Origin of the sequence: Streptomyces sp. ISL-43, assembly GCF_018614195.1 — a bacterium.
Taxonomy (GTDB): domain Bacteria; phylum Actinomycetota; class Actinomycetes; order Streptomycetales; family Streptomycetaceae; genus Streptomyces.
In genome coordinates this window covers 1-57671 of sequence record NZ_JAGGOT010000048.1, presented here as the reverse complement: position 1 = coordinate 57671, position 57671 = coordinate 1, and the positions used below count along the sequence as shown (strand labels likewise).

The following is a 57671-nucleotide window of genomic DNA, read 5'->3' as shown; positions in this document are numbered from 1 at the left end:
CGCCCTGAGTGGGCGTCAAGGGTTTTGACCGATGTACCTGTCGCCTCGTCAGTTCCCGGGAATTCCAAGGGTTCTGATGGGTGTGCGACAGGGACACCCGAGCCGACGGTCCCTCCGGAGGAGCGCGGCCACCTGTTGACCAACGCGGCATGTTCGCGCAAACATGATGACGGTCAGGCAGATGCCCGGGCATCACCGTGCGAGAGGAGCTGCACCAATGGCGAAGGACGGGCAGCGGCCACGCAAGCCCCGCACCGCGGCCGCGGATCGTCCCAGGCCCGCGTCGATGGCGGACGTCGCGGCGATGGCGGGGGTCTCGGCGCAGACCGTGTCCCGCGTGGTCAACGCGACCGCCCGCGTCGACGAGGCGACCCGCGACAGGGTCGTACGGGCCGTACGCATGCTCGGGTACCGGCCCAACACCGCGGCCCGGGCGCTGGCCACCGGAAAGTTCCGGATGATCGGCGTCATCAGCTTCGACCTCGAGGCGCACGGAAACGCGCGCACCCTGGAGTCGATCGTCTCCGCGGTGCAGTCCACCGAGTACTCGGTCAACGTCGTCGTTCCGCAGGCGCAGACCCAGGAGGCGGTGCTGGAAGCCTTCCGCAGGCTGAGCGGTCACGCGGTCGACGGGGTCATCGTCAACGAGGCGCAGATCCTTACCGGTTCACTGATGCTCCCCCTGGGGCTTCCGGTCGTGGTCGTCGACGGCGGCGACGACCACCGCTATCCCGGCGTCCACACCGACCACGCGGCCGGTGCGGAGATCGCCGTACGGCACCTGCTGGAGCTCGGCCACCCCACCGTGTGGCACCTGGCCGGCCCGCAGGACTCCCACCCCGCGCGCCGCCGCGCCGAGGCGTGGCAGCGCGTGCTCCAGGCGGCCGGGGCGCCGGTCCCGTCGGCCGTCCACGGCGACTGGAGCGCCGAGAGCGGCTACCGGGCCGGCCGGGAGCTCGCCGGCCGGCCGGAGGTCACCGCGGTGTTCGCCGCCAACGACCAGATGGCGCTCGGGCTGGTCCGGGCGCTGCGCGACGCGGGGCGCTCGGTGCCGGAGGACGTGAGCGTGGTCGGCTTCGACAACATCGCCGAATCCGGCTACTTCCTCCCGCCCCTGACCACCGTGGACCAGGACCTCTCACGCGTCGGTGCGGCCTGCGTGGACCGGCTGCTGAGCCAGATCGAAGGCGCCCCGTCGGCCGACACGTCCATCGTCTCGGTCGAGCCGACTCTCGTCCGGCGTGACAGCACGGCGCCGCCGCGGCTCTGAGCCCGACTGCTCCTGGCCGAGGCCGAGGCCCGGTCCCCGGCTTCGGCCTCGGCCCGAGCCTCGGGCCGGCAGGCCGCCGGGCCCGCCCGCGGCCGGAGATGTCAGCGCGAACACGGCCGGCGGTGCGCCGCACACGAGACGCGACACCTCCCGAAGTACCTGAAGGGGCAAGAAAGATGAACTCTCCGGCACGAGATCGTGCCCGAAACCTCGGCACGCGACTGGGCGGCCTGGGATTCGGCGGCGACTACAACCCCGAGCAGTGGGACGAGGCCACCCGCGCCGAAGACCTGCGCCTGATGAACGAGGCGGGCGTCAACCTCGTCAACCTCGCCATCTTCGCCTGGGCCCGCGTCGAACCCTCCCGCGACACCTACGACTTCGGCTTCTTCGACACCGTCATGGACGACCTGGCCGCCCACGGCATCACCGCCGATCTGGCCACCATGACCGCGTCACCGCCCCCGTGGCTCGCCGTCGAGCACCCCGAGATCCTGCCGGTCACCGCCTCCGGGGGCATCCTGTCCCCAGGAGGCCGCCAGCACTTCTGCCCCTCCAGCCCGGTCTTCCGCGACCGGGCCGTCCGCCTCGTCGAAGCCGTCGCCACGCACTACCGCGATCACCCCGCCCTGGGCCTGTGGCACGTCAGCAACGAGTACGGGATCCACGTCGCCGAATGCTTCTGCGACACCTCCGCCGCCGACTTCCGGCAGTGGCTGGCGGCCCGGTACGGCGATGTCGCCGCGCTCAACGACGCCTGGTCCACCGACTTCTGGTCGCAGCGCTACACCTCCTTCGACCAGGTCCTGCCCCCGCGCACCGCACCCACCTACCCCAACCCCTCCCAACAGCTCGACTTCAAGCGGTTCAGCAGCGACGCGCTGCGCACCTGCTTCACCCTCGAACGCGACGTGCTGCGCCGCATCACCCCCGACACCCCGGTGACCACGAACTTCCTCGCCGGGCACAAGGCGGTCGACGTCCATTCCTGGGCGTCCGAGATGGACGTACTCGCCCTCGACAGTTACCCGGACCCGCACTGGGGGTCGGCGCACATCGGCGCGGCACTGTCGTACGACCTCCTGCGCGGTGCGGCCGGGGGCAAGCCCTGGCTGCTGACCGAGCAAGCCCCGTCCGCCGTCAACTGGCGCGGCCGCAACGGGGGCAAGAGGCCCGGCAGGATGCGCTTGTGGAGCTGGCAGGCCGTCGCGCAGGGCGCGGACGCCGTCATGTACTTCCAGTGGCGCCAGTCCCGCGGAGGCGCGGAGAAGTTCCACTCCGGCATGGTCCCGCACGCCGGAGTCGCAACCCGGGTGTACGCCGAGGTGCGCGAGCTGGGCCGGGAACTGGCCCTGGTACCCGAGTTGGCCGGCACGCGCATCCGCAACGAGGTCGCGGTCGTGTTCGACTGGCCCAACTGGTGGGCTCTGGAGCTCGATTCGCATCCCTCGGAGGGCGTGCGCTGCCTCGACCGGGTCCTCGACCACTACGCGCCCCTGTTCGAGGCGGGCGTGGGCATCGATGTCGTCCATCCCTCGGCGGACCTCTCCCGGTACAAGGTGCTCGTACTGCCGAGCCATTACCTGCTGTCGGCCGAGGACTGCGCGCGGATCGGCGCGTTCGTGGCGGACGGGGGGTCGCTCCTCGCCTCGTTCTTCACCGGGATCGTCGACGAGCACGACCGCGTGCACACGGGCGGCTATCCCGCCGCGCTGGGCGACGTACTGGGCGTAAGGGTCGAGGAGTTCTGGCCGGCCGCCGAGGGCGAGGCGGTCGCGCTGCGCGCCCCGGAAGCAGACGCCCCCGCTCCCGCGCCGGCGTCGCTGTGGCGCGAGGACGTCAAGCTCACCGGCGCCCGCCCCGAACTGCTCTTCGCCGGACCCGACTGGGACGACGACCGCCCGGCGGCCACGGTCCACACCCACGGCAGGGGGACCGCACGCTACGTCGCGACCCGCCCCCATCCCGCGACGATGCGCGCCATCGTCGACCGCGCGCTCGACGACGCGGGAGTCGCCCCGGTGCTGCCCGGCCTGCGACCCGGCATCCAGGCGACGATCCGCCGCGGCGCGGATCACGACGTCCTCATCCTGCTCAACCACACCGAGGACACCCACGAGGTGGCGCTGCCGGCCGACCGCCGGGACCTCCTCGACGGCAAGAGGCCCCTCGTCCGCCGCGTGACCCTCGACCCGCGAGGAGTCGCCGTCCTCGGCAGCGACGGCAATTGACCGCACCACCGCACCACGCACCTCCGCACCACCGAACAGCGTCCCACCACGCACGTCCACCCACAGGCCCCTCGGAGGACACAGTGAGAAGACCCCTACTACCGGCGGTACTCGCCGCGGCGCTCCTGCTCGGAACGCTCGGCGCCTCCACGGCCCTCGCGTCCACGACCGCGTCCGCGACGACCTCGACCGCGGTGACGGCCGGCACGCCGGACGTCCTGTCCGACTCCTGGCGCCCGCCCCTCAGCACCCGGGGCCGCTACATCGTCGACGCCGAAGCCAACCGCTTCAAGCTCAAATCCGCGAACTGGCACGGGGCCCAGGGGTCTTGGAGCGGTTCGGGTGACATCAACGACCCGGGCGCCCACCACGACGGCGAGAAGGCCGACCAGATGCCGCTCGGCCTGGACCGCGCGCCCATCCCGCGGATCCTCGCCGGATTCCACGACCTCGGCATCAACAGCATCCGGCTTCCGTTCTCGAACGAGATGCTGCACGACCAGCGCCCGGTGTCCGACGCCTCGGTCGCAGCCAACCCGGAACTGCGGGGCAAGACGCCCCTCCAGGTCTTCGACGCCGTCATCGCCGCCACCACGGCCGAGGGCTTCGCGGTGATCCTCAACAACCACACGAACATCTCACGCTTCTGCTGCGGCCTCGACGGCAACGAACGGTGGAACACCAGCCAGTCCACCGCGCAGTGGGAGAACGACTGGATCGGCCTCGCCCGCCGCTACAAGGACAACAAGCGTGTCGTCGGCGCCGACCTCTACAACGAGGTCCGCCGCACCATCACCGACGACGCCAACTGGAACTGGGGCAACGACCACGACTGGTGGGCCGCCTCCCAGCGCCTCGGCGACCGCCTCCTCACCGAGGTCAGCCCCGACCTGCTGGTCGTCGTCGAAGGCATCAACTGGCAAGGCATACCCGCGGACGGGCTGCCCCACGGGCGTCCCACGCTCGAACCGGTACGCACCCTCTCGCACACCCTCGTCGCCTCGAACAAGCTGGTCTACGCGGCACACTTCTACGGCTACACCGGTCCGAACCACACCGGTGCGACCGGCATGGGAGAGACCCACGACCTCCGTTACCAGGAGCTCTCCCGCGAAGACCTGTTCGCGACCCTGCAGCGCCAGGCGTTCTACGTCACGGCCGAGACCGGCCGCCACTTCACCGCGCCCTTGTGGATCAGCGAGTTCGGGATCGGCAGTGACGAGACCAACCCGCAGGCACGCGCCTGGTTCGGCAACTTCGTGGACTACCTGGTCGCCAATGACACCGATTTCGCCTACTGGCCGCTGGTCGGTTGGGCCGGTCACGGCAGCTGGTCGATCCTCGACTTCGATGCGACGGGCCGTCGTTCCGGCATCCTGGACGGCGGTGACTGGCGCGCCGCGAACTGGAACCGGCTCGTCACCGCGCCGCAGAAGACCGGCCTGGTCGCGGCCACCGACACCTGGGACATGCTCAACCTCGACCACGCCGACGCGGTCCAGTCGGCGCGCGTACGGACGCTCGGGGACTGGGACTCCGGCGCCCGCAAGGGGGTGTGCCCCGACGGACAGCGGCTCGTCGGCCTGGCGCACCGTGACGGGCGCGGGCTGTGCACCGACGCAGGGGCCGCCGGCCTGGCGGCCACCGGCCCGGCGCCGACCGCGGTGAGCGACGAGCGCCACGTACAGCAAGGCGACTGGGCGGGCGGCTACACCAAGTACCAGTGCGGGCCCGACCAGTTCATGACCGGCTACAGCGTGCGGGGCCAGGCGGTCTCCGCGGTCCTGTGCGCCCAGGCCGGCAGGACGCTCGGGACCGCCGGCCGTACCGTCTGGTTCGACCGGGGCGACAACCGGCCGGCCGGGGGCCCGGGCGGAGAGTTCGCGTACGGCAACTTCAAGGGGCAGTGCGCGACGGACGAGTACGCCGCGGGTCTCGCCTTCACCGGAGCGTGGTCCAAGGGCAAGACGCCGGACGCCCTGCTCTGCCGCAAGCTGTGACGCCCGGCGCCCGGCGCCCGGCGCCCGACGCTGAACGCCATGGCCGGCCCCCCTCTCCCCGCGTCCGCGGGGAGAGGGGGGCCGGCCCAGAGTGCCGTTCTACGGGCGTAGAACGCGGCGCCGGGGCACCAGGAGGACCCACACGGCTCCGCGCGGCGGGGCCGACGCGGCGGTGGACACGCAGGGGCAGGTGGAGAGGCCCGGGCGGCCCGAGGAGATGTGGCTCTCCCGCTGGATCACAGGCCACGACGCGCATCCGGAAGAACCCGTGCGCGGGAGGCCGCGGGAAGCCCCCGGAGGCCTCGGGAAGCCGGTCGGGAGGCGGTGTCACGCCGAGCGGCAGACGATGGTTCCGTGGAACGTGGTTCCCGGGCGGTCCCGCCTGAGCGACTCGGAGCGTGACGGCGCCCGCGGAACGCAGGGCGAGGCCGCCGCGGCGTTGGGCACAGGTGCCAGATGAATGAGCACATCCCGGTCGACGAGCTGATCAGCGGCGCCGCGCAGGCCGCCGGCGGGTGGCTGGGCGCGCTGCCGGTCGCGCTGGTGGCCACCAGCGCCGACGGGACGATCGTGCGCTGGAACCAGGTCGCGCAGGAACTGCTGGGTTACGCCCCGCCGCAGATTGTGGGCCGCAACATCGCGGACCTCGTCCATCCGGGAGCCGATCGCAGTCTGGGCCGCTCCCTGTGGGAGGCGGCGGCCGCCGGGCGGGGCGTGATGGGCACGGTGACGGCCTGGCACCGCGACGGGCATCCGCTGGAGGTGGAGATCTGGGCCTCTCCGGTGTCCGACCGGCTGCACGGCGCGGCATCGGTGCTGGTCTTCGTCGCCGACGCCCACGCGGCACGGCGCATCCGGGGGTCGTCGGCGGTGTGGGACGGCCTGTTCGCCCGCTCCCCGGTCGGCATCGCCATCCTCGACACGCAGCTGCGGTTCCTGCAGGTCAACGCCGCGCTCGAGGCCATGAACGGCCTGCCGGAGTCGGCGCACGTCGGACGCCGGCTGGCCGAGATCCTCCCGGAGGTGAACGCCCGCGAGATGGAGGAGGCGATGCTGGAGGTCCTGGAGACCGGGCGGCCGCTCCTGGACCGTCGCCGTGTCGGACGGACGCCGGCCGAACCGGACCACGACCGGGTGTGGTCCTGCTCCTACGTCCGGGTGGAGGATCCCGCCGGCATGGCGATAGGTGTCATCGCCTCGCTCGTCGACATCACCGAGCAGCAGCGCGACCACGTGGAAGCCGAGGCGGGACGGCGCAGGCTCGCCATGCTCAGCGAGGCCAGCATGCGCGTCGGCTCCAGCCTGGACCTGGAGCGCACCGCGCAGGAACTCGCCGATCTCGCCGTGCCGCGGCTCGCCGACGCCGTCACCGTGGACGTACTGGACGTGCTGGCGCGCGGGGACGAGCCCGGCATGGGGCTGACCGGCGGGGTCGCCCTGCGGCGCCTCGGCAAGGCTCCGCTGTCCGGATCCAAGGTGACCGACATCCTCGCCCCCCTCGGCAGGACCCTCGTCTTCCCCGCGACCGCCCCCTACACCCAGGCCCTCTCGGCCCGGCAGAGCTTCCTGGTCACCCGGCTCGACGAGCAGACCATCGCCCCCGCCGCCCGGCACTCGGCCAAACCCGCGCAACTGCTCGCGGTGGGTGTGCACTCGTTCATCATGGCGCCCCTGGTGGCCCGGGACAGGGTGCTCGGCGTCGCCACCTTCTATCGCACCCGCTCCATAGGAGCCTTCGGATCCGAGGACGTCACCCTCGCCGGTGAACTCGCCGCCCGCGCCGCGCTCAGCATCGACAACGCACGGCTCTACCACCGGGAGCACGAGACCGCCGTCATCCTCCAGCGCAGCATGCTGCCCCAGCACATCACCCCGCCCCCGGGCCTCGAGGTCAGCCACCGCTACCTCCCCGCGAGCGATGTCAACGAGGTCGGCGGCGACTGGTACGACGTCCTGCCCCTCGCCGGGCGCAAGGCTGCCCTGCTCATCGGCGACGTCATGGGACACGGCATCGCCGCGGCCGCGGTCATGGGCCGGCTGTCCGCCTCCGTACGGGCCCTCGCGCGTCTGGACCTCTCGCCCGTACGGCTGCTGCACCAGCTGGAAGCCGTCCTCGGTGATCTCACCGAACCGATGCTGGCCACCTTCCTGTACGTCGTCTGCGACCCGGCCTCCGGACGCTGCACCGTCACCCGGGCCGGACACCCGCCGCCGGCGCTCGTGCTCCCCGACGGCACCGTCCGGCTCGTGGAGACCCCGCCGGGCGTCCCCCTGGGCGTCGGGGGCGTCGCCTTCACTCCCACCGAGTTCACGGTGCCTCCCGGCAGCCTCCTCGTGCTCTACACCGACGGTCTGATCGAAGCCCGCGGCACCGACCTCGACGAGCGGCTGGCCGAACTGACGCAGCGGCTCGCCGATCCGCATCGCCAGCTCGATCACCTGTGTGATTCGCTGATCACCCATCTCGTCCCGGCGGCGGCCGACGACGACGTCGCCCTCCTCGTCGCCCGCATCGGCGTTTAGGCCGTCTCCGACGTGGCCGGGCCGTCGCGCTGATCAGCGATGGGAGAGCCAGTTAGCGGCCGGCAGCAGCTTGCTGTCGTAGTCGAAGAGGGCTTGGTTCTCCCATCCGTTGCCGGACCCGGGATCGGCCGGATCCCAGCCGTTGCCGGTGACCGCGGTCCAAGCCGGCTCCCAGTAGACGACACCGAGACCGCGGCCGTCCGCAACCGCCTCGACGACGTTCATCACGTCCCGGAGCCAAGCGGCCTGCCCGGCCGCGCTCGCCGGGTAGCCGGTGACGAGTTCGGCCGTGGTGTCGATGATGTTCTCGTGGGCGTCCTCGCTGTCGAGCCGGAAGGGGTAGGCGGTCTCGACGACCAGCACCTTCTTGCCGTAACGGGCGGAGATGTCGTCCAGGTTGGCCTGCAGCGAGGGCAGCGCGCCGTGCCAGTACCCGTAGAAGGACACCGCGATGACGTCGTAACTCACGCCCTGCGCCGAGGCGTTGTCGAACCACCAGCGGTAGAGGGAGTTGTCGCCGCCGTGCGCGAGGTGCAGTGCGACCTGGGTGGAGGAGGAGACCGCCTTGGCGGCCGACGCGCCCGACTTCAGCAGCCCCGCGAGCTGCGGCCAGTTGTCCGTCGACCCTTCGGGCCAGAGCATCCCGGTGTTGGTCTCGTTGCCGATCTGAACCATGTCGGCGGTGGTGCCCTGCGCCTTCAGGGCGTTCAGCACGTCGTGCGTGTGCTGGTAGACGTCCGTCGTGAGCTGGGCGTACGAGTGGCCGGACCAGGCGGCGGGCTTGGTCTGGGCGCCGGGGTCGGCCCAGATGTCGGAGTAGTGGAAGTCGACGAGGAGCTTCATGCCCTGGGCCTTGATCCGCTTGGCCGTCGCCAGGACGCGGGCCTTGTCGTTGTAGCCGTCGGCCGGGTTCACCCACACCTTGAGCCGGCCGTAGTTGGCGCCGGCGGACTTCAGGATCGTCAGGGCGTCACCGGCGGCGCCGCCGCTCGTGCGGTAGACGCCGCCGAGGTCCTCGCCCTTCTTCAGCGAGGAGACGTCGACCCCCTTGACTGCGAGCCCGGTCGAACCGGCGGTGAACGTCAGATCGTCGATGTTGAGCCAATTGCCCGCCTTGGCATCCGAGTTGACGCTCATCGTGCACCGGCCGCCACCGGTCACTTCCACCGAGGTCACGAGGCGTATCCAGGCCCCGTCGGAGGTGGGCGGCAGATCGGTGCGCTGCTCGGCGGAGCCGCAGTCGCGCAGGGCGATGTACGCGGAGTTCTGGCCGCCGCCGGAGCGCACCCAGGCACTCAGCGTGTAGCTGCCCGCGCTCAGGCCGGACAGGGACTGGTAGGTCTCCACCTTGTACGCGGACGAAGACCAGTGGGTGAGCCGGTATCCGCCGCTGCGGCCGCCGGACTCGGTGAACGAGGCGGCCGTCCGGCCGGTCGCCGAGTACGTGGTCCAGCCGGCCGGGGTGGCGGTGCCGGTGCCGTCGGCCTCGAAGCCGCTGTTGGCCAGGGTGGTCGCCGCGTGCGCCGGTTGGGCGGGCAGTGGGGTCAGGAGCAGGGCGCCGAGCGCGGTGACGGCGGCTGCTCGCAGCCGTGTCCCTCTCAGCAGGTTCCGCAGGGGCGTGCTTCGTACGATGTGCATCGTCGGTGTCCCTTCGACGGCGGCGGATGAGACGGGTGGTGCCGGTGGTGCCGGTGGTGCCGGTGGTGCGGGTCGTGCGGGTCGCGCCGGTCGTGCCGGTCGTGCGGGTCGGGCCGGTGGTGCCGGCCGTGCCGTGGGGTGCGGTCAGGCGTCCAGTCGCACGACGCGGACCGCACCGGCCGGGACGGTGAGCTTCCCGTTCACCGCCGCGCCGCCGAGCAGCTCGGTACCGGAGCCCGTCAGCGCTACCTCGGCCTCCTGGCCGGAGTGGTTGAGCGCGAAGAGGTACCGGCCACCGTCCCCGCAGCGGTGGACGACCTCCACGTCACGGGGGAGCGCTCCGCGCGCGCCGATCCCGGCGTCCTCGCAGGCGGCGGCGGCGATCGTGTCCAGCGAGGCCGCGTCGAGCCGGGTGGAGACGTACCAGGCGGTGCCCCGGCCCAGCCGGTGGCGGGTGACGGCGGGCCCGCCGGCGGCAGGTCCGTCGGCGTACGTCCACACGCTCTCGGCCCCGCGGGGCACGACGAACTCGGTCCACACGTCGGCGGTGAGCGAGGCGCCGCCCGGCCCGTCGATCCGTACGCTCTCCCCGTCGAGCAGCGGCGACCACTCCTCGACGGTCAGACCGAGGACGTCACGCAGCGCGCCCGGGTAGGGCCCGGGGTGCACGGCGTCGTGCTCGTCGACGATCCCGGAGAAGTACGAGACGACGAGCGTGCCGCCGCTCTCGACGTACTCGCGCAGGTTCCGACCGGCGGCCTCCGTGGCGAGGTAGAGCGCGGGGACGACCACCAGCGGGTAAGCCGACAGGTCGGCCTCCGGGTGGGTGAAGTCGACCGTCAGGTGCCGGTCGTACAGCGACTCGTAGAAGCTGTCGGCGCGCTCGCGCGCCTCGTGGGCCTCGCTCGGGCGCCACTCCAGGCTCTGCGCCCACCAGGACTGCCAGTCCCACACCATGGCGACGTCCGCGACCGTCCGTGTGCCGCGCACCGCGGCCAGCGCGTCGAGGTCGGCGCTGAGGCGGACCACCTCGCGCCAGACGCGGGTGTCGGTGCCCCCGTGCGGGAGCATCGAGGAGTGGAACTTCTCGGCTCCGCGCCGGGACTGGCGCCACTGGAAGAACATCGCGCCCTCGGAGCCGCGGGCGACGTGGGCGAGTGAGTTGCGGGCCATCTCGCCGGGGCGCTTGGCGGGGTTGCGGGGCTGCCAGTTGACGCCGCTGGTGGAGTGTTCGAGGAGCAGCCAGGGGGCGCCGCCCGCGACGGAGCGGGTGAGGTCGGCGGCCATCGCGAGGTTGACATGGGTACGCCGGCCGTCGGTCATCAGGTAGTGGTCGTTGGTGACGAGGTCGACCTCGCGGCCCCAGGCCCAGTAGTCGATCGAGTCGCACTGGCTGAGCGCGGTCATGAAGTTGGTGGTGACGGGGACCCCGGGCGAGAGCCGGTGCAGGATGTCCCGTTCGGATACGAAGTTCTCGCGCAGGGTGGCGTCGGCGAAGCGGCGGTAGTCGAGCAGCTGCGCCGGATTGCCCGCCGTGGGGGTGAGCCGCGGCGGGTCGATCTGCTCGTACGAGGTGTAGCGCTGGCCCCAGAAGGCGGTGCCCCACGCTTCGTTGACCGCGTCGACCGATCCGTGGCGGGCGGCGAGCCAGCGTCGGAAGTGGGCGGCGCAGCCGTCGCAGTAGCAGGCGCTGACGGGGACGCCGTACTCGTTGTGCACGTGCCAGAGCGCGAGCGCGGGGTGGCTGCCGTAGCGGCGGGCGAGCTCGGTGGTGATGCGGGCGGCGGCCTCGCGATAGGCGGGGGAGCTGTGGCAGATGGCCCCGCGCGACCCGAACGAGTACCGCACGCCCTCGCGGCTGACCGGCAGCGCATCGGGGTGGGCGCGGTAGAACCAGGCGGGCGGGGCCACGGTGGGCGTGGCCAGGTCGACCCGGATGCCGTGCCCGTGCAGCAGGCCGAGGAGCCGGTCGAGCCAGCCGAAGTCGTAGCGGTCGGGCTCGGGTTCGAGAAGGGCCCAGGAGAAGATCCCGACGCTCACCAGGGTGACGCCGGCCTCGCGCATCAGCCGGACGTCCTCCTGCCAGACGCTTTCCGGCCACTGCTCGGGGTTGTAGTCCCCGCCGAACGCGAGCCGGTTCAGGCCCTTGGGGGTGGTCTGCGGCATGAGCGTCTCCTGGAGTGTCGGCATCTGAAAGCCAGTCAATTGGGTCCGTCGACTGGGAACGTGCACACACCTGGTCTCGATGTCGCAACGCAACATAACCGCACAGGATCAACCATTGACAAGTGTCCGGAACGTTTCTCTACTGTGAACGCTCACAGAAGCATGATCGGCCTCCCCGTCTGAGGGCGAGGCCCTTTCGGTCAGGGAGAAGTACCCATGCCCCACGCGACGTACCGCGGCCTCGCCGCCGCCATGGCCGTCCTCCTCGGCGCCACCGCGCTCACCGCCTGCGGATCCTCCGACTCCGGCGACCGGGACGGGACGGCCGCCGAGTCCGGCCCCGTCGCGCTCACCTACTGGGCCTGGGCGCCCAACATGGACAAGGTGGCGGAGCTCTGGAACCAGAAGAACCCGAACATCAAGGTCACGGTCCAGAAGCAGGCCTCCGGCGACGACCTGGTCACCAAGATCATCACGGCGGCCAAGGCGCACCAGGCCCCCGACCTCGTCCAGGCCGAGTACCAGGCACTGCCGACCCTCGTCAGCAACGACGCCCTCGCCGACATCTCCAAGGAAGTCGGGGGCGCCAAGGACGCCTTCGCCCCCGGCCTCTGGCAGCAGACCACGCTCGGAAGCGACGCCGTCTACGCATTGCCCCAGGACTCCGGCCCGCTGATGTTCTTCTACCGGACCGACCTGTTCCAGCAGTACGGCCTGACGGTGCCCACCACCTGGGACGAGTTCGCCACCACGGCCAAGGCCCTCAAGGCCAAGGCCCCCGACAAGGCCCTGACCACCTTCTCCTCCAACGACTCCGGCCTCTTCGCCGGTCTCGCCCAGCAGGCCGGCGCCCAGTGGTGGACCACCGAGGGACAGAAGTGGAAGGTGGGCATCGACGACCCGGCCACCAAGAAGGTCGCCGACTTCTGGAGCGGCCTGGTGGCGGAGGGCGCCATAGACAACCAGCCGATGTACACCCCCGCATGGAACAAGGCGCTGAACACCGGCGAGCAGATCGGCTGGGTCAGCGCCGTCTGGGCCCCGGGCGTCCTGACCACCGCCGCGCCCGACACCAGCGGCAAGTGGGCCATGGCCCCGCTGCCCCAGTGGGACGCCTCGAAGCCCGCGACCGGCAGCTGGGGCGGATCCACCACCGCCGTCACCACCGACTCCAAGCACAAGGCCGCCGCGGCGAAGTTCGCGACCTGGCTGAACACCGACCCGCAGGCGCTCGCCGCGCTGGTCAAGGAGAGCGGCATCTACCCCGCCGCCTCCGCCGCACAGACCGGCGGAGCGCTCGCCGAGGCCCCGGACTTCTTCGCCAACCAGCCCGACTTCTACACGAAGGCCGCGGAGATAGCGAAGACCACCGCCCCCGCCGCCTGGGGTCCCAACGTGAACGTGGCCTACACGTCCTTCAAGGACGAGTTCGGCAAGGCGGCCAAGGCCAAGTCCGGCTTCGGCGCCGCCCTGACCGCCATGCAGGACGCCACCGTCGCGGACCTGAAGAAGCAGGGCTTCGAGGTCGCCCAGTGACGCAAGGCCCCACGGGCGTGCGCCGGGAGTACGGGGCCAAGGCGGCCCCGTACTCCCGCCCGTCGCCCACCACCACCCTCAAACGAGCGCGAAGCGCCCCGTACGCCTTCCTCCTCCCGGCAGCCGTCCTCTTCGCCCTCTTCTTCGCGCTGCCCATCGGCTACGCGATCTGGCTCAGCTTCCACCGGATCGAGGTCAAGGGGCTCGGTCTGGGCAAGGGAGCCAAGGAGGAGGTCTGGGCCGGCCTGGGTAACTACACCGCCGCCCTCACGGACTCCGAGCTCGGCCACAGCGCCCTGCGGATCCTCGGCTACGGAGCGATCGTCGTCCCCGTCATGCTGGGCCTGGCCCTGCTGTTCGCCCTCCTGCTGGACTCCGAGCGGGTGCGGGCCCGCTCCTTCTCGCGGCTGGCGATCTTCCTCCCGTACGCGGTTCCCGGGGTCATCGCGGCCCTCTTGTGGGGCTTCCTGTACCTGCCCGACGTGAGCCCCTTCCACTACCTCCTGGAAACCCTCGGGCTGCCGCAACCGGACCTGATGGACGGCGGACCGCTGTACCTGGCCATGTCGAACATCGCCGTCTGGGGCGGCACCGGCTTCAACATGATCGTGATCTACACCTCGCTGCGCTCGCTTCCCGCCGAGGTGTTCGAGGCGGCCCGGCTCGACGGCTGCTCGCAGCTGCAGATCGCCCTGCGCATCAAGATCCCGATGGTGGCGCCCTCGCTGGTGCTGACGTTCTTCTTCTCGATCATCGCCACCCTCCAGGTCTTCAACGAGCCGACCACGCTCCGGCCGCTCACCAACGGCATCCCCACCACCTGGAGTCCCTTGATGAAGGTCTACAACGACGCCTTCGTCGGCGGGAACATCCACGCCGCCTCGGCCACCGCCGTCGTCCTGGCCGTCGCCACCTTCCTGCTGTCCTTCGCCCTCCTGCGGGTCTCCAACCGCCGTACGAAGCAAGGAGCAACCCGATGACCGGGCTCGCCTCCCCGGCGCGGACGCGCAAGGCCGCCCCGGCCGCCGGCACCACCCCCGGCACCTCCCAGGGGCCGCCGCGCCCGCGCCGCACCGCCCTGCTGCCGACCGCCGCCCTGCTTCTCGGCGCGCTGTACTGCCTGCTGCCCGTCGCCTGGGTGCTGGTCGCCTCCACCAAGTCGGGCGCGGACCTCTTCGCCACGTTCACCTTCCTGCCCGGCGACGCCTTCGGCGACAACGTCGCGGACCTGGGCGCGTACCGCGACGGCATCTACTGGCGGTGGATGGGCAACTCCGTGTTCTACGCGGGCCTGGGCGCCGTGCTGTCCACGGTGGTGTCGGCGTTCGCCGGCTACGCCCTCGCCGTCTACCGTTTCCGGGGCCGCGAGGCCTTCTTCAACACGATCCTGACGGGCGTTCTGATGCCCCCCGTGATCCTCGCCATCCCCCAGTACCTGCTGATGGCGCGGGCCGGCATGACGGACACGTACCTCTCCGTCCTGCTGCCGCTGATCCTCTCCCCGTACGGCGTCTACCTCGGCCGGATCTACGCCGAGGCCGCCATCCCCATGGAGCTCGTCGAGGCCGGCCGGATGGACGGCGCGGGCGAGTGGCGGATCTTCCTGAGGATCGCGGTCCCGATGATGTCCCCCGGGCTGGTGACGATCTTCCTCTTCCAGTTCGTGGCCATCTGGAACAACTTCCTGCTTCCGTTCATCATGCTCGGCGACGACGAGAAGTTCCCGATGACCGTGGGCCTGTTCACCCTGCTGAAGCAAGGCGCGGGCCAGCCCGCGCTCTACACCCTGGTGGTCACGGGTGCGCTCCTCGCGATCGTCCCGCTCGTCGCCCTCTTCCTGGTTATCCAACGCTTCTGGAGCCTCGACCTGCTCTCCGGCGCCGTAAAGTCCTGAAGCACAGGGGATCGAGGGGAAGCAGAGCATGAGCACAGCAGCGAGCCGGCGTCGCCCGGCGACGATCCACGACGTGGCACGCGAGGCAGGTGTTTCGCGCGGCACCGTGTCCCGCGTCCTCAACGGCGGGCACTACGTCAGCCCCACCGCGAAGGCGGCCGTCGATGCCGCGATCCGCAGGACGGGCTACGTCGTCAACCGGCACGCCCGCTCACTGATCACCGGCAAGTCCGGCTCGGTGGCCTTCCTGCTGACCGAGCCGCAGGAGCGCTTCTTCGAGGACCCGAACTTCAATGTCCTCCTGCGGGCCTGCAGCCAGGCGCTCGCCACCCAGGACGTGCCCCTGCTGCTGATGATCGCGGGCACCGAGGACGAACGCCGGCGCAACCTCCGGTACATCGAAGCCGGCCACGTGGACGGGGTGCTCCTGGTCTCCAGCCATTACGGCGACCCCGTGGTGGCCCGGCTGCACCAGGCGGGCGTCCCGGTCGTCGCCTGCGGCAGACCGCTCGGCCAGACCGCCAAGATCGGCTATGTCGCCGCCGACGACCGCGACGGCGCCCGCGACATGATGCGCCACCTGTACGAGTCGGGCAGGCGCCGGATCGCCACCGTCACCGGCCCGCTCGACACCCCCGGCGGCGTCGAACGCCTCGCGGGCTACCGGGAGACGCTCGCCGAGTACGGCCTGCCCGTCGACGACGCGCTGATCGTCACCGGCGACTACAGCCGCACGAGCGGCGAGGAGGCGGCGCGCCTGCTCCTGGAACGCTCTCCGGACCTGGACGCCGTCTTCGTGGCCTCGGACTTGATGGCCCAGGGTGTCCTCGACACCCTGGCCCGGGCAGGCCGCCGCGTCCCCGAGGACATCGCGGTGGGAGGTTTCGACGACTCCCCGGCGGCGCTCTCCTCCCGGCCCTCGCTCACGACGATCCGCCAGCCCTGGGACCGGATCAGCACCGAGATGGTGCGGATGCTCCTCGCGCGCATAGCGGGGGAGGAGCCGGCCGCGGTCATCCTGCCCACGGAGCTCGTCCGCCGCGAATCGGCGTAGCCGGACAGAGCCTGGGGGCGTCTTGTCCGAGCCAGACCTTAGCGGCAACTGACGCCAAGTAAAAGAGGAGTTGACCGAACTCCCCGCGAAACGCCTTCGACTCTTCGCGCATCTTGACGCCGCTGGGTCCCGTCGGCAGAGTGGGAGCGCTCCCACTGTGTTTAGAGCTTGTGCTCAGCGTTCTTCGCCACCCCCGTCTCCCCGAGCCGCGAGGAGAACCATCCGCATGTCTGTACACCCCCCACCCAGACCGCACGGACGACGCAGGCTGCTGACCGCGTCGGCCGCGGCCCTCTCCCTCTCCCTTCCCCTCGGCCTCACGGCCGTCGGCGCCACCACCGCCGCGGCCGCCGCGGTGCAGTGCAGCGTCGACTACAAGACCAATGACTGGGGTTCGGGCTTCACCGCCGAGCTCACCCTCACCAACCGGTCCGCCACCCCGCTCGACGGGTGGACCCTGACCTACGGCTACTCGGGCAACCAGCAGCTCACCAACGGCTGGAACGGCACCTGGTCCCAGTCCGGCAAGACCGTCAGCGTCGCGGCAGCGGCCTGGAACAAGACCGTCGCCGCCGGCGCGGCCGTCACCGCCGGCGCCCAGTTCGCCTACAGCGGGACCAATGCCGCCCCCACCTCCTTCGCCGTCAACGGCACCTCGTGCACGGGAGCTCACCAGCCCCCGGTCGCCGTCCTGACCAGCCCCGCCGCGGGCGCCGTCTACACCGCCGGCGACCCCGTCCCGCTCGCCGCCACCGCCGCGGCGGCCGACGGCGCCACCGTCGGCAAGGTCGAGTTCTACAGCGGCACCACGCTCCTGGGTACGGACACCACGGCGCCCTTCACCCTGGCCGCCGCCGGCCTCGCCACCGGTTCCCACTCCCTCTACGCCAAGGCCTACGACAGCCTCGGCGCCTCCGCCGAGTCGGCCCCCGTCGGCATCACCGTCGCCGCCGGCCCCTCGCTCGTCGCCACGCCCGCGCAGCTCTCCGTACGCCGCGGGGAGACGGGCACCTTCGATCTGAAGCTCTCCAAGCAGCCGGCCGCGAACGTCACGGTGAGCGTCGCACGCACCTCGGGCAACACCGACCTCACCGCGACGCCCGCCACGCTCACCTTCACCCCGGCGAACTGGAGCACGGCCCAGAAGGTGACGGTCGCCGCCGGGACCACCGGCAGCGGCTCCGCCGTCTTCACCGCGACCGCACCCGGTCATGCGAAGGCCGAGGTCAGCGCGACCCAACTCGCCGCCGACTCCACGTACGACGCCCGCTTCCTCGACCTCCACGGGAAGATCACCAACCCGGCCAACGGCTACTTCTCGCCCGAGGGCATCCCGTACCACTCCGTCGAGACGCTGATCGTCGAGGCCCCTGACCACGGGCACGAGACGACGTCGGAGGCGTACAGCTATCTGATCTGGCTCCAGGCGATGTACGGGAAGATCACCGGGGACTGGACCAAGTTCAACGGCGCGTGGGACACCATGGAGAAGTTCATGATCCCCACCCATGCCGACCAGGCCACGACCGGCTCCTACAACGCCTCCAAGCCCGCCACCTACGCCCCCGAGCACGACCTTCCGTCGCAGTACCCCGCCAAGCTCGACGGGACGGTCACCTCCGGCGCCGACCCGATCGCCGGCGAGCTGAAGAGCGCGTACGGCACGGACGACATCTACGGCATGCACTGGCTCCAGGACGTCGACAACGTCTACGGCTTCGGCAACGAGCCCGGAAAGTGCTCCGCCGGACCGACCGCGACCGGACCCTCGTACATCAACACCTTCCAGCGCGGGCCGCAGGAATCGGTCTGGGAGACCGTCCCGCACCCCACCTGCGACAACTTCACCTTCGGCGGCAGGAACGGCTACCTCGACCTCTTCACGGGGGATGCCTCCTACGCCAAGCAGTGGAAGTTCACCAACGCCCCGGACGCCGACGCGCGTGCCGTCCAGGCCGCCTACTGGGCCGACATCTGGGCCAAGGAGCAGGGCAAGGGGACCCAGGTCACCGCGACCGTCTCCAAGGCGGCGAAGATGGGCGACTACCTGCGGTACTCCATGTTCGACAAGTACTTCAAGAAGGCCGGGAACTGCGTCGGCCCGACCGTCTGCCCCGCCGGCACCGGCAAGGACAGCGCGCACTACCTGATGTCCTGGTACTACGCCTGGGGCGGCGCCGCCGACACCTCGGCCGGCTGGTCCTGGCGGATCGGCTCCAGCCACGCCCACGGCGGCTACCAGAACCCGCTCGCCGCCTACGCGCTCAGCGAGTACGCCCCGCTGAAGCCCAAGTCCTCGACCGGGGCGGCGGACTGGGCGACCAGCCTCGACCGGCAGCTGGAGTTCTACCGCTGGCTCCAGTCCGATGAGGGCGCCATCGCGGGCGGCGCCACCAACAGCTGGCAGGGGCGGTACGCACAGCCCCCCGCCGGGACCCCCACCTTCCACGGCCTCTTCTACGACGAGAAGCCGGTCTACCACGACCCGGCGTCCAACCAGTGGTTCGGCTTCCAGGCCTGGTCCATGGAACGGGTCGCCGAGTACTACCGGCAGACGGGCGACGCGGCCGCCAAGACCGTGCTCGACAAGTGGGTCGCCTGGGCCCTGTCGAAGACCACGATCAACCCCGACGGCACCTACCGCATCCCCTCCACCCTCCAGTGGTCCGGCGCCCCCGACACCTGGAACACGTCCGCTCCCGGTGCCAACGCGGGTCTGCACGTCACCGTCGCCGACTACACCGACGACGTGGGCGTGGCCGCCGCCTACGCCAAGACCCTGACCTACTACGCCGCGAAGTCCGGGCACCCCGAGGCCAAGCGGGTCGCCAAGGCCCTCCTCGACGGCATGTGGGCCCACCACCAGGACCCGCTGGGCATCGCCGTCCAGGAGACCCGGACCGACTACAACCGCTTCGACGACCCGGTGTACGTGCCCGGCGCGTGGACCGGCACCATGCCGAACGGCGACACGGTGAACTCCGCGTCCACCTTCGCCTCGATCCGCACCTTCTACCAGGACGACCCGGCCTGGCCGAAGATCGAGGCCTACCTCGCGGGCGGCGCCGCGCCCGTCTTCACGTACCACCGCTTCTGGGCCCAGGCGGACATCGCCCTGGCCATGGGCTCGTACGCGGAGCTGCTCGAATAACAGCCCGCCCCGCTGGAGACAGCAACGCGTACGACGAGGCCGGGCAGAGCCGAGGGGGGCTGCCCGGCCTCGACACATCCACGGTCCACCACGGGAGGCGCGTCATGTCGCGTCGTCTGATGGGCGCGGCGATCGCCGCGCTCACCCTCACCCTCGCTCTGCCGTCGCCGTCGGGGGCCCAAGAGGCTCCGGTGCTTCGCGATCTCGGGGCCGCCCGGGGCGTCTTCGCCGGTACGGCGGTGACGTCGGGCAAGCTCGGCGGCGGCTACGCGACGGTGGCCGGGACGCAGTTCGGCTCGGTCACCCCCGGCAACGAGATGAAGTGGGCCTCGGTGGAGCCGCAGCGCGGCACCTTCCAATGGGGTGGCGCGGACACCGTCGTGAAGCTGGAACGCCAGAAGGCCGACTACCGGTCCGTGACGGCTGCCTGCGTGGCCGTCACCCGCTGCCGAGGACTCACGGCATGGGGCTTCACGGACTCCGACTCCTGGATCGCCGACTTCTTCCCGGGCCAGGGAGCGGCCACCCCCTACGACGGCGACCTCCGGCCGAAGCCCGCGTACTACGGCATCGCGGAGGCGCTGGGATGGGCGGCTCCGGCCGGAAGCTGCGCGGTGACGTACCGGGTGGACAGCCAGTGGGATACCGGCTTCGCGGCGTCGGTCACGGTGCGCAACACCGGCTCGACGCCCATCGACGGCTGGCGTCTGGCCTGGTCCTTCCCCGACGGCCGCCGCGTCAGCCAGTCCTGGAACGCCACCGTGACCCAGACGGGCGCCGCGGCGGCAGCCGTGAACGCGTCGCACAATGCCGCGGTCCCGCCCGGCGGCTCGGTCTCGTTCGGCTTCCCCGGGACCCGTTCCCCGCAGGAGACCGCCACGCCCGACGGCTTCGTGCTCAACGGGGAGGAGGGCTGGACGGCCTGGGCGACGGGACTGCGGAGCGGGCGGCCGGGAGTCCGGTGAAGTAGCTCGAGTCCTTGGGGCGGGCGGGGCCATGGCTGGTGGGGCGGGGGGCCGGCTCCAGGTGGGGTATGTACTTGGAGCAGTGGATGTAGGCCTCTTCGATGCTCAGTTGGACCCACATCTCAGGACTGCGCCCAGGCGCGACGTCGGTGGGCAGACCGGGATGGAGGGAGCGTAGGCCCGTGTCGGTGTAGAGCCGGGCCACGCCGTTGACGTGAAGGCCCACGTGGTCATGGGTGAAGTCCACGAACAGCATGCCGAGGTGGGGGTTCTCCGTCATGTTGCCGGCGCTGGCGAGCACGCCGTTCCCGCGGAACTCGGGGTAGGCGAGCGTGCGGTCGTCGATCACGTGGACGAATCCTGGCGGCCCCGCCCGGAAGCTGGCATCACATTCCCCATGGGAGTCGGCGGTGGCCAGGAAGACCATGGCCTGACGGCCGATGAAGTCCCGCATCTCGGGTGTGAGGCCGGGGCGCACCTGCTGGTCGTAGAACCGGGCGGCGCGCTCGGCGGTGCCCAGTTGCTGCTGCAGCTGGTGTTCTCCTGCTGATCCGAAGGGCAGCGGGGGCGGCAAGGTCACGGGCGTTCTCCTGGCAGGACGAGCGGCGCTTGACTCAGGGAAAGGACAGGACGGGCGTCTCGAACGGGTCGTGGTGGATGCGGTCGGGCATGGTGCCGCCGAGCGTGAGCGTTTCGCTGGCGGAGACGACCATCGGGGCCGGGCCGCTGAGATAGACGTCGTGCTGGTACCACGGCCCGTACTCGGCCAGCACCTCCGGCAGAGACCCCCGGATTCCGGGGATGTACTCGTGGGAGATCGCGCCCCTGATGGTCAGCCAGTGGTGCCGCTGTGCCATCCGGAGCATGTCGTCCACCCCGTACAGCTCGGCGCCGGTGCGGGCACCGAGGAACAGGTCCACCTGATGGCGCCCGCCGCGACGGGCCACCTCTTCGACGAGTGCGCGGATCGGGGCGAGGCCGGTGCCCCCGGCCACGCAGAGAAGGTCGTTGAAGACGGCGGCATCCAGCACCATGTCCCCCATCGGGGCTCCCAGGTGGACCACGTCGCCCACCACCGCCCGGTTGACCAGGGCGCTGCTGACGGAGCCGCCGGCGACCGCGCGCACGTGGAAGGTGAGGGTGCCGTCCTCGCGGGGCGCGTTGGCGGGGGAGTAGTAGCGCCAATGCTTCGGCCACCACGGGGTCTCGACGCTCACGTACTGTCCGGCGGCGTACTCGTAGGGCATGTGGGGCCGTACGGTGATCTCGGCGATGCCGTGTCCGCGCGAGACGCGGTGCACGACCGTGGCGGGCCACACGGCGGGCCGTGCCGCCTCGTCCTGCTCGGCAGCGCTGATCATGACCCCGGCGACCGCGCCGTACGCCTTGGTCCAGGCGGCGGCGATGTCCTCGGTCCACGCGGGGCCGGCGAACCGGGCCAGAGAGGCGAGGAGGCACTCGCCCACGGCCGGGAAGTGCGCGCTGAGCGTGCCGAACTTGCGGTGGTCGCGTCCGAGGTGCCCGCAGAAGCGCACCAGGCTCTCGGGGTCGTCGACCAGGTCCACGATGCGCAGCAGCGCGCGGAGCAGGCGGCCGCGCTGGGAGTCCATCCCCGGCGGGAACATCGGACGGACCTCGGGGTAGCGGGTGAACAGGATCGCGTAGAAGTAGACGGTCATTTCCGCGGCGAGTGGTTCCACCACCGCCACGGAGGCGCGGATGAGTCCTATCTCGCGGGCCGAGAGAGGTGCCTCCACGACCTCCGGCTCGACGGTATGGACGGCGGGGGCGGGCGCCGGGTCCTGCGGAGTCGGGAGTGCGGAGGTTCGGCCTGAGCGATTGATCCGGAATCTCAACGGACCAGCGCTCCTCCCTTGGCTATTCGAGGTGGCTTCCCGTCGGCGGACCGTGGGGCGGCATCGGTCACCGGGCCACGCCCCCGAAGCGCGGTACGGGCGGCGTCTTCAGCACATCGTCGCTTCACGAGAGCGGTGATCGGGACGTCGAATGTGGCGATCATGAGTCCTCGTCGGGGGTCGGGAACACCGAAACGGATCAAGCGGTTCCGGACGCTACATGACCATGGAGGTGACTCAAAAGTAGCTAAGGGGTATGACCGGCATGACCGATTCCGCCCCAGGTCGGTATTTGCGATAAGCAGTGATTCACGACTTCCGGCGCCGGATATCGGCGCCCGGATCCAGGAACTCGCTCCGGTACCCGTCGCCTATCGGTCAGGCCACCCGCTTCGCCGGGCGGCCGCGCCGCTTCCGGGCGTAGACCAGGAAGCCGGCGAAGGCCGCCACCGAGGCGATCGCACCCGCCAGGGTAGCGCCGCGGAACCACGGCGCTTCCACGTCCATGACCCGCTGCCCGGCGTGTGCCGCGCTGCCACCGCCGGCCACGACGCTCAACGTCCACAGGTTCGGCAGGGCGAGGAGTACGGCCAGGGCCAGCCAGCCGGCCGTGACCTTCCAGGGCCGCCGCTTGCGCAGACCGATCCAGGCCACCATCAGCGGCAGCAGCGTGCAGGCGGTCCCGAAGACCAGCCCGAGCACGAGCCCGGTGCCCAGATGGCCGTCCACCGCCGCCCCCACCCGCTGGGACCACCAGCGCGGGACGGTTGCGGCCAGGATGAAGTAGGCCGCGACGAGCGCGACCAGCGCCCCGCCGCCGAGCAGCACGCGCCTGCGCCGGCCGGGACGACCGGCGCAGGCGGCGCCCGTCTCCTGTGGCGTCATGATCCGATGCTGGCACCGGATCGCCCCGCGCGCAGTCCGAGGGTCCTGATCCCCCGCTGCCCGGGATGGCAGGTGTTGTTCCGGGTGCCCGGCGAGGCCGCCCCTTACGGTGGGTTTCGTGACGGAACGCGTGGCGGACGCCATGGGCACGGAGACGGCCGCGGCCCAGCTCAAGGAGCGGCTCTACGCGACGATCACCATGATCTCCGTCGTCATCGGGCTCGCGGGCAGCGGCCATGTCGACGCCCTCGGAGCCGCGGCCACGGTCGTGACCGCCTCGGTGGGCCTGTGGCTGGCCGCACTGGTCGCCGATCAGCAGGCCCACCGCGTGACGCACGGCGCTCTCGCCCGGGGACGGGAACTGCGCGCGATGCTCTACGTCAGCAGCCCGCTGCTGCTGTCCGCGGTGGGCCCGCTCGTTTTGGTCGGCGTCTCGGCACTGGGGGCGATGGGCCTGGAGACTGCCCTGCTCACGGCGGCCGGGGTCAACGTCGCCACCCTGTTCGCGTGGGGTTGCTACGGCGGGATCCGTATGGGCGGAGGGACCGTCTTCGCGCTGCTCGCCGGCGCGATCGACGCGGCGATCGGCACGGCGGTCGCGGTTGTCAAGGCCGCCGCCGGACACTGAGTCGGCACTTCCCCGTCAGGTGCGGTTCAGGGGCAGGCCGAGGTGGGTGATGGTCATGGTCTGGTCGGTGATGGCGACGTCGGTGTCGGTGAACCGGGCGGACTTGAGCCGGTCGCGGACGAGGGCGCGCAGAGCGGGGTGGTAGGAGTCGAGGTCGTCGAGGACGGCCTGCGGAACTTCGATGGTGCCGTAGAAACTCCTCGGTTGGGAGGTGAGCCCCGGGGCCTGGGGGGTCTGGCGCAGACCGTCGACCGTATGCAGAGTGAGCTGGAGCTTCTGGTCTCCCGCCTGCAGGATCAGGGGTGTGGCCGCGACGGCGACGTCGAATTCGTTGACGCGGGCGGTCACTTGGCCGAGCGTGCCGCTGTAGTGGTACGGCGAGGGCGGCGCGAGGGTGTCGGTGGATCGGTCGGCCGGCGTGTTCTGAAGGACGTGGCCTTCGAAGGCCTCGCCGGTGGAGGTGAAGGTCCACTGGGACGCGGTGAGGGCTTTGCTCCAGTAGCCGGTGTGGCCGTGGTCGCTGCCCTCGACGCGGAGTTCGCGGGCGTCCGATCCGACGCCGGTCTTGTGGATCGAGATCCGGTCGGTGACCTGTCCGGGGATCTTGGGCTGACGGATCCAGTCAGGGGCGGGCAGCTGGATCTTCGGGAAGGCCGCGTCGCGCTGGTCCTGGTAGGAGTAGCTGAAGAAGACCTTGTCGGAGCCGGCGATGTCGAAGTCGTAGAGGCGGGTGTACATGTCGCCGTAGCGGTTGATGACGAACGAGGTGCAGGCGGCGATGGACAGTGCCGCGGCCTGGAAGCGTCCGCGCAGCGGGGTGGCCATCTCGTAGCTGTGGTCGGCGGGGAGCCAGGGGTCGACCCAGGTGATGCGGCTGCCGTCGTCGCTGAGCGCGAAGACGTGGGAGACCTTGGCACCGCCCGCCGGGTGGTCGTTGCCCGCGGTGTCGCGCCACACCTTGTCCTCGCCGGGAGACAGGACCGACCAGGTCCAGCGGGCCGACCGGTAGGGGACCGTGTTGCCGCCACCCAGCCACAGTGGGGCCCCGTAGCGGTGCGTCCAGTTCCACGTCCAGGGCGCGTTGAGGGCGTGGTCCATGGTGTAGACACGCGATCCTGGACGCGGGCTTCATGTGCCACTTCGGTGTGGTCGTCGACGGCCACCCCGTGGTCGTCCCCACCGTCTACGGGAGCGACGGCCGGAACCTCTACTTCCACGGGTCTGTGGCCAGCCGGAGCCTGGTCGCCTCACCTGAGGCGACGGTGTGCGTGACCGTGACGCACGTGGACGGCCTCGTCCTGGCACGGTCGGTGTTCGAACACGGCGTCAACTACCGCAGCGCGATGATCTACGGCGTCCCGCGTCTGGTCACGGACGAGGAGGAGAAGCTGGAGGGGCTGCGCTGCCTGACCGAGCAGGCCGCACCCGGACAGTGGGACTACGCACGACAGCCGAACGCCAAGGAGATGGCGGCGACCACGCTGCTCTCCATGTCGCTCGAGGAGGCGTCGGTCAAGATGAGCACCGGCGGCCCGGAGGACGGCGACGGCCCCGACGCCGCTCTCGGAATCTGGGCCGGAGTCCTCCCCTTGGTCGCCACCTGGGGCGAGCCGGAAGCCGACCCCCTCCTCGCGGACGGCGTCGAACCACCCGCGCACGTCACCGCCCGGAGCAACACCCGGGCATTCGGGACGCGGTAGAGCGCACCGGTCGCAGGCACCGTGAGAGCGCGGTCGGGGGCCGGGGCGCCCACGCGGCGGCCGCTTGCGTGATCAGTACCGCTGGGCTTTCGCGATCCGCGGTGTCAGGTTCAAGTCGGCCGGCTTGCGGCTGATGGCGAGGGGCTGGACCAGCCTGCCGGGCGCGAGGTCCTCCCCTCCGACGATCCTGCTCTCCACGACCTTCCCGGCGGCATCCGTGAAGTCCACTTGGACGGCGTACGACGCCTTCTTGTCCGTACGGTTGGTGATGCTCACGATGACCGCCAGAAGTCCTCCGGTCTCGGCCCTCGGCTTGCCCCGCAGTGAGACATCGGCCCCCGCATTGCCACCGCCCGACACCTTTGCCAGCTCCGCGGCAGCCGCCTCGTTCGCCCGCAGGGTCTCGGCCGACACGGAAGCCTCGAAAGCGGAAGCGGCGGCAGACGCGGACGAGGCCGCGGCCGACGCCGACGCGAGTGCGGACGCCGCGGCCGAACTCATCGGGGCAGGCGGCAGGCCGGAGAAGGAAGCCGTGTCAGGTGGCGTCGGCCGGGGACTGAACGTCCTGGTCGACTGCTCCCCCTCACCCGTACTGCACGACGCCAGTACGGCCACCCCTGAAACCATGGTGACCAGCGTCAACGCGACAGCCGTCACTCCCCGCCCAGCCGGTGAGTGCTTCCCGGACACGGTCATGAGGCTTCCTCCCGTGCTGACGAGCCGACGTCGGCATCACCTCATGCTCGATTCCGTCCTCGCCTGCCGCGACCGGAGTGGACCGAGCGGGGTTGCCGGGGGCTGACAGGCGCTGCGCCGCATGGTCCGGGCCTCGTTCGACCCCGACGACCCCTGCCGCGCCCGCAAGGCCTGACCGGGAGAAGGCCTCGCGCACCTACAGCAGGGAACCGGCGAGCTGCTCGGCCAGCTCGGTCTCCTCCGCGTCTGCGAGCGAGGTCTTCAACACCGTGCCACCGTGCTGCCGCATGGCATCGGCGAACCTGTCCTCCGACACCATCAGGCCCATGATCGCCACGGCCGCCGACCCGGGCTTGAGGAGATCTTGGACGCGTCGGCGGAATTCCTCGTCGACACCGGATTTGCCGAGCTTCCCCAGCAGTCCGCCGACCGCTGCGCCGGCCACGAGCCCGACGCCGGGCAGGAGGAACAGAACGCCGAAGACGATGCCCCACACCGCCCCCGCCGCAGCCGACGGACCGATGAGGCGGCTCGGCGTGTCCACGTGCGTCTCGCCCTGCGCGTCCACCGACACCACCGCGAGCCCGCTCGCGCTGATGACGCGATCCCGGTGAAGCCCCCGCACCGTGGTGTAGGCCCGCCGGGCCGTCTCGGGATCGTCGTACCCGATCACCAGCAGCTCCGACATGAACGCCTCCCGGTTGGCGACAGGACCTCAACGCACGCTAAGTCTTCGCGGTGGCTTCGGCATCCCGCCACCGCCGCGCGCGCCGAACGACGAGCCGGGCGCCGGCTCCCCAGCACTCGGTGATGCGGAGGGGTTCGTAGGCGCCGCAGGCCGGAATGCCGATGGAGGGACGCCGTGACACGCTGAAACAGGGGATCCCGCCGGTCCCGGCACGCCAGGCCGGCTCTGCAACCCTTGGAGATCGAAATGGCCAGTGACGCCAGCCGACCCCGAGCAAGCGACGCACACCCGGGTCCCTGGCATGCGCCCACATCCGGTACCACCGTCCTGGCGGCAGCCTTGATGATCTTCGGTGGAGTGATGGCGATCTTCGAAGGGATCGCGGCCATCGCCAAGGACGACTTGTTCCTCGCGACGCGCCACTACGTGTTCGAGTTCAGCCTGGCGGGCTGGGGCTGGGTACACCTCATCCTGGGCATCGTCCTCGTCCTCGCCGGCTGCGCCGTCATCGGCGGAGCCCTGTGGGCACGCTTCTTCGGTGTCGCCGTCGCCGGGCTGGGCGCGATCGCCAACTTCCTGTGGGTGCCGTACTACCCCCTGTGGGCCCTGGTGCTGGTCGCGGTCAACATCTTCATCGTCTGGGCGCTGTGCACGGGTATGCACCGGGAGGCGGACGCGGGACCGACCGCCTGACCGGGCCGTGCTTCGCCGCCTGCGTCCTGAGGGGCCTGTGGACTACTGACCGGACATGCGAATCGTTGTAGGCTCCGGAGACCGCCCTTGACCTGCAGCGAGCAGGCAGGGAGCAGACATTCCGGGAGTTTTCCGATGCTTCGTACCATGTTCAAGTCCAAGATCCACCGGGCCACTGTCACCCAGGCCGACCTGCACTACGTCGGGTCCGTGACCGTCGACGCCGATCTGCTCGACGCGGCGGACCTGCTGCCCGGGGAGCTCGTGCACATCGTGGACATCACCAACGGCGCCCGCCTGGAGACGTACGTCATCGAGGGCGAGCGGGGCTCGGGGGTCATCGGGATCAACGGGGCCGCCGCGCATCTCGTGCACCCCGGGGACCTGGTCATCCTCATCAGCTACGCGCAGGTCGAGGACGCCGAGGCGCGGGTGCTGAAGCCGCGCGTCGTGCACGTCGACGGGGACAATCGCATCGTCGAGCTGGGCGCGGATCCGTCCGCCCCGGTTCCGGGAACGGACCAGGAGCGCAGCCCCCACGCGGTGGCTGTCTGAGGGGAGTCGGGGACCATGCCGCAGGTCGAGTCGATCGCGTTCGTCGACGATCGGAAGTCCGGGAGGCTGCTGGCCGTCGAGGACGGGGCGGTGGTCGGATTCATCGCCTACTTCGTGCTCGCCGAGGCGCCCCACGCGCTCGTGGCGGTCCACACCGTCGTCGAGCCGGGGCACGAGGGCCGCGGGATCGCCGGGAACCTGGTGAAGACCTTCTACGGGATCGCGGCCGGCGAGGGCGTGCCGGTGGTCCCGCTGTGCCCCTATGCCGCGAGCTGGGCGGCCAAACACCCCGAGCAGGCGCCCGAAGCGCCGGCCGGGGTCGTCGCGGCCGCCAAGGCGCAGCTGGACTCGGACTCCGACCTGTGGTGAGGCCGTCCGCGCCGGCGCTGACCCTGCTGCACACCTCGCCCGTGCACGTCCCGGTCTTCGAGGACCTGCGCGAGCGGCACCATCCGGGCGCGGTCCTACGCCACCTCGTGGTGCCGGAGCTGCTGGAGCGGGCCCGGGCCCGGGGCCCCGAGTCGCAGGCTCCGGCCGTGCGGGAACTGCTCGAAGGCTCCGCGGGCCCCGTCCTGGTCACCTGCTCGACCATCGGGGCCGTCGGCGAGGCCCTGGCCCTGGACCTGGGCGTCCCGGTGCTGCGCGTGGACCGCCCGATGGCGGCCGACGCGGTCCGTACGGGGCCGCGGATCGCCGTACTGGCCACGGTGGAGTCGACGCTCGCCCCGACGGTGGAGCTGCTGGAGGAGGAGGCCGCCAAGGCCGGCCGGCCGGTGTCGGTGCGCACCCGGCTGGTCGAGGGGGCGTGGGACCGCTTCGCGGCGGGTGACGACGCCGGCTCCCTCGGCCTCGTGGCCGCCTCGGCGGACGCCCTCACCGACGTGGACGTCATCGTCCTCGCCCAGGTCTCCATGACCGGCGCGGCGGCCCTGGTCACGACCTCGACGCCGGTCCTGTCCAGCCCCGCTTCCGGCCTCGCGGCCGCCCTCGGAGAGTAGCCCGGCGGGCGGCAGGGCCGGGACGGAGGCAGGGTGGAGGTATGACACAGCCCCCCGTCCCCGGTCCGGCCCCGGTGCCGAATCCGTTCCCCGACCCCGGGCCGCTGCCCAGGCCCGAGCCGCCCACGCCGGGTCCGGTACCCGAGCCCGATCCCGTTCCGCCGCCGCCCGGGCCCGCGCCGATGCCGGGGCCCGAGCCGATGAGCTGAGCTCGGCTGTCGGACCGCCGTCTCGTCGCCGCGCCACCGCCGGCGCGGCGGCCCCTGTCCGCGTGCCGCCGCGCCGCCGAAGGCTCCCGCGCGCGTCAGGCCGTACGGACCTCTGAGCGGTCACCGCTCCACAGGGTGTGGTACGAACCCTCGCGGTCGGTCCGCCGGTAGGTGTGCGCCCCGAAGAAGTCGCGCTGGCCCTGGGTCAGGGCCGCCGGCAGCCGCTCCGAGCGCAGGGCGTCGTAGTACGCCAGCGAGGCCGCGAAGGCCGGTACCGGAATGCCCTGGCGGACGGCCGCCACCAGCACCTCGCGCCAGCCCTCCTGGGCGGCCCCGATCTCCTCGGCGAACCCGGCGTCGGCCAGCAGGCTCGGCAGCTCCGGCCGGGCGTCGTACGCGGCGCGGATCCGGTCCAGGAACGCGGCCCGGATGATGCAGCCGCCGCGCCACAGGGAGGCCACGGCGCCCAGGTCCACGCCCCAGCCGTACTCCTCGCTGCCGGCCTGGATCTGGTGGAAGCCCTGGGTGTACGAGACGATCTTCGAGGCGTACAGCGCCTGCTCGACCTGGGCGGCGAAGGCGGCCGCGGCCTCGGGGGAGAGCGGCTCGGCCTTCGGGCCGGCCAGGCCCCGGGCGGCCGTACGCAGTTCGCCGTGGCCCGAAACCGCGCGGGCGAAGACCGCCTCGGCGATGCCCGACACCGGAACGCCCAGGTCGAGGGCGATCTGAACGGTCCAGCGTCCGGTGCCCTTCTGCTCGGCGGCGTCGGCTACGACGTCCACGTACGGCAGTCCGGTCGCGGCGTCGGTGTGGGCGAGCACCTCGGCGGTGATCTCGATCAGGTACGAGTCCAGCCGGCCCTCGTTCCAGGCGCGGAAGGTCTCGGCGATCTTCGCGGGGGAGTAGCCGGCGACCTCGCGCAGCAAGTGGTAGGCCTCGGCGATGAGCTGCATGTCGGCGTACTCGATGCCGTTGTGGACCATCTTGACGAAGTGGCCGGCGCCGTCGGGGCCCACGTGCGAGGTGCAGGGCGTACCGTCGGCGGCCTTCGCGGAGATCTTCTCCAGCAGCGGGCCGAGCGAGGCGTACGACTCCTCGGAGCCGCCGGGCATGATGCTCGGCCCGAGCAGCGCGCCCTCCTCGCCGCCCGAGATACCGACGCCCACGAAGTGCAGGCCCTGCTCGCGCAGCTCCTTCTCGCGTCGCCGGGTGTCCTCGAAGTGGGCGTTGCCGCCGTCGATGATGACGTCGCCCGGCTCCAGCAGTGGAGCGAACTCGCGGATCACGGCGTCGGTCGGCTCGCCGGCCTTCACCATGATGATCAGACGGCGCGGACGCTCCAGCGCGTCCACGAACTCCTTGGCGGACTCGGCGGGCACGAAGGCGCCCTCGTGCCCGAACTCCTCCACCAGCGCCGTGGTCTTGGCGGCGGTGCGGTTGTGGACGGCCACGGTGAATCCGTTGCGGGCGAAGTTCCGGGCGAGGTTGCTGCCCATCACCGCGAGACCGGTGACGCCGATCTGGGCCGTGCTGCTGCTCATGGGGTGCGCTCCTGAGTGCGTCGGTGCTGCTCTTCGGTGCTGCTTCGGTACTGCTTCCGTAATGCCTGCATGGTGCCCGGGCGGTGCTCGCATGGTGCTGCGACGTGCGGACGAAGGCAGGAAAACGACGCTACATCGGTGGAGATCCTTATAGCCCCCCTACCTTTGGCGGGGAATCAACTTCCGCTCGAGCGCCTCTTGTTGTGGGCCTTGTCATGCTCCGGTCGCGGCGTTAAGTTGTGCGGTTCCTGACGTCTTCAGTGGGGGACCCATGGGTGTACGGGGCCGGCACCGCCGGTATCAGCCGAGCAGCATCAACCGGGCCTCGCTGGCGGTCACCGCCGGTGGTGCCGGGATCGCGCTCCCCCTGATCGGCGCCGGGGCCGCGCACGCCGCCTCGGCGGACACCTGGAACAAGGTCGCCGCCTGCGAGTCCACGAGCAACTGGCACATCAACACCGGCAACGGCTACTACGGCGGGCTCCAGTTCAGCCAAAGCACCTGGCGCGCCTTCGGCGGCACCGCCTACGCCGCCCGCGCGGACCTGGCGACCAGGGAACAGCAGATCGCGGTCGCCGAGAAGGTACTGAAGGGGCAGGGCCCGCAGGCCTGGCCGGCCTGCGGGAAGCAGGCCGGACTGAGCCGCAGCGGACCGGCCCCGGCCCTCGGCGGCCAGGCCGGGGCAGCCACCCCGGTGCGGCAGACGCAGGCGCAGCTCCAGGAGAAGAAGGCGGCCGCACCGCAGAGCACGCCGCCGAAGTCCGCGCCCCGCCCGACCGGGACCTCGGTCCTGCCCAACCCCTATGTCGTCGCGCCCGGGGACTCGCTCTCGGCGATCGCCGCCGAGCAGCACGTCGAGGGCGGCTGGCAGGCGCTGTACGAAACCAACCGGGCCACCGTGGGCGGCGATCCGGACCTCATCTTCCCGGGGCAGCGGCTCACCCTGCGCGTGACCACCGCGCCGCCCGTGCCGCCCGTCCAGAACCCGGAGAAGCCGCCGCGCACGGCGGAACCGGTCAAGCCCGTGGCCCCGGCGGCGGAGAAGCCGGCCGAGAAGCCCGCCGCGAAACCGGCCGAGAAGCCCGCCGTGAAGCCGGTCGAGAAGCCGGTCGAGAAGCCGAAGGCGCAGCCCGCCTCCTCGCAGCAGGAGTCCGCCGCGGGAGGGTTCTCCGCTCCCGTCGACGCCGGTCTCGGCACCGCCTACCGCGTATCCGGCTCCTCCTGGTCCAGCGGCTACCACACCGGTGTCGACTTCCCGGTATCCACCGGGACCTCCGTCAAGTCCGTCGCCACCGGCGAGGTCGTCTCAGCGGGCTGGGCCGGTGCGTACGGCTATCAGGTCGTCATCCGCCACTCCGACGGCCGGTACTCCCAGTACGCGCACCTGTCGGCCCTCGCCGTCAAGGCCGGTTCGCAGGTCTCCGGCGGGCAGCGCATCGGCCGCTCCGGCTCGACCGGCAACACGACCGGGCCGCACCTGCACTTCGAGGTGCGCACGGGACCCGGCTACGGCTCCGACATCGATCCGCTGAAGTACCTGCGCGCCCACGGCGTCGACATCTGACGCCGGAGCCGGAGCCGGAGCCGAAACCGGAGCCGGGGTCGAAGCCGGAGTCGAAGCGGAGGCCTCAGCCGCGGCCCGAGCCCCGGCTGAGGCCTGCGCGGGTTCCGACGGTATGTGGTCCCGCCCGTTCCGGGGCGCGATGGTGAGCAGGACGAGCCCGGTCCCCGCCAGCGCGGCGCTCGCCAGCGCCGCGGCGGTGCCGGCCGCCCCGTACCGGAAGCCCTCGTCGAACAGTGCGATGCCGACCGCCGCGGCGACCACCGGATTGGCCACCGTCACGGTGGCCAGCGGCGCCGTCAGCCCGGCGCCCCGGTAGGCCGCCTGCGACAGCAGCAGTCCGGTGCCTGCGAGCGCGGCGACCGAGGTCAGCTCCGGCCACAGCGAGACCAGCGCGTCGGGGGCGAAACCCTCGGCCACCGACTTCGTGAACACCGAGGCCATGCCGAAGGCCGCACCGGCGGCCGTGGCCAGCAGCACGCTGCGCGCGGCGGCCCGCCGCATCCGCCGCGCGGCCAGGAACAGCACCGTCACCGCGGTCCCGGTCGCGGCCAGCAGCATGCTCTGCTCGGCGCCGGACAAGGACTGCTCGGCCCGGCCGCCCCCGCCCGTCAGGGCCAGCAGCCCGGCCAGCCCGACCGTGGCCAGCAGGGCCCCGCGCCAGGCCGCGCCGCTCGCCCGGCGCCCGACGAACAAGGCGGCCATCGGCAGCGCGAAGACGATGGTGAGGGCCCCGAGCGGCTGGACGAGGCTCAGCGGCCCGTACGCCAGTGCCACGACGTGCAGGAGCGCGCCGAAGCTGTTCAGGGCGATGGCGACGTACCAGCCGGCCTGACGCACCGGGGCGTAGGGCCGGCCCGTCGTGGCGGACGCGACCCGCTCCTGGACGATCGCCCCGCCCGCGTAGGCCACCGCGGACACCAGGCAGAGCAGGACCGAAAGGGCAAGGGCACTCATGAAATCCACAATGCCCGACCGGCGGGAGCTATTCCTCCCCCTACAGACCCCTACATTCGGTCACGCGTCAGGCGTGAGGAGTAGTCCGTACGCAGTACACGGGAGCAGGTTTGTCTTCCGGGACGGGGGATCCGTACACTAGCCCTTTTGAGGACTTCCGCAGCAGGCGGACGCGGACGAGTGATCAAGGAACGGCAGCGGGCATGACGGTGACCGAAGACAGCCAGGACCACGTGCACGGCTACGGGCCGGGCATCGACCCCGACCGGCTGGCCCTCTGCCTCAGCGTGCTCGACGAGCTCGACAAACTCGATGTCGACCACCCGGACGCCATCACCGTACGCCGCGCCACCGCCGGCCTCTACCGGACGGTCAAGCAGCGCCGCCGCCAGGACCGCCGCGCCGCCAAGACCGCCAACGACAAGGCCGTCACCGAGGCGACCGCGACCGGTTCCGCCGAGCGCATCGACGACGAGACCCAGGGCAACGCCCTGACCGCCGCCGCCAAGGGCCCGATCGCCGGAATACTGCAGCGCCCGCGCTCCTGCTACATCTGCAAGACGCGCTACGTCGAGGTCGACGCCTTCTACCACCAGCTCTGCCAGGACTGCGCCGCCTTCAACCACGCGCGCCGCGACGCCCGCACCGACCTGACCGGCCGGCGCGCCCTGCTCACCGGCGGCCGCGCCAAGATCGGCATGTACATCGCGCTGCGGCTGCTGCGCGACGGCGCGCACACCACCATCACCACGCGCTTCCCCGGTGACGCGATCCGCCGCTTCAAGGCGATGCCCGACAGCTCCGAGTGGCTGCACCGCCTGAAGATCGTCGGCATCGACCTGCGCGACCCGGCCCAGGTCGTCGCGCTGGCCGACTCGGTCGCCGCCGAGGGCCCGCTCGACATCCTGATCAACAACGCCGCGCAGACCGTACGCCGCTCCCCGGGCGCCTACAGCGAGCTCGTCGCCGCCGAGGGCGCCCCGCTGCCGGCCGGCGAGCTGCCCGCCGCCGAGGTCATCGGCACCTTCGGCAGCGGCACCGTCGACCGCGTCGCCGCCCTGCCCACCGGCAAGGGGGAGAAGCTCAGCGCCCAGGACATCACCGAGCTGGCGCTCGTCTCCGGGTCCGCCTCCCTGGAGCGGATCGCCGCCGGCACCGCGATCGACGCGGGCGGCCTGGTCCCCGACCTGCACGACACCAACAGCTGGATCCAGACGGTGTCCGAGGTGGACCCGATCGAGCTGCTCGAAGTGCAGCTGTGCAACTCCACCGCGCCGTTCATCCTGATCAGCAAGCTGCGCCCGGCGATGGCGGCGGCCGAGGCCGGCCGCAGGTACGTGGTCAACGTCTCCGCCATGGAGGGTGTCTTCAGCCGCGGCTACAAGGGCGCCGGCCACCCGCACACCAACATGGCCAAGGCCGCGCTGAACATGCTGACGCGCACCAGCGCCCAGGAGATGTTCCAGAAGGACCAGATCCTGATGACCGCCGTCGACACCGGCTGGATCACCGACGAGCGCCCGCACCCCGACAAGATCCGCCTCGCCGAGGAGGGCTTCCACGCCCCGCTCGACCTGGTCGACGGCGCGGCCCGGGTCTACGACCCGATCGTGCGCGGCGAGGCCGGCGAGGACCTGTTCGGCGTCTTCCTGAAGGACTACGCGCCCGCCAACTGGTAGGCCGCCCGTCCCCACCCGGTCCCCTTCGCGCCCCCGGCCCCTCTTCCGAGAGGGCCCGGGGGCGCGCCCCGTTCACCCCGTTCGGTCGTACGCCCCCGCCGCGACCAGTTCCAGCACCGGGCGCCAGTCCTCCAGCACGCCCGCTCCCGGGCCCGGGCTCCGGCCGGCGTCGACCGCCAGCCTCAGGGCCTCGACGTCGGTTCCGGCATCGGCGCCGGCGCCCGCCTCCGCCGCCGGACCGGCGCCCGCCGCGCACAGCCGTACCAGCCGGGCCACCCGCTCGCCCAGGAGCGGGCGGAGCGCCCGCGCCGTAGGCCCGGGCCGGCCCAGACCGTGCAGCAGGCCCGCGACCTGGAGCTCCTTGTCGTACGGGTGCGAGCGGCGCAGCGACGCCGCCGTCCGCAGCCCGTGGCCCGCCGCCGGGTGGCCGGCGAGCAGCAGATCCAGCAGTTCCCCGACGCTTCGTACGACCGCCGGCACCTCGGACCCCGCCACTGACGCTCCCCTCGTCGCCCGTCCGCATTCACCCGAACGGCGCCGTCGAGCAGATCAGCCGCCGGTGACGTGCTGAGGTGTGAGTACTGAACTCGGGGAGAAAACAAGTGGTCCGGAGTGGATTTTACCTTTCCATCGAGCGGGGGTCCGCTCATATGTGTACTCTGATCCGCATGAGAGCCCCACCCGGGCACTCGCTCCACCAAGGCGCCACCGCGTCCGGAATCCCTTTATTCCTGTACCGGCTCGCGGTCCCGCCCGCCGGGTTACGCGACACAAAGGAGTGCGCGGTGACACCAGAACTGACGAAGACCGACCAGGTGCCGATGGAAGGTACGGGGTCGCGGAACAGTAAGCGCCCCGAGACGCTCGGCAACCTGGAGGTCTGGGCCCGGTCCGCCCCGATCCGCCTCGCGGGCTACGAGGACGACCTCGCGGAGCCGCACATCCTGCCCGGCATCGACTAGGACCCACGGCACATCCGAGCCCCCGCGCCGACGACCGGCGACGGGGGCTCGGAAGTTCCCCGAAGCCGTACGCCGTCGGCGTCATCGCTGTGGGCGATCAAGGGTTCCGCCCGCCCCCGGCGCGGGGCACGCTGATCGGCATGAAGCTGCTGATGTTGGGTGGAACCGAATTCGTCGGGCGCGCGATCACCGAAGACGCCCTGGACCGCGGGTGGGAGGTGACCGTCTTCCACCGCGGTCACCACGCGCCCCCGCCGGGCACCAAGGCCCTGCACGGGGACCGCACCGCCCCCGGCGGCCTGGACGCCCTCGCCGAGGGGGAGTGGGACCTCGTCGTCGACACCTGGGGCGGCGCCCCCACCGCCGTGCGCGACAGCGCCCGGCTGCTCGCCGGCCGGACCGGCCGGTACGCGTACATGTCCAGCCGCTCCGTGTACACCTACCCGGCCCCGGCCGGGCTGGCGGAGGACGGCCCGCTGGTCGAGGGCTCGCCCGACGCCGACACCGTGGCGTACGCGCAGGACAAGCGCGGCGGCGAGATGGCGGCCGTGGAAGCCTTCGGTGACCGCGCCCTGCTGGTCCGCGCCGGGCTCATCATCGGCCCCTACGAGAACGTCGGCCGGCTGCCCTGGTGGCTGAACCGCACCGCGCGGGGCGGCCCCACGCTCGCCCCCGGCCGGCCCGGTCTCCCGCTCCAGTACGTCGACGTCCGCGACCTCGCGCACTGGACCCTGGACGCGGCCGAAGCCGGGCACGGCGGCCCGTACAACGTGGTCTCCCCGACCGGCCACGCCACGATGGGCGGTCTCCTCGCCGCCTGCGCGGCGGTGACCGGCGGTGGAGCGGAGTTCCACTGGACCGGCCAGGACCGGATCGAGGAGGCCGGCGTGGAACCCTGGACCGAGCTGCCGATCTGGCTCCCCGAGGGCGAGATGCACGACTTCATGTTCGGCGGCGACGTCACCAAGGCGCTCGCGGCAGGACTGAAGTGCCGGCCGGTCGAGGAGACCGTCGCCGACACCTGGACCTGGCTCCAGGGACTGGGCGGGGTGGCCCCGCAGCGCTCCGACCGGCCGTCCAAGCGCATATCGCCGGAGCAGGAGGCCGCGCTACTCGGGCTCTGAGGACTCCGGCCACCGGCCACGGGAATCGGATGAGGCCGCGAGCCGGGTCGGCGGCATGTACTCGCGCACCAGTGTGCGGTGCCACCACGCCCCGGTCTCGCGGAGCTCCCGCCAGGTCGTGAACCGGTAGCGGTACAGCCGCGCCCGGACGTAGCGCGGCGGGGCGTCCGGGAAGGGGTTGTACCGGATCAGCCGCAGCGTGTCCCGGTCGCCCGCCAGCAGCCGTTCCACGAACGGCCCGAACCAGTCCCGCGCGTAGCCGGGGGAGAGCGCCGCGAACCACATCAGCCAGTCCAGGCGCAGGTGGTACGGGGCGAACTGGCGCGGCGTGCGGCGCACGTCGCCCGGCTTTCCCTTGAACCCGTACTCCCGCCACGCGCCGTCCTCGGAAGGCGTCCGGTCGGCGGTGCCCTCCACGACCACCTCGTCGCGGATCCGCCCCACCGTGCCGAACGCCCCGTAGGTGTTGACCAGGTGGAGGGAGTCGAAGGACCGGTTCATCACCTGGCCGCGCGAGAGCATGTTGGCCACCGGATGCCGGCTCAGCACCAGCACCAGCGCGGTCAGCGCGCACACCAGGACCACGTACCAGATCGGCCCCGCCCGGGAGGCGGCCTCCGGCGGCGTTCCCGCGTTCGCGCCGAGCCCCGGGATCCAGGAGAACCGGGTGAAGTCGACGGCCGGGACGGCGAGCACGATCGTCAGCCAGTTCAGCCAGGCGAAGTTCCCGGACAGCACCAGCCACAGCTGCGTCGCCACGATCACCAGGGCCGCGTACGAGGCCACCGGCTGCGGGGCGAACAGCAGCACCGGGACGATCAGCTGGGTCACGTGGTTGGCGGCGCACTCCACCCGGTGCAGCGGTTTCGGCAGATGGTGGAAGAACCAGCTCAGCGGCCCGGGCATCGGCTGCGTCTCGTGATGGAAGTACAGGCAGGTGAGCTTGCGCCAGCAGGCGTCGCCCCGCATCTTGATCAGTCCCGCGCCGAACTCCACCCGGAAGACCACCCAGCGCAGCAGCCACAGCACCAGGACCGGCGGCCCGGCTCTCGCGTTGCCGAGGAAGACGGCCAGGAAGCCGACCTCCAGCAGCAGCGACTCCCAGCCGAAGGAGTACCAGGTCTGCCCCACGTTCACGATGGACAGGTAGAGCAGCCACAGCAGCGCCCACATCGCCATCGCCGCGCCGAGCGGCACGGCGTCCCCGGCCCCCGCGGCGAGCGCCGCCGCGAGCACCGCCCCCGTCCAGGCGCAGACGGCGAAGAACCGGTCGGAGTAGTGGAGTTGGAACAGGCTCGGGGCACGGCGAAACGGCACGTACCGCACGTACCGCGGCACGGGCAGCATGCCGTGCGCCCCGATCAGTGCCCGGAACTGCAGGGCGGCCCCGGCGAAGGCGACGAGGTAGACACCGGCCAGGGCCCTCTGGAAGATCAGCCGCCCCAGCCAGTATCCGGGCGCCGTGAACCAGTCCATCCCCTCCAGTATCCGGCCGGGCGGGCGCCCACGGCGAGCCTGCGGACGTAGCGGCCGAGCCGGCGGGCGTAGCGCAGCTGGAGGAAGGGGATCACCGGACCCCCGATCCGGGTGTACCAGCTCCCCGGGCGGCTGAAGGCGGTGACCTCGAACCACACCGAGCCGTCCTCCTCCATGTCCACCACGAAGGACTCCTCGCCGCTCTCGGGGTGCCCGGTCAGCGTCCCGTAGGCGAAACCGACCCGCCGGGGCTCGTACGCCGTCCAGATCACCTCGCAGGGGGCGTCGATCCACAGGGGGCCGACGCCGATCCCGACCACGACCCGGTCGCCCGGCCGGACGGGGCCGGCTCCGGCCGTGACGAGCATGCCCGAGCTGCGGTGCGCGCGGAAGGTGGTGACGGCGGCTCCGGCGGCTTCGAGGACGGCCCGCCCGGATCCGATCCGGGTGCGGTGGTGGGTGAGGTTGTACCCGGCGGGCAGCGGCCGGCGGGCCGTGGCGCCCCGGTCGGGGTAGTTGAAGGTGCTGCGGCCCTCGCTGATGAGGCGGGTCATGACGGGGTCTCCGTTCGGGCGGGCCGGCCGGTCCGCCCGGCGTGCCGGGAAAGGAGGGCGGCGGGTTCGGGGGGTCCGGCCGGATCGGCGGCGAGCCGGCGCCAGGCCAGCAGCGAGCACAGGGCGAACCCGAGGGCGTTGCCGAGGCCGTGGGTCGCGGCCATCCAGGTCAAGGTGGGGTGCGCGATCCCGGTGGCCTCGCCGAGCGCCCACCACAGGGCGAGCAGCATGGTGGCCACCAGGACGGCGGCCGAGGTCGCGAGCAGCGCCGCGGTGACTCGGTCCCGGTCGCGGACGGCGGGGCGGACGTCCCGCCAGGTCAGCAGGGCCACGGCCCACATACCGCCGGTCAGCGTCACCGCGCCCGCCAGCTCCGCCCAGTCGTCGACGAAGTAGCCGAGGAGCACGAGCAGGGTGCCGGCCGGGACGCTGTACGCCGCCCAGCGCGCGAGGGCTGCGGACGCGGCGGGTCCGGACGTCCCGGGTGCGCCGGCCCCGGGCGGGCAGGCCCGGCAGACCAGGCCCGCGACCAGGGCGGCCGCGAACCCGGCGAAGTGGAAGTGCGGCACGGTCAGCGCCAGGATGTCGAGGTCGAAGCCGAAGAGCCGGTATCCGGCGCGTTCGGCGACCAGGGCCGTCCCGGCGACCGAGGGGGCGGCCAGCGCGGTGAGCACGGCGACCTCGGCGGGCCCGGGCCCGGTGGAACCCCGGGCCGGATTCCGGGTGAGGGCCCGGGACAGCCGGGCCGCCGCCGCGGCCGCGAGGGCCAGGGTGGCCGCCGCGTAGAGTGCCGCGAGGACGGTGGCCGGGGCGCCGCGCGGCAGCCAGAGGCACACCGCCCCGGGGGTCGCGAAGGCCGGCCAGAGCCGCGCCGTCCGGCGCAGCCGGACCGGATCGATCAGGCGCAGGCCGGCCGGGACCACGTAGAGCATGCCCAGGGTGACGATCAGGTTCACCAGTACCGTCACCGCGGACTCCCCTCCGACGACGAACGCTTTGAACGCGTTCAATCCACGCTCATGAGCTTAGAGGCTCACTTGAACATGTTCAAGACGCCCGCCGGCTCGCGCTCCTCGGGTTGCGGCGGCCGTCCGCATGCGGCAGACAAGAGGGAGCAACCGGGGCGAAAAGGGAGATACAACGTGCACGCACCGACACCTCGTCAGGCGCCGCGTCGTCACGCACCGGCCCGTGCGGCCCTCTTCACCGTCCTCGGACTCCTCGCCGCGGCCTGCGGCGCCTCCGGCGACGACGGGCAGACCAAGGGCCCCGCCGCCGAAAGCCAGGAGGTCCACCTCCAGCCCGTGGCCGCCGCCGGCCCCGATCCCTTCACGACCTCCTCCGCCACCGGCGAGTCCGCGCCCGTCCAGCCCCCGCTGCCCAACCCGACCGGCCAGGGCGTCCGGACCGTCAACGCGGCCACCCCCGGCCTGTACGGCGGAACCCAGCGCCTCGGCAGCTGCGACGTGGAAGCACAGGTCCAGTCCCTCACCTCGGACGACGGCAAGGCCCGCGCCTTCGCCGAGGCCGCCCAGGTGGAGCAGGAGGGGATCCCCGAGTTCCTGCGCGGCCTCACCCCGGTCGTGCTGCGCGCCGACACCCGGGTGACCAACCACGGCTTCGCCGACGGCGGCCCGAACGCCTTCCAGTCCGTCCTGCAGGCCGGCACCGCCGTCCTCGTGGACGGCCACGGAATGCCCCGCGTCCGCTGCGCGTGCGGAAACCCGCTGCTCCCCCCGCGCGCCGCCAAGGGGGCCCCGGTTCTCAAGGGCGACCCCTGGACGGGCTACCAGCCCAACCAGGTCATCGTCATCGAACCGACCGTGCAGGTGATCAACAACCTGGTCATCGTCGACATGACCGACAACACCTGGCTCGAACGCAAGACCGGCGACGACGGCGCCCAGGACCGGGCACCGCAGGTGCCGCCCCCGTACGACCCGGCCGCCGGCATCCCCGCAGGGCCCTCGACCCCGCCCGGCACCACGCCGGCCGATCCCTGCCCGACCCCGGACGGCAACAGCCTCGCCCGCACCGCGCCGCCCACGCCCGGCACGTCGAGCTCAGGAGAGGGCCTCGGCCAGAGTCCGGACCCGCGCGCGGCCGACTGTCCGCCGGACGCCCCGCAGAGCGTGCCGAACACCCCGGCGTTCCCCACCCAGCCCCCCTCGGACGTCCCCCAGGGGAACCCCACGGCCCCGCCGCCCGCCTCGGACCTTCCTTCCGACCTGCCCTCGGACCTGCCCACGGACGTCCCGTCCGACCCGGGCATCCCGTCCGACCCGGGCGCCCTGGTGGGCCCCGACGGCGTGTCGCCGCAGCCCAGCGATCAGTACACGCCCACCGACCCGTACGCGGACCCGTACGCCGATCCCTACTCCGTCCCCGACCAGCAGCCCTCGGGCCGGTACGACGGCCAGTATCTGGAGAGCGCCTGACCGGCCCGTGTGTCATGGTGGACCGGTGCCGACCGCCGTATCGCTGCCGGATGACTGGCCCGCACACCCGGACCTGTCGCTCGCGCTGAATCGCATGGGCAGTTTCGACTGGGACCTGGTCACCGGTCTCATGCACATGGACTCCGCCGCCCTCGGCGTCTTCGACACCACCCCCGAGGAGTACGACGGCCGGCCCGAGTCCCTCGCGCCGCGCGTCCCGCCCGCCGAAGCCGTCCGGCTCGACGCCCTGGTCTCCTCCGCCCTCAAGAGCGGTGTCGACAGCTACGGCGCCTACTTCCGCATCCGCTGCAACGACGGCCGGCACCGCTGGACGCACACCCAGGGCCGGGTCATGCGGGGCCCGGACGGCCGGCCGTTCAGGATCATCGGCATCGTCCGCGACGCCACCGAGGAGCTCAGCCACTCGGCCGAACGCCTCGGACTGGACGAGGAGCGGCGCCGCCAGACCTCCGTGGTCGAGAGCACCACCGCCGCGCTCGCGCACGCCCGAACCGTCAAGGACGTCATCGACGCGCTCGGCGACGCCCACGGCCTGGAACGCCTCGGCTCCATGGGCATGGTGATGGGCCTGGTCGAAGCCGGCCGGATCCACCTCGTCGCCGAGGGCCCCCAGGGCAGCTTCGTCCCCGGCACCCGCTACACCCGCATCGACGAGCAGTACCCGATGAGCGAGGTCGTCCGCTCGCTCCAGCCGCGCTTCCTCGACTCGGCGGCCGAGTTCGCCGCCGGCTATCCCGGGCTCTGGGCGAAGATCTCGTACATGGACATCTCGGCGGCCGCGTACCTGCCGCTGATCGCCCAGGCCCGCCCCATCGGCGCGATCGGGCTGCTCTACCAGGACAAGGACGGCTTCACCCAGGACGAACGGAACCTCCTCGTCGCACTCGGCAGCAGCATCGCCCAGAGCCTGCAGCGGGCGATGCTCCTGGAACAGGAACACGACCTGGCGGAGGGGCTGCAGCAGGCGATGCTGCCGCGCCGGATCCCCTCGGTGCCGGGCGCGGAGATCGCCGTACGCTACCGCTCGGCCCGGATGGGCCAGGACATCGGCGGCGACTGGTACGACGTCATCCCGCTGCCCGGCGGCCGGGTCGGCGCGGTCATCGGCGACGTCCAGGGCCACGACACGCACGCGGCGGCGGTCATGGGACAGCTGCGGATCGTGCTGCGCGCCTACGCGGCCGAAGGACACTCGCCGGCCACCGTCATGGCGCGGGCCTCCGTCTTCCTGCACGAACTGGACACCGACCGCTTCGCGACCTGCACGTACGCCGAGGCCGACCTCTCGACCGGCGTGCTGCAACTGGTCCGGGCCGGCCACATCGACCCCCTGCTGCGCACCCGCGGCGGAGAGTGCAGGCGGCTGGTGCTGGAGGGCGGGATGCCCCTGGGGCTGTCCGCCGAGTTCGGACGGCTGGAGTACCCGGTGACGACGGTCGAGATGGGGCCGGGGGAAACGCTTCTCCTGTGTACGGACGGCCTGGTGGAACAGCCCGGCGCCGACCTCGACGACGGCATCCGGCTCCTCGCCTCCCTCATCCGCACCGGACCGGCGGACCTGGCGCACCTCGCGGACCGGCTGTGCGAGGTGGTCGACGACCGGGGTGGCGACGACGACATGGCGCTGCTCCTGCTGCGCCGCGAGGCACAGGACGCCCCGCAGGGCGGCGGCCGCCTCCAGCAGCACGTGGCCCCCGGGGACCCGGAAGCCCTGGTGTCGGCCCGCCACATGATCGGTGCGGCCGTCCGGGCGTGGGGCGCGCGGGAACGGGCCGACGAGATCGAACTGGTCGCGGACGAGCTCATCGTGAACGCCCTGATGCACACGGACGGCCCGGCGATCGTGACGCTGCGCGTCCTGACCGGCCCCGAACGCCGGCTCCGGGTGGAGGTCGAGGACCGCTCCAGCGCCCTTCCCCGGCGCAGGGAGGCGGGCGACTCCGGAGTGTCGGGGCGCGGCCTGATGCTGGTCGACCGGCTGGCGGACGTGTGGGGCGTGGAGCCGCGGGGGAGCGGCAAGTGCGTGTGGTGCGAGTTCGCGATGACCTGATCCCGGGCGGCCGGCGCCGAAAGTCCGTTGCGGGCGCGCGGGCGGTTCGCCGATGATCGGCGGCGATGACCCAAGCAATGGATGAACTCCGCAAGCTGCTGAAGTCCGGCGATCTGCCCGGCGCCGTACGATCGCTGCGCCCGTGTGCCGAGACCCTTCCCCTCGCCGAACTGGCCCAGGCGGTACGGGCCTTGGCCGACGCCGCAGGGTTCAAGGACCTGGCCAAGGCGGCGAAGGCCGCCGCGAAACGGCCGGACGAGCCCCAGGCCCTCTACGACCTCGGATACGGCTGCGTCGAGCACGGCATCGCCTTCCTCGCCGTCGCCCCGCTGCGCGCCGCGCTCGCCCGGGTCCCCGACTCCCGCACGCTGCTCGCCGAGCTCGTCTCCGCCCTGGAGGACGAGGAACGGCACGCCGAGGCCGCCGCGCTGCTCGCCGCCCGCGGGGAGCAGCTGCCCGCCTGGCCCGAGACGTACTTCCTCGCGCACCACACCCTCCTCGCCGGTGACCTCGCCGCCGCCCGTGCCGTCGCCGCCCGGCTTCCCGAGCCCGAGGACGACACCTGGCAGTGGGCCCACGCCCGCCAGCGCCGCATGCTCGACCGCGCCGAACTCGCCGCCACCGCCGGGCCGCTGGACTCCACGGACCTGCGCGGCTGGCAGTTCGCCCTCACCGGCACCCTGCTCGGCACCCTCTCCCCGTACGGCTATGACGCGGGCATGACCGGCCGCTACGCCTACTTCGGCGACTCCCACGACGCCTGCCGCCGGGGCCTCGCCCGCCTCGCCCTCGCCCTGGACGCCACCGGGCGGCGCCCGGCCTCCGTCTCGCTGCTGCCCGGCCGGGACGACCGGATCCTCGGACTGGCCGCCGCGGCCGTGCTCGCGCTGCCCGCCGTACCGTACGAGCCCGGGAGGCCGGACACCCTCGTCGTCGCCTACGACCTCGGCGAAGCGGACCCGAGCCTGAGCGAGCGAGCCGACGGGCAGATCCTGTACGAGCACGCCACCCGGTGGACGGACCCGCCGCCGGTCAGCGCGGACTTCAGCGCCCTGCAGGCCCAGTTCGCCGTCCGGCCGTGGAAGGACGACACCCGGCCCGAGGAGGAGATCGCCCGCGAGGTCGCCGCCGCAGACCCGGCGCCGGACGAGGGTGACGGGGAGACCCCGCCCGACCCCGACGACGCCTTCCGGGCCTACGCCGCGGCCCTCGCGCCGGGCTGGCTCACCGGTCCCCGGGACCGGATCGACTCCAGCGGACCCGTCCCCAGCTCGCGCTTCGCCTGAGGCCACGGCAGGCTGGGGACATGCCCGAGCTGCCGGAGGTCGAGGCCCTGCGGGAGTTCCTCGACGAGCACCTCGCCGGGCGGGTGGTCGAGCGCGTCCTCCCGCTCGCCGTGAGCGTGCTCAAGACGTACGACCCGCCCCTGAGCGCGCTCGAAGGGCAGCGGGCCGGGGCCACGGCCCGCCACGGAAAGTTCCTGGCCATCCGGATCGGCGAGCTCCACCTCGTCACCCACCTCGCGCGGGCCGGCTGGCTGCGCTGGATGGACGACGTCCCGGCGCAGCCGCCGCGCCCCGGCAAGGGACCGCTCGCCCTGCGCCTCGCCCTGGAGGACGGCGGCGGCTTCGACCTCACCGAGGCGGGCACCCAGAAGCGGCTCGCCGTCTACGTGGTCCACGACCCGCAGGAGGTGCCGGGCATCGCCCGCCTCGGCCCGGACCCGCTCGCCGAAAGCTTCGACCGCGAGGCCTTCGGCGCGCTGCTCGCCGGTGAACGGCGGCAGATCAAGGGCGTGTTGCGCGACCAGAGCGTCATCGCGGGGATCGGGAACGCGTACAGCGACGAGATCCTCCACCACGCCGAGGTCTCGCCCTTCAAGCTGGCCGCGTCCTTCGACGAGGCACAGGTGGACCATCTGTACGAGGCGGTCCGCGAGACCCTGGGCGCGGCCGTCGAGCGGGCCCACGGGGTGGCCGCGGGCCGGCTCAAGGCCGAGAAGAAGAGCGGGCTGCGGGTGCACGGCCGGACGGGCGAGCCCTGCCCGGTGTGCGGGGACACCGTCCGCTCGGTGTCCTTCGCCGACTCCTCGCTCCAGTACTGCCCCACCTGCCAGACCGGTGGCAAGCCGCTCGCCGACCGCCGGCTGTCCAGACTGCTCAAGTAGCCGCGCACGGCCCCGCCGGCAGCCCTTAGACTGCCGCCCGTGGCCGAGGAGCAGCAGGTGGAGCCGCCCCGGCGGGAGGTCGTCACCGGGGTTCCGCGCGGTGCCCGCCTCCGGCCGCCCGCGCACACCCCGGCCCGCTCCGAGATCTCCGAGCAGACCACCCTCGGCGCCACCTACGTACGGGCCCTCATGCGCAGCCAGCTCCGCGCCGGACTCTGTGCGCTGGCCGCGCTCGTGCTCCTGGTCGGGTTGCTGCCGCCGCTGTTCCTGCTCCCGCGGGTCGCGTCGGGGCCGCTGGTCTGGGTCGCGCTCGGCGTGCTGGTGTACCCGGTGCTGTGGCTCATCGCCCGCGCGTACGTGATCCGGGCCGAGCGCAACGAGGCCGACTTCACCGGCCTGGTCACCGACCCGGCGGAGGCTCCGGGCCCGCGCCGGCAGGAGTAGCCGCCCCGGCTGCGAGGAGCACCGCTCAGAACAGGTGCATCGCCAAGTGCCCGAGCGGGAGCCCCAGTTGCCAGGCCGGGGTCCAGACGCGGGCGTTCTCGTCCAGGCCCGGCGGGGTGTCGGCGTGGCCGTGGCGCCCGGGGTCGAGGTTGGTGGCGAAAAGTTCCGTGTGGTCCAGCCAGCGCCAGGCCGCGCGGGCCAGTTCCAGGTCCGGGTCCTCGCCGCGGCCGCGTTCGCGGGCCTCCTCGCCCAGGGCCAGGAACCGGGTGTGGACCCAGTCGCGCCACGGGTGACCGTACGCCGTCAGCGACATCCACTCCTCGAGCTGGGAGACGACCCGGATCCCGGAGAGCTCGCCGGCCGCGTCCGAGAGGTAGATCGTCAGCGCGAGCGTGTCGCGCCCGGCACGGAACTCCAGGGTGCTGACCGGGATCAGCCGGCCCGTGCGCAGCAGCTCGTCGGCGATGTACTCCGCGTAGAGCCATGCCATGGGGACCGCCAGCCCGCCCCCGCCGTCACTGGTGCCGTTCGAACCCTCGGGCTGCACCGTTCCACCTTCTCCCGCACGCGTAAGAGCCTTCCCGCCGTCAGCCACGAGCCTTCCTTGCGCGGATCGAGGAGTGGGGGGTGTTTACTCAACTTGAACGGTCCAGTGCCGATTTCGATGCGGTTCATGTCCGGTCTGTGAGCGTTCGGGTCATTCTTTGACCCCCGTCCTACGCGCCGAGGCCGTACCCGTACCCCTGGAGACCTTTGCGCAGGGCGCGCAAGGCGTAGTAGGTGCGGGATTTGACCGTCCCGGCCGGGATGCCCAGCTCCGCCGCGGCCTCGGCCACCGAGCGGTCCTGGAAGTAGACCTGCATCAGCACCTCCCGGTGTTCGGGCCCCAGGGACCCCACGGCCCGCCGCACATCGATGGCCGTCACCGAGCCCGCCACGGCGTCCCCCGGCGCCGGCGCCTGCTCCAGGCCCTCCGGGTCCACCTCCAGCGGCCTCGACAGGCGAGCCCGCCGGGCGTCGATGGCGAGCCGCCGGGCCACCGTGAACAGCCAGGGCCGCAGGGACTCGTGCCCACTCGCCAGGACCTCCGGATGCTGCCAGAGCCGTAGGAGGGTCTCCTGCACGAGGTCCTCCGCGCGCTGCGCGTCCCCGGCCGTGAGGCCCAGCAGGAAACCGAACAGGGCCCTCCCGTGTTCGTGCTGCAGTTCGGCCAGTGCCTCGGGGTCCGTGCGCCGGAGGGTGGGGGCCAGTGTCACGAGAGGCTCCTTCCGGGGGTTTGTTCGGGGTTCCGTTCGGGCTCGACGGATCCACCCTGACCTGCACGGAGCCGCCCGGGAACCGTCCGGCGGAGCCGGTGCGCCCAAGCACCCGGGTCATCCGGTGGGCGGCCGAGCGGGGCGGTGAACGGTCGAACGGCGCGCCGAACGGCCATTGGAGTGAGCCGTCGGCCGATTACGGAGCCGTCTCTTGACTCGCGGCGTCCCTTTCTATGGATTGGCAGTTGATCGGTTAGTCGTACTTATTTGAGGAGAGCCGGGACAGATGACCGCACGCACCCGCCACGCCCTCGCACTCCTGTCCGCCGTCGTGCTCGCGGCCGTCGCCGGCTGCTCCGCCGGCGGGGACCCCGCACCGGCCCGCCTCGCCGGCTCCGGGGCGGCGCAGGCGCCGTCCGGAGCTCCCGGATCCACCACGGCCCCCGCCGCGAAGGGCTTCACCCTGGTCGCGAGCGGCGACGTCCTGCCGCACGAGTCGGTCATCCGGCGGGCGGCCTCCGACGCGGACGGCGACGGGTACGACTTCCGGCCGATGTTCTCCGGGGTCAAGCCGGTCGTCTCGGCCGCCGACCTGGCCATCTGCCACATGGAGACCGTCTACGGGCCGGACGGCGGGCCGTTCACCGGCTACCCCGCCTTCCAATCGCCGCCCGAGATCGCCGACGGACTGAAGGACGCCGGGTACGACGGCTGCTCCACCGCCTCGAACCACACCCTCGACGGCGGCGCCGCCGGGCTGAAGCGCACCCTCGACGCCTTCGACAAGGCAGGCCTGAAACACGCGGGTTCGGCCCGGACGGCGGCCGAGGCGGGCACCGTGACGATGTACACCGCCGGATCGGCGAAGGTCGCGCACCTCGCGTACACCTACGACACCAACGGCTACCCGATGCCCGACGGACAGCCCTGGGCCGTCAATCTGATGGAGGAGGAGAAGATCGTCGGGGACGCGCGGGCCGCCCGGAAGGCGGGTGCGGACGTGGTCCTCGTCAGCCTCCACTGGGGCACCGAATGGGAGACCGAACCGGACGAGAAGCAGCTCGCGCTCGGCAAGGCGCTGACGGCCTCGCAGAGCGGAGGCCGCCCCGACGTGGACCTCATCCTCGGCACCCATGCCCACATTCCCCAGCCGTACGAGAAGGTCAACGGGACCTGGGTCGTCTACGGCATGGGCGACCAGGTGGCCGGCGAGATGTTCAACTACACCGGGGCCCGGGACATGCGAGGCAACTACGGCTCCATCGGCCGCTTCACCTTCGCGCCGCCGGCCGCCGCCGGGCAGCGCTGGCAGGTCACCAAGGCCGAGTTCGTCCCGCAAATGATGGACCTCGGAGCCGGGCGGGTCGTCAACCTCCCCGCCGCCCTGGCCGAACACCCCGGCCGCGAGGACTACGAGAGCGCCCGGGACGCCATCACCGAGGCCGTCCTCAGCCGCGGCGCGGCCAAGGACGGACTGACGGCGGCGAAGTAGCCGGCGCGGGGTCCGGCGTGCGGGCCGCGCGGGAAACCGTGCCCCCCGCGCCGCCCCCGCGCCGCCTCCGGCCACGGCCCTCCGGGCTAGGGCACCACCGTCACCGGCCAGCGGCCCGCCTTCACCAGGCGGACCGCCACCGAGCCGACGATCCGGTGCCCGGCCTGCTCCGACGCCCCGACCACCACGGCGTCCGCCTTCAGCTCATCCGCCGCACCCACCAGGCCGGAGTACGGATCACCGCGGAAGGTGTGGAACTGCCAGCGGACGTCGTAGACGCCCCTCAGCCGCTCCGCCGACTCCCGGATCTCCGCCACCAGGCCCTCTGCGATCTCCTCGGTGGCCTCGCCCACCGGCGCGCCCAGCGAAGCCCCGGCCGCCATCACCGGCTGGACGTACACCAGCGCCAGCAGCGCGTTCTGCCGCCGGGCCAGCCCCGCCGCGTACGCCGCCGCGCGCAGCGAGGACTCCGACCCGTCGATCCCGGCGAGGATCACCTTCGGGCCGTCCGTACCGCGCTCGAATCCCGTGTTCACGTGCCCTGTCACCTTTCCGAGGCTAAAGGTTGGCCCGTAATCCCCGGTGGATCAGCGCGCGGCGTCAGATGCGGTGCCTCGCAAGGCGGAGGGGCGTCCGCATACCGGGCGTATTCGAGCGCTCCGACAACGCGGCGAGGTGCCGTAGCTGTCGTCGTGCGCCCGCCGGGGGTTACGGGACAGCCCTTAACCTCCTCGACGCGCGAACGGGCGCAGCCCTCCCTACAGTGCGAATCATGACTGCCACCGTGGAGGAGACGCGCGGAACCCGGAACCGGATGCTGAACCGAGTGCCCGACGCCTTCGGCGCGTTTTTCGGAACACTGGGACTGTTCTGCGCCCTGCTGGCGGTCTCCCCGACACTGCGGCGGCTGCTGAGGCACGTCGTGCGCTTCCTGGACCTCTTCATCGTCCCGGTCAGCGAGAACCTCGCCTACGCCGTGTTCCTCTTCCTCCTCGCCGCCGCACTGGGCATGCGCAAGAAGGTCGCCTGGTGGATCGTCGTCACCTATCTGGCCCTGCTCATCCTGGTCAACCTGCTGGTCATCGCGGGCGGCTACGAGGTCATCGGCGGGGTCTCCCTGGGCATCGCGGTGGCCGCCCTCGCCCTCCTCGTCGCCGCCCGCAAGGAGTTCTACGCCGCCTCCCGCCCCGGCGCGCTCTGGCGGGCCATGCTCGTGCTGGGCCTCGGCCTGCTCGCCGCCGTCTTCCTCGGCTGGGCCCTGGTAGCGCTGTTCCCCGGCACGCTCCCCAAGGGGCAGTGGCTGGACTGGGCCGCGAAGCAGGTCTTCGGCGGGCTCTTCTCGGCCCGCCAGTTCGACGGCCGCCCGCCCCGCCCGCTGTACTTCCTGCTCGGCCTCTTCGGCGCCCTCGCCCTGCTGAACGCCGCCGCCACCCTCTTCCGCTCCCAGCGGCTGACCGCCGCCCTGCACGGAGACGAGGAGCCCCGCATCCGCGCCCTGCTGGGCGCCTACGGGCGGGCCGACTCCCTCGGCTACTTCGCCACCCGCCGCGACAAGGCCGTCGTCTTCGCCCCCAACGGCAAGGCCGCCGTCACCTACCGCGTCGAGGCCGGCGTCTGCCTCGGCAGCGGCGACCCCGTCGGCGACCCGGCCGCCTGGACCCCCGCCATCGACGCCTGGCTGGCCGTGGCCCGCCGCTACGGCTGGCAGCCCGCCGTCATGGGCGCCTCCGAGGACGGCGCGACCGCGTACGCCCGCTCCGGACTCAGCGCGCTGCAGCTCGGCGACGAGGCGATCCTGCACGTCGCCCACTTCGACCTCGACGGGCGCGACATGCGCGTCACCCGCCAGGCCGTCAACCGGGTCAAGCGCACCGGAGCCACCACCGTCATCCGCCGCCACTCCGCCCTCTCCGAGGACGAGATGCAGATGATCGTGGACCGGGCCGACAAATGGCGCGACACCGAGACCGAACGCGGTTTCTCCATGGCCCTGGACCGCCTCGGCGACGCCGCCGACGGGGACTGCCTGCTCGTGGAGGCCTTCGACGACAAGGGCGAACTGATCGCCCTGCTCTCCTTCGTCCCCTGGGGTAAGGACGGGATCTCCCTCGACCTGATGCGCCGCGACCGCTCCGCACCCAACGGGGTCATGGAGTTCATGGTCGCCGAGCTCTGCGCCGCGGCCCCGGGCCTGGGCGTGCGCCGGATCTCCCTCAACTTCGCCGTCTTCCGCTCCGCCTTCGAGGAGGGCGGCCGGATCGGCGCCGGCCCCGTCCTGAAGCTGTGGCGCAAACTGCTGCTGTTCTTCTCCCGCTGGTGGCAGCTGGAGGCGCTGTACCGCTCGAACGTCAAGTACGGCCCCGAGTGGTACCCGCGGTTCCTCTGCTACCAGGACGCCGGCTCGCTCGCCCGGGTCAGCCTCGCCTCCGGCATCGCCGAGGGCTTCGTCTCCGTACCGAGCATGCGCACCCTGTGGGGCAACGGGCACCCGCGCGGGCTCACCGCACCCGCCAACACCGCGGGACTGCCCTCCATCGACTCCCTCGGGCTCGAACTCGTGGGCGAGGAGGGCGAGGCGGCGCGGGCCGAGCGACTGCCCGAACAGGTCCGGGTCCGCCACGACAAGCTGGCGCGGATCCGGGCCGGCGGCACCGACCCGTACCCCGTCGTCATCCGCCGGCGCACCCACACGGTCGCCGAGCTGAAATCGGCCCACCCGGGCTGTGCGTCCGGCTCCCGCACCGGCTCGCCGGTCACCGTCGCAGGGCGCGTGATGGTCGTACGCGACCTCGGCGGCGTGGTCTTCGCGGTCCTGCGGGACTGGTCCGGCGACGTCCAGCTGATGTTCACCCGGGACGAGGCGGGCGCCGGCATCCTCGACTCCTTCACCTCCCAGGTCGACTTCGGCGACCACGTCGTCGCGAGCGGCGAGGTCGGCGCCAGCAAGAGCGGCGAGCTGTCCGTGGTCGTCGACTCCTGGCAGCTCACCGGCAAGTGCCTGCGCCCGCTGCCCGACAAGCGCAAGGGTCTCGCCGACCCGGAGGCACGGGTCCGGCGGCGCTACCTCGACCTGGTCGCGAGTTCCGAGGCGCGGGACGTCGTACGGGCCCGCTCCAGCGCGGTCCAGGCCCTGCGGCAGGGGCTGCTGGACCGGGGCTACCTGGAGGTCGAGACCCCGATGCTCCAGCAGATCCACGGCGGCGCCAACGCGCGGCCGTTCCGCACCCACATCAACGCCTACGACCTCGACCTCTACCTGCGCATCGCGCCCGAGCTCTACCTGAAGCGGCTGTGCGTGGGCGGCATGGAGAAGGTCTTCGAAATGGGCCGGACCTTCCGCAACGAGGGCGTCTCCTACAAGCACAACCCCGAGTTCACGATGCTGGAGGCCTACCAGGCCTTCGCCGACTACGACGTGATGCTCGACCTGACGCGCGAGCTGATCCAGGGCGCCGCCACGGCCGCTTTCGGCTCGCCCATCGCGCACAAGGCGGGCAAGGACGGGAAGCTCGTCGTCCACGACATCTCCGGTCCCTGGCCGGTCAAGACGATGTACGGGGCGATCAGCGAGGCGCTGGGCGAGGAGGTCGACGCCGACACGGAGGAGCACGTGCTGCGGCGGCTGTGCGACCGGGCCGCCGTGCCGCACACGCCCGACGACACCCGCGGCGACGTGGTCCTGGAGATGTACGAGCGGCTGGTGGAGGAGAAGACCAAGCTGCCCACCTTCTACAAGGATTTCCCCACCGACGTCTCCCCGCTCACCCGCCAGCACCGCAAGGACCCCCGGCTCGCGGAGCGCTGGGACCTCGTGGCCTTCGGGACCGAACTGGGCACCGCCTACTCGGAGCTGACCGACCCCGTCGAGCAGCGGCGCCGGCTCACCGCGCAGTCGCTGCTGGCGGCTGGCGGCGACCCGGAGGCGATGGAGATCGACAACGACTTCCTGGACGCGCTGGAGTACGCGATGCCGCCGACCGGCGGGCTGGGCATCGGCGTGGACCGCCTCGTCATGTTCCTCACGGGTCTGACGATCCGCGAGACGCTGCCGTTCCCGCTGGTGCGGCGCGGGTGACCTGCCGGACGGACTGTGCGCTGACCGGGTGAGGGGAAGAGGGCGCGTCCGCGCCCCTCGACATCTGCGGCGATGTCGTTGATACGTAGTAGTAATGAAAAATGACGAGCCGACAGTAGGGCGACGCGTGCTCCTGCGCTCCGCCGTCTTCCTCGGAGTCGCCGCCGCCGCGGGAATGCTGACCGGCGGCGAGCCCGGCCTGCCGGGCTCCGGGCCGGCCGCCGGCCTCGGGGCCGGCGGCGAACCACCCTTCGGGCCGGGGCCCGGCGGAGCCGCCGGGCCCCGGCCCCTCGCCGGAGCCCCCGCCGTGCGGCCGCTGAGCCCGCGCGGGTCCTCGTACCGGCTCCAGCCGATGACCTCCGAAGGCACCCCGGAGTGGGCGCCCGTCGCGAAGCCCACCGTACGGACCCGGCCGATCCTGGAACTGCAGCCCGGCGCGAGTACCGCGAATGCCATGACGCTCACCTTCGACGACGGCCCCGACCCCCGCTACACCCCGGGCATCCTCGACACCCTCGCGCGATACGGCGTACGGGCCATGTTCTTCGTCTGCGGGGAAATGGCCACCGACAACCGGGACCTGCTGCGCCGGATGGTCGCCGAGGGCCACGTCATCGGCAACCACACCTGGACCCACCCGCTCATCCCCAAGCTCAGCCGGCCCGCCCTCGCCTCCGAGATCGGCCGCACGAGCGAGGTCGTCATGGAGGCGGTCGGCGAGGCGCCGCTGTGGTTCCGGGCGCCCTACGGGGCCTGGAACCGGGCCGCCTTCGAGATCGGCGCGGAGCTCGGCATGGAGCCGCTCGCGTGGACCCTGGACACCCTGGACTGGAAGGAACCGGGCACCACCACGATCGTGTCGCGGGTCCTGAAGGCGGCCGGGCCCGGCGTGATCGTGCTGAACCACGACGCCGGCGGGAACCGCTCGCAGAGCGTGCAGGCGCTGGCGACCTACCTGCCGCAACTGCTGGGGCGGGGCTACCGGATGACGCTGCCGGCACTGCCGCCGCGCTGAGGATCCCCGTCCGGCGCGGCGGCGGCCTCCGTCCGCCGTCGCCGCCCGCCGTTCCTCCGATCGGTCAGCGGGCCTCCACCATCCGCGCGAAGACGACGACGTTGCCGTCGTAGCCCCCCGCCTTCGAGTAGCCGCCGCCGCATGTGATCACCCGGAGCTCCGGGTGCCCGGTGTCCCCGTACACCCGGGATCCGGGGAACGCGTTCTTGGCGAAGACCTCCACGCCGTACACCTCGAACACCGCCGTGCGCCCGTCGTAGCGCGCCACCTCGATCCGGCTGCCCTTGCGGACCGCGCCCAGGCCGAAGAAGACCGCGGGGCCCTGCGCGTTGTCCACGTGGCCCACGATCACCGCCGAACCCTGCTGACCCGGCGAGATGCCGTTGAGGTACCAGCCGGCCAGGTTCCGCTCCTGCGGGGGCGGCGCGTCGATCCAGCCCTGAGCGTCCAGCCCGACCGTCATCACCGGCGCGTCCACGCTGATCGACGGAATGCGGACGCGCTGCACCGACGAGTGCTCCAGCACCTCCAAGTCCGGCGGCGGCATGGGTGGCTCGGCGGGCATCCGGTCGGCCTGCGACCCGACGGTCGCCGCCGCTCCGACGGCCGCCGCGGCGGCCGGCTGCGGGGGTCCGGCGTCGACCTCGGCTCCGTTGCGCATCATGGCGAGGCCGGTGAGCATGACCAGCGCGATCGCGCCCCAGGGGGAGCGCTTCCTCGATGGCCTCTCACTCTCGTCCTCGGTCATGGTTCTCCCTTCCCGACGCGGGGGTCCCGACCCGCGTTCTTGTTCCCACCCCTGTACGCCCTACTTCACGCACGCTAAGGCGGTGTGCGCGGGACGGCGATCGGGGAAGGGCGAACGGGTGGTGGGGCCGGAAGGGGTGCGCCCATCCAGGTAATCGTCATATAAATGCCTGACGGGTCGTGACCTGCAGATCCGTCAGCAAACGCGTCCGCCCCTCGGCGTGTCGCTCAATCTTGCGGCCCAAAGCCGGAAATGCGCTGGTTGCGCACCGCAACGAGGGTTCGTGATGGGACGCGTTCTCGTCGATTTGCCCGGGCCACCGCTCCGGGGCGCTTCCCGCTGGAGGTTCCACCATGCGTGTTCTCCGCGCTCTTACCGTGACCGCGGCTGCCTGCGCCGCGATCGGCCTCAGTGCTCCGTTCGCCTCCGCGAACTCGGGCGGTCCGCCATCGGGCGGAAACGGTGGGCCGAGCAACGTCACGGTCAACCCGTACTCCGTGCACCAAGGCGCCTCGATGCAGGTCAGCGCGGCCGGCTGCGGCCGTGGCGGGATCGTCTTCTCGCACGGCAACTTTCCGCAGACGAACCTGTCGGCCGGCTCCATCGGGTTCGCGACCGTCCGGATCTTCAACCACGCCTCGCCAGGCAACCACACGCTGTCCGTCAAGTGCCACGACAGCAGCCTGGTCGCCACGCACCGCTTCACGATCCTGCAGGGCAACGGCGCCCAGGGCGGCCTCGGCGGCTCCTTCGGCCCGTCCGCCACCGAGACCGCCATCGGCGCGGGCCTCGTGGGCGCCGCGGCCCTGGGCGCCGGCGCCCACGTGATCCGCCGGCGCCGCCCGATCCGCGGCCGGGCCTGACCGGCGGTTGGGTGGAGCGGTGCGGGAACCGAGGGGGAGGGGGAGGGGGGTTTTGCCGGGGCGCCGGGTCGCGGCGCGAGTCAGTGGACGCGGCGGATGTCGCGGCGGCGCAGGGCGAAGCCGAGGCCGACCAGCCCGCCGAGGACGAGCCCCGCGCCGGCGCCGAGCTCCATGGGGTCCAGCCCGGCCACGCTGCCGCCGAGGCCGCCGCGGACGCCGAGGGCGGTGCCGCGCGAAGCTCCCGTACCGGTACCCGCACTCCTGCCCGTGCCCGCGCTCGTGCCGGCGCTGGAGCCCGTACGGGTTCCGGCGGTGGAGCTGGTGGTGGGTCTGGTGGTGCCGCCCGCGATCGTCAGGTCGGCCGAGCCGGTCTCGCCGTTGCAGGTGAAGGAGACGGAGTACAGGGCTCCGCGCCGGGCGTCCCGGTCCACGGTGACCCGTACGGTCTTGCCCCGCTCGATGCTCACGGTGTCGAAGACCCCGGAGGAGGCGGTGGCGAAGGCGGCGTTGCAGCCGGTGACGGACAGCACCACCTGGCCGCCGGGGGCGACCGTGGAAGGGGTGAGGGTGAAGCCGAAGGAGGTGATGGGCGCCGCCTCGGCGGCGCTCGCGACGGGCGCGGCGACCGGGCCGAGTACGAGGACCGTGCTCGCGGCGGCGGCGCCCAGCCGGGCTATGGGGGACGTTCGTATCGCGCCCATGGTTGATTCTCCGGATCCCCGAGGAGCAGCCGCGGAACGGTTTCCGCACGTGGGGGGTCGTGCGCCTCGATGTCCGCCACGCTAGGCGCGGGCACGGTGACCCGCGATCAGGAACGGGCGAATGGGTCATGGCACTGGGCCGAACCGGGGACGGGATGCCCGTCCCCGGTTTGCCGGGCGCCGCCGGGGAAACGAGGCGTCAGCCGTGCAGGCCCAGATGCGGGAACTGCGCGAGGAACGGCTCGGCGGTGGCGGCGATGCCCCGGCCGAAGGGGGCGTCGAAGTCCCAGATGAGGAACAGCAGGAAGGCGATCAGCGCGCTGAAGAGGCCCGCGAGGAGCAGTTCCCGGAAGGAACGCCTGATCTGCAGGGTGAAGATCAGCCCCACTGTCACCAGGGCCCCGGCGATCAGGCCGAACCAGACCACCCCGGGCATGGTGGCCCCGGCGCTCTGGCCGCGTGCGCTGCGTGCGTCGTCGACCACGGCGACCTGGTCCACGAGCGGCTGGTAGGCCTGGCCCTCGTGGTCGGTCTGCGGTTCGTAGTCCGTCACGTCGCGGCGGATGCGTTCCAGCAGTTCGGCGCCGCGGTCGGTGAGGTTGCCGCTCTCCGCCATCTCCTTCCATTCGGTGTCCACGACGAAGGTCACGTAGGCGTCCACGTCGGACCGGATCTTCTTGCGCACGTCGGCCGGGTAGACCTCGGAGCGGACGCTGATCTCGTGCAGCGCCTGCGACTCCTGGCGTACGTACTCCTGGGCGGCGCCACGGCCTTCCCAGACGCCGGCGATCGCCAGGCCCAGCACGATCGCGTAGATCACGCCGATCATCATCGTCATGTACTCGATGACGTCCGGGGTCTCGCTGGGATCGTCGTCCTCGCCGATCCGGCGCTGGTTGAAGAAGGCGATGGACAGCACCACGGCACACGCGGCGGCCATCGCGAGGGACAGGACGAGCCATTCCGACAAGATGACTCCAGATTTCTAGCGCGGGCGCAGCGCGATGATCGCGACCACGGCGGGGGCGGCGGTCATCAAGGTGAAGGCGACCGGGGAGACGTGGTGTTCGACCGGCTTGCGGGCCGACGCGTGGTAGGTGGGGCGCGCGACCGGCTTCTTGGGCGCGGCCGCGGGGACCACCGCGGGGGGCGGGGGCGCCGGCGGGGCCGGCTTCGGGACGGTGGGTGCCTTGGGCGGGACGGGCGGGGCC

At 72.0% G+C, this 57671-nt stretch carries 47 protein-coding genes and 3 pseudogenes; 29 read left to right on the top strand and 21 right to left on the bottom strand.

Annotation, left to right across the window (positions count from 1 at the left end; all coding sequences use genetic code 11):
• The first annotated feature begins 286 nt into the window (after positions 1-286).
• The 4 genes from J7F03_RS26505 to J7F03_RS26490 all read left to right on the top strand — a co-directional run bounded on the left by J7F03_RS26505 (position 287) and on the right by J7F03_RS26490 (position 8024).
• Entirely contained in the window at positions 287-1270 is a 984-nt protein-coding gene (locus J7F03_RS26505) for a LacI family DNA-binding transcriptional regulator (RefSeq protein WP_214953840.1), read from the top strand.
• Positions 1271-1446: 176 nt separating this feature from the next.
• Complete coding sequence (locus tag J7F03_RS26500; protein WP_214953710.1) at positions 1447-3501, top strand: beta-galactosidase; 2055 nt, start codon at positions 1447-1449, stop codon at positions 3499-3501.
• An 83-nt stretch (positions 3502-3584) separates the two neighbouring features.
• Positions 3585-5501: a glycoside hydrolase family 5 protein gene (locus tag J7F03_RS26495; protein WP_214953708.1), complete on the top strand. Its 1917-nt coding sequence runs from the start codon at positions 3585-3587 to the stop codon at positions 5499-5501.
• Positions 5502-5957: 456 nt separating this feature from the next.
• A complete protein-coding gene (locus tag J7F03_RS26490; protein ID WP_214953706.1) occupies positions 5958-8024 on the top strand; it encodes a SpoIIE family protein phosphatase in 2067 nt (688 codons plus the stop codon).
• Between the two features lie 33 nt (positions 8025-8057).
• Here the strand turns inward: J7F03_RS26490 and J7F03_RS26485 are convergent, their stop codons facing one another.
• Both J7F03_RS26485 and J7F03_RS26480 read right to left on the bottom strand, forming a co-directional pair.
• Positions 8058-9662 (bottom strand): arabinogalactan endo-1,4-beta-galactosidase, encoded by a 1605-nt coding sequence (locus J7F03_RS26485; RefSeq protein ID WP_214953704.1) that lies wholly within the window; start codon positions 9660-9662, stop codon positions 8058-8060.
• Positions 9663-9806: 144 nt separating this feature from the next.
• Positions 9807-11828 (bottom strand): beta-galactosidase, encoded by a 2022-nt coding sequence (locus J7F03_RS26480; RefSeq protein ID WP_214953702.1) that lies wholly within the window; start codon positions 11826-11828, stop codon positions 9807-9809.
• A gap of 216 nt (positions 11829-12044) precedes the next feature.
• Here J7F03_RS26480 and J7F03_RS26475 point away from each other — a divergent pair, with 216 nt between their 5' ends.
• The 6 genes from J7F03_RS26475 (at position 12045) to J7F03_RS26450 (ending at position 20428) form a co-directional block, all read left to right on the top strand.
• The gene (locus J7F03_RS26475) at positions 12045-13364 is read left to right on the top strand and encodes an ABC transporter substrate-binding protein (protein ID WP_214953700.1); all 1320 of its coding nucleotides are present in this window, start codon (positions 12045-12047) and stop codon (positions 13362-13364) included.
• Positions 13361-14344, top strand: coding sequence for a carbohydrate ABC transporter permease (locus J7F03_RS26470; protein WP_214953698.1), 984 nt, complete (start codon positions 13361-13363; stop codon positions 14342-14344). The genes J7F03_RS26475 and J7F03_RS26470 overlap by 4 nt, the downstream gene beginning before the upstream one ends.
• Positions 14341-15258 (top strand): carbohydrate ABC transporter permease, encoded by a 918-nt coding sequence (locus tag J7F03_RS26465; protein ID WP_214953696.1) that lies wholly within the window; start codon positions 14341-14343, stop codon positions 15256-15258. Before J7F03_RS26470 ends, J7F03_RS26465 begins: the two co-directional genes overlap by 4 nt.
• Positions 15259-15286: 28 nt before the next feature.
• Positions 15287-16312: a LacI family DNA-binding transcriptional regulator gene (locus J7F03_RS26460; RefSeq protein ID WP_214953694.1), complete on the top strand. Its 1026-nt coding sequence runs from the start codon at positions 15287-15289 to the stop codon at positions 16310-16312.
• 226 nt (positions 16313-16538) lie between these two features.
• Positions 16539-19463, top strand: coding sequence for a glycoside hydrolase family 48 protein (locus tag J7F03_RS26455; RefSeq protein ID WP_214953692.1), 2925 nt, complete (start codon positions 16539-16541; stop codon positions 19461-19463).
• A gap of 104 nt (positions 19464-19567) precedes the next feature.
• On the top strand, positions 19568-20428 hold the full coding sequence (locus J7F03_RS26450; protein ID WP_251072521.1) for a cellulose binding domain-containing protein: 861 nt from the start codon (positions 19568-19570) through the stop codon (positions 20426-20428).
• Here J7F03_RS26450 and J7F03_RS26445 read toward each other — a convergent pair.
• From J7F03_RS26445 to J7F03_RS26435, 3 genes are all read right to left on the bottom strand, one after another.
• Complete coding sequence (locus J7F03_RS26445) at positions 20361-21008, bottom strand: pyridoxamine 5'-phosphate oxidase family protein (protein ID WP_214953690.1); 648 nt, start codon at positions 21006-21008, stop codon at positions 20361-20363. The genes J7F03_RS26450 and J7F03_RS26445 overlap by 68 nt on opposite strands.
• Before the next feature lie 34 nt (positions 21009-21042).
• On the bottom strand, positions 21043-22185 hold the full coding sequence (locus J7F03_RS26440; RefSeq protein WP_308379972.1) for a globin domain-containing protein: 1143 nt from the start codon (positions 22183-22185) through the stop codon (positions 21043-21045).
• A 477-nt stretch (positions 22186-22662) separates the two neighbouring features.
• The gene (locus tag J7F03_RS26435; protein WP_214953686.1) at positions 22663-23169 is read right to left on the bottom strand and encodes a hypothetical protein; all 507 of its coding nucleotides are present in this window, start codon (positions 23167-23169) and stop codon (positions 22663-22665) included.
• 118 nt (positions 23170-23287) lie between these two features.
• Between J7F03_RS26435 and J7F03_RS26430 the strand changes: the two genes are divergently transcribed.
• A complete protein-coding gene (locus J7F03_RS26430; protein WP_308379971.1) occupies positions 23288-23797 on the top strand; it encodes a hypothetical protein in 510 nt (169 codons plus the stop codon).
• 15 nt (positions 23798-23812) lie between these two features.
• Here the strand turns inward: J7F03_RS26430 and J7F03_RS26425 are convergent, their stop codons facing one another.
• Entirely contained in the window at positions 23813-24895 is a 1083-nt protein-coding gene (locus J7F03_RS26425; RefSeq protein ID WP_214953684.1) for a hypothetical protein, read from the bottom strand.
• Positions 24896-24906: 11 nt separating this feature from the next.
• On the opposite strand from J7F03_RS26425, the pseudogene J7F03_RS26420 reads away from it, so the two are divergent.
• Positions 24907-25497 (top strand): annotated as a pseudogene (locus J7F03_RS26420) (pyridoxamine 5'-phosphate oxidase family protein); the annotation flags it as partial.
• A 72-nt stretch (positions 25498-25569) separates the two neighbouring features.
• On the opposite strand, the gene J7F03_RS26415 reads toward J7F03_RS26420, so the two are convergent.
• On the bottom strand, positions 25570-25998 hold the full coding sequence (locus J7F03_RS26415) for a hypothetical protein (RefSeq protein WP_374104396.1): 429 nt from the start codon (positions 25996-25998) through the stop codon (positions 25570-25572).
• A gap of 391 nt (positions 25999-26389) precedes the next feature.
• Entirely contained in the window at positions 26390-26881 is a 492-nt protein-coding gene (locus J7F03_RS26410; protein ID WP_214953678.1) for a DUF1269 domain-containing protein, read from the bottom strand.
• Positions 26882-27127: 246 nt separating this feature from the next.
• Here J7F03_RS26410 and J7F03_RS26405 point away from each other — a divergent pair, with 246 nt between their 5' ends.
• The 4 genes from J7F03_RS26405 (at position 27128) to J7F03_RS26390 (ending at position 29127) form a co-directional block, all read left to right on the top strand.
• Complete coding sequence (locus tag J7F03_RS26405) at positions 27128-27574, top strand: hypothetical protein (protein WP_214953676.1); 447 nt, start codon at positions 27128-27130, stop codon at positions 27572-27574.
• A 135-nt stretch (positions 27575-27709) separates the two neighbouring features.
• The gene (panD, locus tag J7F03_RS26400; protein ID WP_214953674.1) at positions 27710-28129 is read left to right on the top strand and encodes an aspartate 1-decarboxylase; all 420 of its coding nucleotides are present in this window, start codon (positions 27710-27712) and stop codon (positions 28127-28129) included.
• Between the two features lie 15 nt (positions 28130-28144).
• Positions 28145-28498 (top strand): GNAT family N-acetyltransferase, encoded by a 354-nt coding sequence (locus J7F03_RS26395; RefSeq protein WP_214953672.1) that lies wholly within the window; start codon positions 28145-28147, stop codon positions 28496-28498.
• Positions 28492-29127, top strand: a complete 636-nt coding sequence (locus J7F03_RS26390) for an arylsulfatase (RefSeq protein ID WP_308379970.1) — start codon at positions 28492-28494, stop codon at positions 29125-29127. Before J7F03_RS26395 ends, J7F03_RS26390 begins: the two co-directional genes overlap by 7 nt.
• A 304-nt stretch (positions 29128-29431) precedes the next feature.
• On the opposite strand, the gene gndA is transcribed toward J7F03_RS26390, so the two are convergent.
• On the bottom strand, positions 29432-30877 hold the full coding sequence (gene gndA / locus J7F03_RS26385; RefSeq protein ID WP_214953670.1) for an NADP-dependent phosphogluconate dehydrogenase: 1446 nt from the start codon (positions 30875-30877) through the stop codon (positions 29432-29434).
• Between the two features lie 271 nt (positions 30878-31148).
• On the opposite strand from gndA, the gene J7F03_RS26380 reads away from it, so the two are divergent.
• A complete protein-coding gene (locus J7F03_RS26380; RefSeq protein WP_214953668.1) occupies positions 31149-32441 on the top strand; it encodes a transglycosylase family protein in 1293 nt (430 codons plus the stop codon).
• 231 nt (positions 32442-32672) lie between these two features.
• Here J7F03_RS26380 and J7F03_RS26375 read toward each other — a convergent pair.
• A pseudogene (locus tag J7F03_RS26375) lies at positions 32673-33395 on the bottom strand (DMT family transporter); the annotation flags it as partial.
• A 203-nt stretch (positions 33396-33598) separates the two neighbouring features.
• Here J7F03_RS26375 and J7F03_RS26370 point away from each other — a divergent pair.
• Positions 33599-35074: an SDR family oxidoreductase gene (locus J7F03_RS26370; protein ID WP_214953666.1), complete on the top strand. Its 1476-nt coding sequence runs from the start codon at positions 33599-33601 to the stop codon at positions 35072-35074.
• Positions 35075-35146: 72 nt separating this feature from the next.
• Here the strand turns inward: J7F03_RS26370 and J7F03_RS26365 are convergent, their stop codons facing one another.
• Complete coding sequence (locus J7F03_RS26365) at positions 35147-35569, bottom strand: hypothetical protein (RefSeq protein ID WP_374104395.1); 423 nt, start codon at positions 35567-35569, stop codon at positions 35147-35149.
• Positions 35570-35859: 290 nt separating this feature from the next.
• On the opposite strand from J7F03_RS26365, the gene J7F03_RS26360 reads away from it, so the two are divergent.
• Positions 35860-36036 (top strand): hypothetical protein, encoded by a 177-nt coding sequence (locus J7F03_RS26360; protein ID WP_214953664.1) that lies wholly within the window; start codon positions 35860-35862, stop codon positions 36034-36036.
• 140 nt (positions 36037-36176) lie between these two features.
• Positions 36177-37160, top strand: coding sequence for an NAD-dependent epimerase/dehydratase family protein (locus J7F03_RS26355; protein WP_214953662.1), 984 nt, complete (start codon positions 36177-36179; stop codon positions 37158-37160).
• Here J7F03_RS26355 and J7F03_RS26350 read toward each other — a convergent pair.
• Genes J7F03_RS26350 through J7F03_RS26340 form a run of 3 tightly spaced genes read right to left on the bottom strand, consistent with a single transcriptional unit; the run spans position 37146 to position 40158 of the window.
• The gene (locus J7F03_RS26350; RefSeq protein WP_214953660.1) at positions 37146-38636 is read right to left on the bottom strand and encodes a lipase maturation factor family protein; all 1491 of its coding nucleotides are present in this window, start codon (positions 38634-38636) and stop codon (positions 37146-37148) included. The two genes, J7F03_RS26355 and J7F03_RS26350, sit on opposite strands and share 15 nt — an antisense overlap.
• Positions 38594-39190 (bottom strand): DUF1990 family protein, encoded by a 597-nt coding sequence (locus J7F03_RS26345; RefSeq protein WP_214953658.1) that lies wholly within the window; start codon positions 39188-39190, stop codon positions 38594-38596. The genes J7F03_RS26350 and J7F03_RS26345 overlap by 43 nt, the downstream gene beginning before the upstream one ends.
• Entirely contained in the window at positions 39187-40158 is a 972-nt protein-coding gene (locus J7F03_RS26340; RefSeq protein ID WP_214953829.1) for a YndJ family protein, read from the bottom strand. The genes J7F03_RS26345 and J7F03_RS26340 overlap by 4 nt, the downstream gene beginning before the upstream one ends.
• A 174-nt stretch (positions 40159-40332) precedes the next feature.
• Between J7F03_RS26340 and J7F03_RS26335 the strand changes: the two genes are divergently transcribed.
• The 5 genes from J7F03_RS26335 to J7F03_RS26315 all read left to right on the top strand — a co-directional run bounded on the left by J7F03_RS26335 (position 40333) and on the right by J7F03_RS26315 (position 46310).
• Complete coding sequence (locus J7F03_RS26335) at positions 40333-41628, top strand: DUF6777 domain-containing protein (RefSeq protein ID WP_214953656.1); 1296 nt, start codon at positions 40333-40335, stop codon at positions 41626-41628.
• 7 nt (positions 41629-41635) lie between these two features.
• On the top strand, positions 41636-43699 hold the full coding sequence (locus tag J7F03_RS26330; RefSeq protein ID WP_214953654.1) for a SpoIIE family protein phosphatase: 2064 nt from the start codon (positions 41636-41638) through the stop codon (positions 43697-43699).
• 65 nt (positions 43700-43764) lie between these two features.
• On the top strand, positions 43765-44985 hold the full coding sequence (locus J7F03_RS26325; protein WP_214953652.1) for a hypothetical protein: 1221 nt from the start codon (positions 43765-43767) through the stop codon (positions 44983-44985).
• A 20-nt stretch (positions 44986-45005) separates the two neighbouring features.
• Positions 45006-45866 carry an Fpg/Nei family DNA glycosylase gene (locus J7F03_RS26320; protein WP_214953650.1) on the top strand — a complete coding sequence of 287 codons (861 nt, stop codon included), beginning with the start codon at positions 45006-45008 and terminating at the stop codon, positions 45864-45866.
• A gap of 39 nt (positions 45867-45905) precedes the next feature.
• Positions 45906-46310 (top strand): hypothetical protein, encoded by a 405-nt coding sequence (locus J7F03_RS26315; protein ID WP_214953648.1) that lies wholly within the window; start codon positions 45906-45908, stop codon positions 46308-46310.
• A 25-nt stretch (positions 46311-46335) separates the two neighbouring features.
• Here J7F03_RS26315 and J7F03_RS26310 read toward each other — a convergent pair whose 3' ends face one another.
• Positions 46336-46857, bottom strand: coding sequence for a hypothetical protein (locus tag J7F03_RS26310; protein ID WP_374104394.1), 522 nt, complete (start codon positions 46855-46857; stop codon positions 46336-46338).
• A 169-nt stretch (positions 46858-47026) separates the two neighbouring features.
• Positions 47027-47566 carry a sigma-70 family RNA polymerase sigma factor gene (locus tag J7F03_RS26305; RefSeq protein ID WP_214953646.1) on the bottom strand — a complete coding sequence of 180 codons (540 nt, stop codon included), beginning with the start codon at positions 47564-47566 and terminating at the stop codon, positions 47027-47029.
• Between the two features lie 286 nt (positions 47567-47852).
• Here J7F03_RS26305 and J7F03_RS26300 point away from each other — a divergent pair, with 286 nt between their 5' ends.
• Positions 47853-49058 carry a CapA family protein gene (locus tag J7F03_RS26300; RefSeq protein ID WP_214953644.1) on the top strand — a complete coding sequence of 402 codons (1206 nt, stop codon included), beginning with the start codon at positions 47853-47855 and terminating at the stop codon, positions 49056-49058.
• Positions 49059-49144: 86 nt separating this feature from the next.
• Here J7F03_RS26300 and J7F03_RS26295 read toward each other — a convergent pair whose 3' ends face one another.
• Positions 49145-49606 (bottom strand): universal stress protein, encoded by a 462-nt coding sequence (locus J7F03_RS26295; RefSeq protein ID WP_214953642.1) that lies wholly within the window; start codon positions 49604-49606, stop codon positions 49145-49147.
• A 224-nt stretch (positions 49607-49830) separates the two neighbouring features.
• On the opposite strand from J7F03_RS26295, the gene lysX reads away from it, so the two are divergent.
• Positions 49831-53133, top strand: a complete 3303-nt coding sequence (gene lysX, locus J7F03_RS26290; RefSeq protein WP_214953640.1) for a bifunctional lysylphosphatidylglycerol synthetase/lysine--tRNA ligase LysX — start codon at positions 49831-49833, stop codon at positions 53131-53133.
• Positions 53134-53227: 94 nt separating this feature from the next.
• Positions 53228-54148, top strand: coding sequence for a polysaccharide deacetylase family protein (locus J7F03_RS26285; protein ID WP_251072518.1), 921 nt, complete (start codon positions 53228-53230; stop codon positions 54146-54148).
• Between the two features lie 64 nt (positions 54149-54212).
• On the opposite strand, the gene J7F03_RS26280 is transcribed toward J7F03_RS26285, so the two are convergent.
• Positions 54213-54896, bottom strand: coding sequence for a class F sortase (locus tag J7F03_RS26280; RefSeq protein WP_214953638.1), 684 nt, complete (start codon positions 54894-54896; stop codon positions 54213-54215).
• A gap of 353 nt (positions 54897-55249) precedes the next feature.
• Between J7F03_RS26280 and J7F03_RS26275 the strand changes: the two genes are divergently transcribed.
• Positions 55250-55759, top strand: a complete 510-nt coding sequence (locus tag J7F03_RS26275; RefSeq protein ID WP_214953636.1) for a hypothetical protein — start codon at positions 55250-55252, stop codon at positions 55757-55759.
• 80 nt (positions 55760-55839) lie between these two features.
• Here J7F03_RS26275 and J7F03_RS41370 read toward each other — a convergent pair whose 3' ends face one another.
• The 3 genes and pseudogenes from J7F03_RS41370 to J7F03_RS26260 form a co-directional block, all read right to left on the bottom strand.
• Positions 55840-56460, bottom strand: a complete 621-nt coding sequence (locus tag J7F03_RS41370) for a hypothetical protein (RefSeq protein ID WP_251072517.1) — start codon at positions 56458-56460, stop codon at positions 55840-55842.
• 199 nt (positions 56461-56659) lie between these two features.
• Positions 56660-57430, bottom strand: coding sequence for a DUF4239 domain-containing protein (locus J7F03_RS26265; RefSeq protein ID WP_214953634.1), 771 nt, complete (start codon positions 57428-57430; stop codon positions 56660-56662).
• A gap of 15 nt (positions 57431-57445) precedes the next feature.
• Positions 57446-57671 (bottom strand): annotated as a pseudogene (locus J7F03_RS26260) (hypothetical protein); the annotation flags it as partial.

What these genes read in the sequence shown, in the direction of transcription:
- J7F03_RS26370 (WP_214953666.1), top strand. Translation starts at nt 33,599, where the DNA reads ATGACGGTGACCGAAGACAGCCAGGACCACGTGCACGGCTACGGGCCG.
- J7F03_RS26380 (WP_214953668.1), top strand. Translation starts at nt 31,149, where the DNA reads ATGGGTGTACGGGGCCGGCACCGCCGGTATCAGCCGAGCAGCATCAAC.
- J7F03_RS26325 (WP_214953652.1), top strand. Translation starts at nt 43,765, where the DNA reads ATGACCCAAGCAATGGATGAACTCCGCAAGCTGCTGAAGTCCGGCGAT.
- J7F03_RS26435 (WP_214953686.1), bottom strand. Translation starts at nt 23,169, where the DNA reads ATGACGCCACAGGAGACGGGCGCCGCCTGCGCCGGTCGTCCCGGCCGG.
- J7F03_RS26285 (WP_251072518.1), top strand. Translation starts at nt 53,228, where the DNA reads ATGAAAAATGACGAGCCGACAGTAGGGCGACGCGTGCTCCTGCGCTCC.
- J7F03_RS26505 (WP_214953840.1), top strand. Translation starts at nt 287, where the DNA reads ATGGCGGACGTCGCGGCGATGGCGGGGGTCTCGGCGCAGACCGTGTCC.
- J7F03_RS26300 (WP_214953644.1), top strand. Translation starts at nt 47,853, where the DNA reads ATGACCGCACGCACCCGCCACGCCCTCGCACTCCTGTCCGCCGTCGTG.
- J7F03_RS26280 (WP_214953638.1), bottom strand. Translation starts at nt 54,896, where the DNA reads ATGACCGAGGACGAGAGTGAGAGGCCATCGAGGAAGCGCTCCCCCTGG.
- J7F03_RS26425 (WP_214953684.1), bottom strand. Translation starts at nt 24,895, where the DNA reads ATGGACCACGCCCTCAACGCGCCCTGGACGTGGAACTGGACGCACCGC.
- J7F03_RS26465 (WP_214953696.1), top strand. Translation starts at nt 14,341, where the DNA reads ATGACCGGGCTCGCCTCCCCGGCGCGGACGCGCAAGGCCGCCCCGGCC.
- J7F03_RS26355 (WP_214953662.1), top strand. Translation starts at nt 36,177, where the DNA reads ATGAAGCTGCTGATGTTGGGTGGAACCGAATTCGTCGGGCGCGCGATC.
- lysX (WP_214953640.1), top strand. Translation starts at nt 49,831, where the DNA reads ATGACTGCCACCGTGGAGGAGACGCGCGGAACCCGGAACCGGATGCTG.
- J7F03_RS26415 (WP_374104396.1), bottom strand. Translation starts at nt 25,998, where the DNA reads ATGAGTTCGGCCGCGGCGTCCGCACTCGCGTCGGCGTCGGCCGCGGCC.
- J7F03_RS26475 (WP_214953700.1), top strand. Translation starts at nt 12,045, where the DNA reads ATGCCCCACGCGACGTACCGCGGCCTCGCCGCCGCCATGGCCGTCCTC.
- J7F03_RS26405 (WP_214953676.1), top strand. Translation starts at nt 27,128, where the DNA reads ATGGCCAGTGACGCCAGCCGACCCCGAGCAAGCGACGCACACCCGGGT.
- J7F03_RS26455 (WP_214953692.1), top strand. Translation starts at nt 16,539, where the DNA reads ATGTCTGTACACCCCCCACCCAGACCGCACGGACGACGCAGGCTGCTG.
- J7F03_RS26320 (WP_214953650.1), top strand. Translation starts at nt 45,006, where the DNA reads ATGCCCGAGCTGCCGGAGGTCGAGGCCCTGCGGGAGTTCCTCGACGAG.
- panD (WP_214953674.1), top strand. Translation starts at nt 27,710, where the DNA reads ATGCTTCGTACCATGTTCAAGTCCAAGATCCACCGGGCCACTGTCACC.
- J7F03_RS26460 (WP_214953694.1), top strand. Translation starts at nt 15,287, where the DNA reads ATGAGCACAGCAGCGAGCCGGCGTCGCCCGGCGACGATCCACGACGTG.
- J7F03_RS26485 (WP_214953704.1), bottom strand. Translation starts at nt 9,662, where the DNA reads ATGCACATCGTACGAAGCACGCCCCTGCGGAACCTGCTGAGAGGGACA.
- J7F03_RS26500 (WP_214953710.1), top strand. Translation starts at nt 1,447, where the DNA reads ATGAACTCTCCGGCACGAGATCGTGCCCGAAACCTCGGCACGCGACTG.
- J7F03_RS41370 (WP_251072517.1), bottom strand. Translation starts at nt 56,460, where the DNA reads ATGGGCGCGATACGAACGTCCCCCATAGCCCGGCTGGGCGCCGCCGCC.
- gndA (WP_214953670.1), bottom strand. Translation starts at nt 30,877, where the DNA reads ATGAGCAGCAGCACGGCCCAGATCGGCGTCACCGGTCTCGCGGTGATG.
- J7F03_RS26450 (WP_251072521.1), top strand. Translation starts at nt 19,568, where the DNA reads ATGTCGCGTCGTCTGATGGGCGCGGCGATCGCCGCGCTCACCCTCACC.
- J7F03_RS26490 (WP_214953706.1), top strand. Translation starts at nt 5,958, where the DNA reads ATGAATGAGCACATCCCGGTCGACGAGCTGATCAGCGGCGCCGCGCAG.
- J7F03_RS26345 (WP_214953658.1), bottom strand. Translation starts at nt 39,190, where the DNA reads ATGACCCGCCTCATCAGCGAGGGCCGCAGCACCTTCAACTACCCCGAC.
- J7F03_RS26350 (WP_214953660.1), bottom strand. Translation starts at nt 38,636, where the DNA reads ATGGACTGGTTCACGGCGCCCGGATACTGGCTGGGGCGGCTGATCTTC.
- J7F03_RS26410 (WP_214953678.1), bottom strand. Translation starts at nt 26,881, where the DNA reads ATGTCGGAGCTGCTGGTGATCGGGTACGACGATCCCGAGACGGCCCGG.
- J7F03_RS26275 (WP_214953636.1), top strand. Translation starts at nt 55,250, where the DNA reads ATGCGTGTTCTCCGCGCTCTTACCGTGACCGCGGCTGCCTGCGCCGCG.
- J7F03_RS26480 (WP_214953702.1), bottom strand. Translation starts at nt 11,828, where the DNA reads ATGCCGCAGACCACCCCCAAGGGCCTGAACCGGCTCGCGTTCGGCGGG.
- J7F03_RS26395 (WP_214953672.1), top strand. Translation starts at nt 28,145, where the DNA reads ATGCCGCAGGTCGAGTCGATCGCGTTCGTCGACGATCGGAAGTCCGGG.